This window comes from Enterococcus aquimarinus (genome assembly GCF_001885765.1).
Taxonomy (GTDB): Bacteria; Bacillota; Bacilli; order Lactobacillales; family Enterococcaceae; genus Enterococcus_I; species Enterococcus_I aquimarinus.
On record NZ_JXKD01000007.1, the window covers coordinates 1 to 57671 of the forward strand.

Below are 57671 nucleotides of genomic sequence, written 5' to 3' on the forward strand. Positions count from 1 at the left end.
TAGTGGGTTTTCTCGCCCGCAAATTCTATAATAATGGCGATGAAAATTGCGAGTAAAGTAGCCGATAAAAGAATTTCTTTTTTGTTTTTCATTTGTTTCCTCCTTTGAGTTCATGAAAGTGTTATTCATTTGAAAAATCTAAATAATATTTGTATTTGGTTCCAACATAGTAACACTCGGTATACTCAGAAAGCTGACTGGCCGGGTCATTTGTAAACCGGACGCGTTTTAGGATTGGTTCGTTATTTGACACTTTTAAAATACTTTGCAGTTCTTTTGTTGCGAGCATCGCTTCGACATACTCGACTTCTTTTCGAGGATAAATACTAAATTGTTGGAGATATTCATAAAAAGAACCGTAATAGTCTTTTGCCACGAGTGAAAAATACGGTCGGTAAGGAATCGCTGTTACAAAATAAGCTAGGACATCTTCTTTTGAAGAACCTCGAATCCGTTTTAACAGTAAGACGTCATCACCCGGATGGATTTTTAAGTATTTCGCCGTTTGATAATCAGCGGGAATTTTTGAGACTTCCGCATGTAATGTGTCAGCGACTTTTCCTTGTTCCAACATCTCACGGGTAAAACTTTTAACCATCGTCATGTGATTTGTTGTTTCGGGTGAGAACTGATTGACGAAGGTTCCTTTCGCTTTTTTTCGAATCAATAAATTTTCCCGTACAAGTTCATCAATCGCTTTACGAATGGTAATCCGACTAACGTGATAAATATCGCACAGATCCATTTCGGTTGGGATTCGTTGTCCTTCGGTCCATTTTTCGGTTCGAATGTGATTGCGCAAATCATTGGCGATTTGAGCGTAGAGTGGTTGTGTTTTTTGTGGATGAAGCACTTTAAAAACCTCCTTGTGTGCTATTTGATATAACAATAGGGTCGAAAGCCTAATTTGAAAGCCTTTAAAAAAGACAAAATAAAGAACAAAAACGTGCTATGATTTAAGCAAATAAAGGAAAAAGAGGAGACAGTCAATGAAATACAACTTCCGTCCGACGACGAAAATTCATCGTGCCGTAAGCGCTTATACGAATTATGATGCTATTATCGCACAACTAAAACAGGAGATACAAGCGCAAAGTATGAATGTTATAACAATAGAAAATTATCCTATTGTTAATGAACAAGAAATCAAAACTTCTTTGATTGATCGTTTATCACCACAACTGATTGTCCACACGGATGACATTTTGATTGACCGCGCACAATTAGAGACCATGATTGCTGGGAATTTAACACAAGATCGCGTTTTTGGTGTCATGAGTCATCACCAATTTAAAGACTTTATTGATCCAGCTAAATTAAAACAAGTACAAGCAGCTATTGCTTTAGCCGTTGCGTCCAATGAATTAGTAGTGGTTTATGGTGTGGGGGCCAGTGTTGTGACGCCACCTGATTTATTGATCTATGCAGATCTTTCTAGATGGGAAATTCAAACAAGATACAAGTCCGGCATGTTTAGTAATTGGCAAGCAAATAATGCAGGGGAAGATCCGAATCGTATGTTAAAACGGGGCTATTTTTTTGAATGGCGCCTAGCCGATAAGCAAAAGAAACGGGCACTACCTGCTTCAACTTATGTCTTAGATACGCATCAAGCCGGCAACCCAATCATGGTGGCGACGCAAGATTATTTAGCGGGACTAGCAGAAATTGCCCAACAGCCTTTCTCATTGGTACCATTCTTTGATCCAGGCATTTGGGGTGGTCACTGGATGCAAGAAACATTTGATTTTCGTAAAGATGAAGTCAATCTTGCGTGGAGTTTTAACGGGGTACCTGAAGAAAATAGTGTGCTGCTTGACTTTGGCGAAGCGCAATTTGAAACGCCAGGGAATAATTTGATGTTCTTTACGGGGGAAGCGGTTCTTGGTGAACGTGTTTTTGGTTTGTTTGGGGAAGAATTCCCGATTCGCTTTAACTTCCTTGATACTGTAGGTGGGCAGAATCTGAGTCTCCAAGTCCATCCGAAATTGAGTTATCTGCAAGATACGTTTGGCGCGCACTACACGCAAGATGAAAGTTATTACATTTTGCATGTTGCAAATCCAGACGCTAAAGTCTATTTAGGCGTCAAAAATGGCGTTGAAAAAGCGGACTTGATGCAAGCATTGAAAGAAGCACAAACGGGCGAAACGGTTTTTGATGACCAAAAATATATTTACCAACAAACCATTAAAAAGCATGATCATTATTTAATCCCTGCCGGTACGATTCACTCGAGTGGGGCCGATAGTGTGGTCTTAGAAATTAGTGCGACACCGAATCGCTTTACCTTTAAATTATGGGATTGGGAACGAGTAGATCTAGATGGTAAGCCACGTTCGGTTCATTTAGAACACGGGGAACCAAACTTAGATATGCGCCGAGATGAAGATTTTGTCAAAAGAGAACTCGTCAATCAATTTGAAGTCATTGACGAAGGGGAAGGATGGATCGAAGAAAAAACCGGATTGCATAAAATGGAATTTATCGAAACGAGACGTCACACGTTTACGAAAACAGTGCTTCATCAGACGCACGATAGTGTCAATGTTTTAAATCTAGTTGAAGGGCAAGAAGTAACGGTTGAAAGTCTTGATGGTAGCTTTGCGCCATTTGTCGTTCATTACGCGCAAACATTTATTATTCCAGAAGCAGTGAAACAGTATAAAATCACGCCGACAGGACCATCTGCTGGGCAAGAATGTAAGACGATGAAGGCCTATGTCCGTTAACGTTAACCAAACAGAAATAGGAGAAAAGCGATGAAAACATATGACTTATTGTTAGATGTTGGTGGGACTGAAATTAAGATGAATGGATTAACGACCGAGGGCGAATTATTATTACCAAACCATCACCATGTCCCGGCTTATGCCCAAGCATCCAAGGAAACGATTTTAACTCATTTTCGTTCCATTTTGCTTGAGTGGATTGAGACGCATCAAGCTACAGCCGCTTTGCGAGCCATTGGACTAGCTTTTCCGGGACCATTTGATTATGACGAGGGGATTAGTTACATGCAAGGATTGCGTAAGTATGAAGCAATTTATGGGGTGAACTTACGCGACAACATCCAAGCTTGGCTGGCAGAAAGCGGTTATGAAAAACGGCCGATCATCTTTGAGAACGATGCGACGTGTTTTGCCTTAGGGAGCTTCTATCAGCAGACAACGGCAACGAGAGGAATCTATCTGACAATCGGAACAGGCTGTGGTTCAGGTTTCATTGAAGCAGGACAAGTGGTCAAAACCGGTTATGGCTTAAACGCAATGGGTATGATTTATGATGCACCCTTTAAAGGCGGAATCATTGATGATTATCTTTGTGTGGATGGATTAAGAAAACTCGCTGAAGTACACGACTATCCTTTTAAGAATGGCAAAGAATTAGCACAAGCAGCTTATTTAGGAGATGTGATTGCCAGCGAAATCTATCATACTTTTGGTCAAATGATTGGCGAAGCACTCAAGCCTTTTGTCCGTGAGTTTGAGCCGCAAGAAATGGTTTTTGGTGGTCAGATTAGTCAAAGTTTGTCTTTATTTGAAGACGGAATCAAGCAAGTACTTGCGCCTTACACACCGTCTCTTCGGCGGAGTGAAGATTCCACCAGCGCCACCTTATATGGTCTAAAAAAAATAATTGAAAAACAACTAGAGGAGTCAAAACAATGAATAAAAAAACACTTTATTTAATCCACCATTCTCACACGGATATTGGGTATACCGATCGTCAAGAAAAAATTAGTCGTTATCATGTCGATTTCATCCGCCGTGCCATCGCTTTTTTAGATAAAATTGAAGCGGGTGAGGCACCTGAATGGGTTGGCTATAATTATGTTTGCGAAAATTTCTGGCAAGTCGAACAGTTTTTAGCTCACGCAACAGATGCCGAAAAAGCGTCTTTTGAGCAATACGTGGAAAAAGGCTTGATTGATATTTCCTTAACGTATTTAAACTTAACGGAATTAATTGATAGTGAGATGCTTCATAAAAAGTTTGCGGACGCTAAGCAATATGTCGATCAATTTGATCGTTCATTTGATTCTGCGATGACGGCAGATATTAATGGTTTTTCTTGGGGTTATGCAGATGCCATGTTTAAAAATGGCATTCGCAATTTTTACTCTTGCTTGCATACGCATCATGGCATGTTCCCTTTATTTAAAAAACAAATACCATTTTGGTGGGGAACCCAATCGGGTGATAAATTACTCGTTTGGAATGGCGACCATTACCAAATTGGGAATGATTTTCTCTTTGCGCCAAATACCGACCAAAGTAAATATTACGGTCCAGAAGGCTTCACAGAAAAGGAATGGGAAGCACAATTTGAAGTCACGAAAGAAAAAGTATTTGGGTTCTTTGAATTGTTAGAAGAAGAAAATTATGAATTTGATTTTTGTCCGGCGATGATTAGTGGGATTGTCACGGATAATTCACCTACAAGTCCACGAATGATGGAAGGGATTCATCGTTGGAACCAAGTTTATGGTGATCAAATTGAAGTTGAACTCGTGACACTCAATCAATTCTTTGAAATTTTAAGAAGCAAAGATCTTGATATCCCAACGTATAAAGGTGACTGGGCTGACTGGTGGGCAGATGGTGTTGGTTCGACGCCAGCCGGAGTCAAACTCTACCGTGAAGCGCAAAGAAAGTATCGTCTAGCGAATAAACTAGACCCGAAAGGTGAAAAAGGAAATCCAGCTAAATTAAAAGAAGCGCAAGATCAACTTGTGATGTACGCAGAACACACTTGGGGCTTCCATTCCTCTGTTTCGGAGCCATGGGATGCATTTGTGAATTTATTAGATACAAGAAAATTAGGTTATGCGATTAATGGGAATCGTGCCATTTCTGACCATTTAGATGATATTTTAGCGACTTATGGCGAAGAAGCGAATCAATTAGATCGAGAAAGTTACTTTAAAGTAGTGAATCCACATGATCAAGCGATGGATACTTTAGCAACCGTTTATCTACAGCATTGGCAAACGGTGGATGATTCCTATTTTGCTTACACGTTGCCATTAGAAGGATTCTTAGAAGTCGTTGATTGCCAAACAGGAGAAATCCTCGTGTCTCAAGTATCAAACAGTTCTCGCGGGAAAAAAGTTTCCTTTAAAATTGCGCTCGCAGCCAAAGAAGAACGGATCATTCGTCTGAAACGCACCAAACCCTCTGCAAAAAGGCACTGGAAATATGCGAATCATGCCCATATTGGTACTGAAGGAATTGCCGATATCGCTCCTTATGAAGGATTTAAGCATGACGTTTCAATTTATGGCATTAAAACAGATCACTTAGAACTGATCATTGATCAAAACGTAGGGATTACCTCGATTATTGACCGTCAGACAGGAGCAGAGTTACTCCATCCAGCACGTGATCATGCCCCATTTGTCGGTGTGCATGAAGTCACATCCTTTAAAGAGAGCAATCCGTATTCTGTTCGTAGTATCATGGGACGAAATCGTAAAGCGCCTTCGACCGACCGGACTATCGCAAAATTAGTCAATGTGAAACAATTAGAAGATGGCCCATTATATGCGGTCTTGCTGTTGAAATACGAGTTAGCCGGTACGGGAATGTACGATGTTGTCTTAACTGTCCAAAAAACAGCGCCACAAATTGATGTGACGATTCGCTTACAAAAAATCGGCGCATGGGAACCTGAAAATCTGTATGTTACATTACCATTTACTTACGATTCGCCACTAGAAACGAACTGCTTCTTTGAAAAATCGGGCACCATTATCCGTCCGGGAATCGACCAATTACCTGGAACGAACACCAATTTTTACTTGCTCGATAACGGCGCCGTGATGCAAAACGGGGACAAACATGTTTTTGTTTCTATGAAAGACACGCCACTGGTGACACTTGGCTCTTTAGAAAGTCGTTTAGTGGAATTATGTGATGCGAATGCCGCGAAGAAAAATAAAGAAGTTCTCTATTCATGGGCGATGAATAATTTTTGGGAAACGAATTTTAAAGTTGATTTATCAGGCTTTTATGAACTTGAATATGGTTTGTATGTATTACAAGACGCTTCAGGAGAGGTTCAAAATTCAGTACAAACAGCCCGTAACTTAATTGAAGGCTTAGTCGCCATTCCTTATAATCCAACGAACGAAGAAAAAGCGACCTTTTAGAAAGGAAGTCACATGATGAAAAAGAAACTCCATGTCGTCTATAAGACGCATTTAGATATTGGCTTTACCGATTTAGCAGAGAAAGTCATCGATCAGTATTTGTACGAATTCATCCCCAATGCCTTAGCGTTGGGGGAACAAATCCCAGAAAAATTTACTTGGACGACCGGTTCTTGGTTGATTGATTTTTATTTGAATCATCCTGATGTAACGGAAACAAATAAAACACGGATGCGTCAAGCCATCAAACAAGGCACCATTTGTTGGCATGGCTTGCCGGCAACGATCCATACCGAACTGATGGATGGGGAATTAATGGATTACGCGACGTCCATTTCTCACGGACTTGATGCGGAATTCGGTAAGAAAACAATTGCTTCAAAAATGACGGATATTCCAGGACATACGATCAGCATGGTTCCTTATCTAGCAAAAGCAGGTATTGACTATCTGCATATTGGTGTGAATGCGAGTTCAGCGATTCCAAAAGTGCCAATCATGTTTGTTTGGAAAGCTGTTGATGGTTCGGACGTGATTATTCATTACGCGCCTGACTATGGGGAAGTATTTGAACGAGAAGATTGGCCAGATGCCCTTTACTTTGCACACAGTCATGACAATATGGGGCCGCCAAAGAGCGTAGAAGAAGTGGAAACACTTTTTGCAACGTTAGAAAAAGAGTATCCAGATTATGAAATCATTCCTTCTTCATTAGATGCCTTTGCGCAAGCTATTTTACCATACAAAGAAACACTACCAGTCATTGAAGAAGAAATCGGCGATTCTTGGATTCATGGAATTGCTTCTGATCCTAAGAAAATCGCGGAGTATAAAGCGTTATTACGTCTTCGGACAAAATGGCTAGAAACAGGTCAGTTAACGCGCGATTCGCAAGCCTATAAAGACCTTTCTTCGCAATTATTATTAGTTGCCGAACATACTTGGGGAGCGAATGGGAACGTTTATTTACCCGAATATCGCAATTATTATCCTTTGGAAGATTTTGAAGCTGCGCGTAAAAAAGATTTAGTTGAATTTAACCATAACCGCTTAACGATGGATTTTTCGGATCTCATGTCTTACGTGAGTACTGATATTGATTGGGAGTCAATGGCTGATCGTCGTCGTTACAGTCTTTATGAGCAATCTTGGCAAGAACAACGAGACTATATTGAAAAAGGGATTGCTTTGTTACCAGAGGCGTTGCAAAAAGAAGCAAGAGCGTATCTCGCTTCTGAAAAAGAAATCCCTGTCATCAAAACAACCACTACAATCATGCCAGGAAAACAATACGATTTTGGAAATGTGTCTTTTGTGATTGGCACAACAGGTGGCATGAGTCGTTTAATCATCGATGGTTATTCGTTAATTGAAGAAGGTAAGACGTTTGGTGGGTTATCTTACGAGCGATTTGACTTTCATGACTATTCGAATTTCTTCGTCGATTACAGTCGTCTCACTCGTTGGACAACAAGTTGGGCAATGGGGGACTTTGGCCGTCGTGGCATTGAGATTTACTCTGACGTTCGTCATGAGATCCATCAACCTTCGATTATCAAAGCCGGCATGATACTTGATGATCAGACTGCTCAAATCTCGCTAGATCTTGCTTATAGCGATGAAGAAGTGAAAAAATGGGGCGTTCCGAAAAAGAACACACTTGTCTATCTCATTAACTTGGAAGAAAAAACAATTGATTTATCTTATAAATGGGAAGAAAAACAAGCCAACCGTTTACCTGAAGGTTATTGGTTAGAAACGAGTATCCTCGTCAGCAATCCAACGCGTTGGGTTATGCAGAAAATGAACTATCCCGTTAATCCGTCAAACGTACTCGAAAATGGAAACCGTAATATGCATGTGCTTTCTGATGAAGGGATGCGCTATACAGGATACGAAGGTCGCTTTGATCTGATTACGAAAGATGCCCCTCTTGTCTCACTCGGTCGTAGAACGTTATTGAAGTTTGATAATCAACTGCCAAATCTAAACGATGGTATTTTTGTCAATCTCTTTAATAATGTGTGGGGAACTAATTTTGCAGCTTGGTATGAAGGGGATATGACATATCATGTTCGCTTTAAATGGGAAACAAACGAAATCATGTCATAACTGTCTTTCCTCCCTACTATTTGTCAGGAAAGATCGTATTTTTTCAAGTGAACTAGCAGCGTTCATCAAAACATGCTATAGTATTTAGTGAAGAAAAAAACAAAGCGTGTGTCGGAAGAAGACGTGCTTGGTCATTTGAAAGGGGAAGAAAAGCATGGGATTACCCAATTGTCCATTGTGCCAATCGGAATATACTTATGAGGATCGTGGACTTTATATTTGTCCAGAATGTGCACATGAGTGGTCTGGTGAATCAGCAGGAGAAGTAGAAGAAGGTTTGGTTGTCAAAGATATTAACGGCAATCTCCTCGTTGATGGTGATAGTGTGACGGTCATGAAAGACTTAAAAGTTAAAGGTGCTCAAAGCGTCTTGAAAAAGGGAACCAAAGTTAAAAGTATTCGCTTAGTCGACTCAGACCATAACATTGATTGTAAAATTGATGGTTTTGGACCGATGAAATTGAAGTCAGAATTTGTGAAAAAATTGTAAGACTCGTTCTTTCAGCTATCTGCATCAAATGAGTGTGTGACTGTTCATTTGTCAGATAGCTTTTTTAATGGCATGATTGAAAAGGCTTTCTGTCTTTTAGGTTAAGGAAAGAGATTGAAAATAGTCGGGAATCTGCTCTCGACTAAATGACGAAATACAACCATTTATACCATATAGAAAAATAAACGAACGTTATAAAGGAGAAAAAAACAATGACAAACAGTTTAGAAAAAATTTTAAAAAGAACCGAATGGTTTCGTGAAGATCGATTTGGGATGTTTATTCACTGGGGATTGTATGCGATTCCAGGTCGGGGAGAATGGGTGAAAACCTATGAAAAAATGACGAATGAACAATATCATCAATACTTTGAGGCTTTTAATCCCGTTGACTATGATCCAAAAGCGTGGGCGAAAGCCGCGAAAGAGGCAGGAATGAAGTACGTGGTATTAACTGCGAAACACCATGATGGTTTTTGTTTGTTTGATAGCAAGTATACAGATTTTAAATCAACCAATACGACGATCAAGCGTGATTTGATTGCTGAATACGTCGAAGCGCTACGCGAAGAAGGGTTGAAAGTGGGCTTATACTTTAGCCTAATCGATTGGCATCATCCTGATTATCCAAAATACAATGACTGGCACCATCCCATGAGTGGTGTGGAAGCTTATAAAGATGAAGTGATTGATTTTGATAATTATTTAAATTACATGCATAACCAAGTGGAAGAACTGGTCACGAATTATGGTAAGTTAGATATTTTATGGTTTGATTTTTCTTACGGTGAAATGACTGGGGAAAAATGGCGCGCAGAAGAATTAATGGCGATGGTTCGTAAGCATCAACCAGATGTCGTCATTGATAATCGCTTAGAAACATCTGGTGAAGCTTTTGGCAGTATTGTTTCAGAAAATCCAAGTAATTATTCAGGAGACTTTTTCAGTCCCGAACAATTACTACCACCAGAAGGAATTAAAAATAATGCAGGGCAACCGATTCCTTGGGAACTCTGTATCACGATGAATAACAATTGGGGGTATAACCCAATGGACAAAGTGTATAAATCAAGTAAAACATTGATTCGTAAATTAGTCGAGTGTGTCAGTAAAAACGGCAACATGTTACTCAATGTTGGTCCCGATGCGAAGGGGAAAATGAATCAAGAAAGTTTACGTATTTTGTCAGACTTTCATCTTTGGATGACTGATAATCAAGAATCAATTTATGGTTGCGGCATGGCGACAGATTTAGCGAAACCCGAGTGGGGGTATTACACCCAAAATGGCAATGTCCTTTATGCCCATATTTTTGATCAACCGATTGGACCGTTAGCGCTACCAGGTTTAGACAAGACAAACATTAAACGCGCCTCACTGTTACGTGATGGTAGTGAAATCAAGGTTTCCAATAGTTGGACAACCAAGGCTTTTTCAGATGTGACTTATTTAGAGTTTGGAGGGGTGTCACACTTTACCTATCCATTACCGGATGATATCGATACCGTGATTAAGATTGAATTACGTCAGTAAAAAAACGGAGAAGTCATTTTAAAATACCATTCACCGAACGCTCATATTCTTCGTTCGGTGAATGGTATTTCCTTAAATATATTTACTCGCTTCTCGAATACTTAAAGGTGCCATTTGATCTTGGTGGCGGGCAATAAAAGCTTTAACCCATTCAGGATTTGTCTTACTGTAGTCTCTGAGACTCCAGCCAATCGCTTTATTAATAAAAAATTCTTTTTGTCCAAAATTATGACAAATTATTTTTTCAAGTAATACTGGATTTGTTTGTTCTTTTCGCAAAATTTGGTGATCAATCGCGACACGACGAAGCCAGATATTGTCATCGGTACTCCAGTCGAGGAGGGTTGCTTCAACTGTTGGATGGTGAAGGGCCACGTATCCAACTAATTTATCCAACGAATCAATGGTATCCCACCAGGATTTTGTCACAATCAGTTGTCGTAGTCGCGGAATGTCTTCGACCGTTAAGCGCTGTTTCACCTTGGTTAAATAGGCAATTGCTAAATATTGAAATTCACGTTCGTCTTTTTCCCAACATTGTTGAACGAATTCCCAATCAATCGTTGCTCTATCGATTGTTTTAAAAAAATCACGTGTGAGAATTTTTCGCTCAGGAGCCGTGATTCCTAAGAATTTGAACTGATTTCTCATATAGGCTTCCATCGCAATCGCTTTTTGAGGATTCGCCGCTTGATAAAAAGTATCGAAAATTGTCATCCTTTAACCTCTCCTTTTATTCTTCTTTAAACTGAAAAGTTAACGTGATCGGGTTATGGTCAGAGTTTGCAAAACCTAAATCCGTCACTTGTGTTGTTTCGACGATAATATCATTGGAAACAATAAATCCATCAATCAATGAGACAAAGGATTCGCCGGGAGTATACCCTGTGCCATTGGCTCGAACAGTAGGAATTTTTGCTTCGACCAGGTCTTTTTTGACGACGGTGAAGTTTTCGGATAAGAATTCTTCTGGGAAAGGATGGGTCCATGTTTCAATGATCTTTTCTGTCTCGAAGACTTCAGGACTATTTCCCAGTAAATCATGATTAAAATCGCCCCCAACGATAACACTTCGACCACTTTGATATTCAGCTTCCATGATTGCCGCCAACTTTTTGATTTGATTATCAAGAATCGTCGTATCTTCTGTAAAAGCGGATAAATGAACGTTAATTAAGGTAAGGGGGTGTTCGCCCAAAGTAGTGTGACTGACACTGAAAGCACGGTCCAAATCAAAAAATTTGTTGAAATTTGTCTCAATCGGTAGTGAATAGCGGGTAGTGGTCACAATTGGAAATTGACTCAGTGTTAAGAGTCCTGAAGTCGACTGCCCAATGGGTTTGGTAAAGGGATAAAATAAATAGCTTGAATCGTAATTTTGCGCAAAAGCGGCATCATAGTTTGAAAATTGGTCAGTGAGGTAGTCGACTTGATTCACTTTAAAGGAGCGATGGGCAATGGTATCTACTTCTTGTAGAAAGATAATATCGGATTGAAGCGTCGTCAGTGCCGTTGAAATCCCGTCTAGATTTGTCAATACGGTTTCTTTGTCGTAGGCTCGCGAATATTTCCCACCATCCATAAAGAAACTGTAATCGGCAGGGTAGGCAGCATAGCCAATATTGAAACTGGTCGCACGATATTGAGCCTTTTCTGTTTGTTCGGATACATTCGTTCCTTTAATTGTGGTAATTTCTTGTTGGTCAGGTAAGCGGTCATAATCTAAAAATAGATACGTAATGTAAATTCCGAGAATAATGAGAAGAACTGCGACGAAACCACCAACTATTTTTAATCCTCTTTTCAAAAAAACACCTCCATTATTTTAAGACCAGTATAACATAAGGCATGAATAATTATTTTTAGGAAATAGGAAATGAGAAAAAAATGGGAAGATAAAAGTCAGGAAATTCAGATTAAAGGGTGTTATACTAAGGAATAGAACGTATCTAGAAAGAAGGAGAAATCGCTTGGCACAAAAAAACTATGGTAAAAAATTACTGCTTGTCGTACTTGGTTCTACCGTGATGGGCATCGGAATTTATTTAACCATTATTGCAAACTTCGGAAGTGACCCGTTAACAATGTTTTGGATTGGTTTATCGAATCGATTAGGCATCACGATTGGACAAGCGAATCTTTTGGTCAGCGCACTGATGTTAATCGTTGTTTTTTTCATGGATCGAAAAGAAATTTTTATCGGTAGTATATTGAATCCCTTGGTCATTTCTGTCACGACTGACTTCTTATTACGACAAACCATCACGATTGATTCTGTAGGTCTACGAATGATGTTCTTTATTTTAGGCTTATTGATTTTAGCTTTCGGGATTGCGGTATATTCACTCGCTGATTTTGGCAGAGGTGCTTATGAAGCACTTGTTTTTTCCTTAAATCAACTATTTAAGCGCTCTATTCGCATCTTCCGTATTTTGTGTGATATCAGCTTTGCGATTGCCGGTATTTTACTAGGTGCTCAGCTCTCAATTGGTCCAGTTATGGCCATTCTTTTAATGGGTGTGAGTATTCAATTTTTTATTAATCACTTATCGCGTCCCATTTATCACTATTTAAATAAGTAGGATAAGCATGGAAAACGGATCGCACTCAAAATTTGAGGGCGCTCTTTTCTTTTGTGAGTGATTCATTGATTAGAAGAGGAATTACGGAGAAGGTAATCGATGTAGTGGTGGAGAGATGCGACAGAGAGAGAACAGAAACAAAGGAGTGTTGAAAGATGGGGCAAGTTCAGGAACATTTACAGAAATATAAAAGATGGTATCCCCAAACTTATCAATTAAAGGAATATCCCTTAGAGGGACGCAAAACATTAACAGTGAAAAATCGTCAAGAAATTTACCAACGGTTAACGAAGCCACAGCGAGCATTAATTGAAACCCATAAAAAATATCAAATGGGTTCTTTTTTCTTAAAACATCATTATTTAATTGATGAGGCTTGGCAATTTGAAACGGTCAATATCGATGAAAATTATAATCGGAAATTAAAACGGTATCACTTGTTTTGCCAATGTGGAAAAGCCGTGAAATATCAGTTTGTTTTAACATCCAAAAAAACACAAGAAAAAATAGCTTTGGGAATTACCCATTTTTCCGATCACCTAGGAGTAAGCGCAGAGGTAGCGAGTGATATAAAAAAGGGGATTAATCACGTCGATATGGCCCTGGATGAGTTATTATGGTTAAAAGATAAAAAGTGCTTGTTTCCAGAAGATTTATGGCAACAATATCTTTTTGCCCGCTATCGAAATGAGCAATTAATTCAACCGGTGGCGTACAATCAGGTTTTGGCTCAGCGAGTCCTAACTTTCCGAGAAGTAGAGATGCCGATTTTTGTGGCTGACTATTTAGCCTTATTAAGTGAGATTCGCTTAATTGAAAAGGCGAGCGCTAAAAGGGAACAACCCAAATTTGTGGGAGAAAAAAAGAGCTTCGAAGCGTATGCGCTACACTTAATGTCAAGTATTCCTGAAAAAGAAAGCCACTATCATCCAAGCAGTTTGGCATTATATGAAGAATGGAAAAAACTTACTCAAACAGAGCAAGCGCGAGTCTTGGAAGAGTTTCAACAATTGATTCAACAACCGTCATGTTAGAGGAGGTAGGAATTTGCCAAGAAGATACCAAGATCCCTATTTACAATTAAATACCCATTATTTAATGGTTCCGTATACCAAACGTGAACGCCGCATTCGTGTGTTATTACCAAAAAACTATACCGAAAACACGCAAACAACCTATCCCGTACTTTATATGTTTGATGGTCAGAATGTTTTTCATAGTCGTGAAGCCTATTCAGGACATTCTTGGAAGGTCATTCCTCACTTAAAGTGGAACAGTCAAATTCCAGATATGATGATCGTCGCAATTGATCATGATGGTGAACAGCGTCTAAATGAATACACGCCGTGGGAAATGAATCCAGCCGAAATAAAAAAAACGCAACAAGTCGGTGGCTTAGGAAAAGCCCATGCCAGTTGGATTGTAGAATGTGTCAAGCCTTTTATTGATCAACACTATCGTACTTCCCCACAGAAGGAAACAAGTTTTCTAGCAGGTAGTTCGTTAGGTGGACTCATGACGGCCTACACAGGAGCGACTTATCCGGATGTTTTTGGTGTCCTGGGCATTTTTTCACTAGCCTCGTGGGTTAACGATGAAGCTTTTTTACACTATATTGCGCAACATCCATTAGCCACACAGACGAAAGTCTACTTACAAGTTGGCACGATGGAAGGAAATGAAACAGACCAAGGCTTCACTTCTAAAAATGTGAACCAGATGTACCTTGATAGCTCCCTTTGGTATTATCAAACCTTGCTGAGAACGGGGCAGCCGATTGATACTATTTGGTTTCGGATTTTAGCCGATGAGATTCACCATGAAAAATGTTGGGCCGATCATTTTGGTGAATTTTTAGTGTCTAGTTTTCAATAAAAAAAGAGTTTTCCGCTAGACTTCATGAGGAAGTTAGCGGAAAACTTTTTTAGTGAGGAAAAATGAATCACCACGCTCGTTTTTAGAGTCTTCCTTGGGCAACGAGTTGATCTAAATAATAGGGCATTTGAATTCGCCACCAGTCCCAGTCGTGAGGGACATCAAATCCCCAATAATCAAACCAACCGGGCAACTGTTTTCGCTGAAAAAGAGCCTCGAGACGTTGCGTTTCGTCAATATGAGGGGCTTCCCAATTCCCTTGACCGACACAAACAATAAAGAGATTTTTTCGATAACGATCGATAAACCACGGATCATGCATTTTTTCTAAGTAATCAATCGGGGAATTGTAATAGACACTTGGACTATCTTGATAATCGCCTGTGAAAAAGCGCGCATCATATGCACCACTTAACGCAATGCTTTGATCAAAAACATCGGGATGACGTAAAGCAAAATTGATTGTGTGATACGCTCCCATGCTACAACCTGTCGCCATCAATCCGTCCTGCCAATTTCTTTCGTGTTTGATTAAAGGCACCAGTTCTTGAATCATGTATTGATCGTAGCGGTCATGGGCACGCCCCATTTCCTCTGGTGATTTCCAAGTTGTAAACCACGACTCGCGATCATAGGAATCCGGTGTATAAAAAGTGACGAGACCTTGATCAATGAAGGATTGACAAGCCGCAATCATCCCAAAATCGCCGTATTCATTTTGACTTCCACCAGAAGAAGGAAAGACGATGATGGGTTTTCCTGCGTGACCATAAACATTAAATGCCCGTTCTTCTTGTAAAAAATGACTGAAATGGGATCTACGTTCAAAATGCATCGTGGGTTACCTCCTCTGTCCGTTGATGAATTAACTGAATCCATTCAAATAATTCTTTTTTGGTAGCACTGCGAATCAAATACCCTTCATCGCCCATGATTTGGGCGAAAATACCAGGAATTGATTGGCATTGAATCAATCCAGCCCCAATTTGTTCTCGTACTTGCTCATTAGAGTAACGATAAGGTTGATTCGTATATTTACGCGAAACATACGCACAGTGATAGGGACGCGTGACATTTGCTCGAAACTGATTATCTTTCACAATCGTGGCATATTCCTGGAAGACGTCAATATCATTGGCGTAATTAAACATGTCAATCGATAAGCCACCAGGGGGACGCATATTGACTTCTAAAGGAATCAATTTCCCATCAGTGGTTCGGAAAAATTCTAAATGGAAAAAGCGTTCTTTTACTTGAAAAGCTTCGACGATTTTTTTGCCCATTTCAATAATATCTTGAGGGATTTCTCGTGGGATAAAATAAAACATCTCACTATTTTTTTCAACCGTATCTAAAACAGCCTCACTGTAGTGAAAAGTTGAATAAAAAACAACTCGACCGTCTTGATCTGCAATACCGTCAAAGGTTTCTATTTCTCCTAAAATAAATTCTTCCATAATATAAGGGACGTCGGCTTGCCAAGTAGTAAAAAATGTTTCTAAATCATGCGGATGATCAATTTTATACGTATCTGTCGCACCGACCCCACTATCTGGTTTAATAATGACGGGATAGTGGAGTTCTTGGACTAATTGTAAGGCATCGGAAAAATCTGAAAAGACGCGTCCTTTAGCAACCGGTAACCCAATCGAGCGAAAAATCTCTTTCATGTTTGATTTTCGGCGGATTTTTGGAATTTCTGTTAAATGATAGCCAGGTACATTAAAATCAGTGCGCAAATGGGCATCTAGTTCAAGCCAATGTTCATTATGTGACTCAATGCGATCAATGCGACCATATTTATAGGCAAAGTAGGCAACTGCTTGATAAACTTGCTGATAATTCTCCATATCACTCACTTGGTAATAATCAGTCAATGCTTCTTTTAAACGATCCGTTAGTTGTTCATAAGGGACATCCGCAATGCCTAAAGTTTGAAAATTTTCCTCCTTTAATCGTTGTGCAAAAGGCGTGAAATTTTCGGGGAAGTGGGGAGAGATTAAGATGAAATTCCGTTTGTTGATCATCAAAGACACCTCTTTTCAATTATTTAGATAGTATGTATCATATCATCATTATGAGTTTTTTTCTAATGTATACTTATTTATTTTTAATTTAGCTAGATCAAGTAGATTCTGCTAACTTCATTGATAGATTTTAAAAAGACACCACTCGATTGTTCTTTGTTAAAGAAGAACCGAATATGTAGCGTTACCAAAGGCTTTATATTAATGTTTTTCTCTTTTTACATAGATTTGGGATTATACATATTGCACCTGTTACAGAATACGCTTACATTTAGATTACGCATTACGAAGAAATTAAAATTCTGAAAATAAGTATTTAAGCGTATTTTTTTAGGAAATAAATGAGAAAATTGACTTAATCATACTTATTTAAATAAGATTCATCTGAGAAGGATGCCGTTTTTTTACCGGATTAATTAAAAGAATAAAACGATTCGGTTGCAACCGACTAAGTAAACGATACGTGACTGACACTGACGTAATGAAAGAAATCATTATTGCGGTGTGAAGTCCTTTGTCCGACAGGCTAACGATTTCAAAGTACTGGAATCTCTGAGCGTGAAAGAATAGATAGCTATTTACCTAGCAGCCAATATTCATTGGGCATGCCACTAACGAACGGTTTCATTTCTAAAGACCTCCGTTTGAAATCCACGCGATTTTTATGGAGGTCTCTTCCCTAAAAAAATAAAGTTCAGAGGACGATTGATTGTCAAAAAAGAACTCTTTCCACTATCTGGTTATGATACGATTTTAGAAACACGAATAAGGAATGTTGATTAAAAAAATCCGAGATAACGTTAGAACCCTTTATAATCCAACGTTTATCTGTTTAACATATTAAAAGAATTATACACATTGCGCAAATATTCGAATGCGCTTACAGTTGGGATATCAAATTTAGGAGGCGGTTTCATTGAGTATCATCCGAGGTGACATCGAAGAAGCAAAAGGGATTGAAGAAGAGGAAATAGTCGTCTATCCCGAAACAAATATGGTAAAAGAACGCTTAGAGTGGTTTCAAGATTTAAAATTAGGGGTCATTTTCCATTATGGCATTTATGCTCAAGCAGGAATCGTCGAATCTTGGCAATTATCTGAAGAAGATGTTTGGGCAAGAGAAGGCAGAGAGTTTCGAAAAGATTTCAAACAACTCCAATTAGATTATTGGAATTTAATCTCTGAATTTAATCCCACACAACTCGACGCGAAAAAATGGGCACAAACGTGTAAACAAGCAGGCTTTAAGTATTGTATTTTCACGACGAAACACCATGATGGTTTTAACCTTTACAATACGATGGAAACGGAATATAAAGTCGGCGGAAAATTAAGTCCGTTTAAACGGGATATTTTAAAAGAAGTGTTTGATGCTTTTCGTGAAGAAGACTTTGGAATTGGCGCGTATTATTCAAAAGCCGATTGGTATTCTCAATATTATTGGTTAGATGATGAGACTAAAAAAGGACGTCGAGCAAGTTACGATACGCAAAAGCACCCAGAAATTTGGGAGAAATACGTGCAATTTGTTCATAATCAAATTCATGAAATCACGCATAATTATGGGGATATCGACTTATTGTGGTTAGATGGTGGTTGGTGTGGCCAAGGTAAGGAAGATTTACAAATGGATCGCTTAGCTGAAATTGCCCGTGAACAAAACCCAGAGTTGATTATGGTCGATCGTATGATGGGGGGACGCCATGAGAACTACGTCACACCTGAACGAAAGATACCAGCATTACATGAAATTCCAACAAAAGTTTGGGAGAGTAATATTCCAATTGGGAACGACTGGGGCTATGTACCAGTAGAGACGTTTAAATCGAGTCAAGTATTATTGGATACGTTTGTTGATGTGGTCAGTAAAGGTGGTAACTTAATCTTGGGTGTTGGCCCAACTCCTCAAGGAACATTTACGGAGGAAGAAACAACGATTCTACAAGAGATTGGGGAATGGTTAGCCATTTACGGAGAAGGAATTTATCATACCCGAGCGCAAGCGAAAGATCGCGCGAATGAATGGAAACTAACGTTCAATAAAAATGAAAAAACCCATTATGCTTTTCGAAGCATTGAAGCCTCACAATTAGAGACGTTTTCACTTGCTGAAATCGAAGCTGAAGTTGGCGATGAAATTATCGATTTAGGAACGGGGGGAGTCGTAACAATCTTAGATGGGGAGCAGATTGATGGTAGTCTGATTCATCGACCAACATTTGGTTCAATGGGGTTAAAAGTAACAAAAAAGGATACAATAAAGTAGAAAAGGGGAATGAAAATGCGTAAAAAAAACAAAGTGATTTTAGGATTAGGAATTGCCTTATTCAGTACGATTTTAGTGGCTTGTGGCTCAGGTAATGCAACAGGCAATGGGGTTAAAGAAGGAGAAGAAGTAAAACTAAATACAGAAAGCCAATTTCCAATTATTGCCGAAGGGGAAGAATTAAGTCTAAGTATTATGGCTCCTGGAATGGGTGAAGCTGAGTGGGAAGACATGGCGACACTGCAAGACTATATGGAAAAAACAGGCATCACGACGACGTATGTAACGCCACCAAATGCTGATTTTCCGACAAAATTAAACTTAGCATTTGCTTCAGGTGACTTAACCGATATTATTTATGGCGCAGGTTCTAATACATTGACTTCAGCGATGGAAATTGATTATGGTTCTCAAGGGATTTTAGTCGCGTTAGAAGATTATATTACGCCTGAAATCATGCCAAACTTGTCAAAAATGATTGAAGAAGATCCAAATATTTTGAAATCAATTACCACACCGGATGGCCATGTCTACTCCTTGCCAATGATTCCACGTAATGGGACGTCTATTTGGTATCAAGGTCCACTTTGGTATAATGGAGAATGGCTAGATACTTTAGGTGTAGAAGAATTACCAAAAACTACTGAAGAGTTCTATGATTTACTCGTTCGTTTCCGCGATGAAGATCCAAATGGGAATGGGCAAAAAGATGAAATCCCATTATCGGATGTTCAAATGAATGGTAGCCGTTTATGGTTAATGGGCGCATTCGGAATGAAAGTAAAAGGGATTCAAGAAGATGATGGGGTCGTTTCTTATACACCAATCTCAGAAAACTACAAAGCGTTCTTAGAATACATGAACAAACTCTATTCTGAAGGATTGCTTGATAAAGAAGTGTACAGTCAATCAGACGATCAAAAGAAAGCAAAAGGACAAAAAAATCAATTGGGTATTTTCCCAGATTACTATAGCTTCTTCACAACAGGTCGTAGTGAGCAAGAAGCAACGAATGATCCAATGTTACAACCACTTTCTTCTGAATATTCACCAGAAACAGTGATTCCAGGTAGTCCACGTCTTTCTCGAGGAGCGTTCTCAATCACAAGCCAAAATCCATCGGTTGAAGCGTCATTACGTTGGGTTGATTACTTCTACTCTGCTGAAGGTTCAAAATACTTAGAACAAGGACCAGAAGGCGTTTACTGGGAAACAGCTAAAAATAAAGATGGCGAAGAAGTTCGTGTGTACACCCCTGAAGTTGATGTAAATGACACGGAGTCTTTCCGAGCTAAAATTACGCCAGCTTATGGGTTAGTAACGCCAAACTTAGTCATTGATCAAGAACCAATTCGTGTTAGTGCGGATGAAGAACCAAATACTTCATTCACTGATTGGGTTATTGGTGAAACACAAGAAAAAATGGAGCCAGTGGCTGAAGTACCGTTCCCATTATTATACTTAACTAAAGAAGAAAATGATAAAGTATCTACAAGTGCAACAGACTTACAAACCTATACAACTGAAATGGAAGCAAAATTCATTACAGGTGTCACTTCATTTGATGAGTGGGACAAATATGTCGAAACGATTGAATCAATGGGCGTTGAAGAATACGTGGCAGCGTATCAAGCCGCTTATGATCGCTGGGCAGCAAACTAGTTTTAAGTGTTACCTTTTAAATTCCAAACAATTCTCGAAAGATTATTGTTTGGAATTTTCTTATTGTGCTCGCTCGCTTCGCTTATCATTAAAGAGTGGGATATGTGCGGAAAAACGTGATAAAACAACATTTTGAAAGCCTTTTCTTTTTTACATAGACGATTATTTAAACATATTGCGCATATTTTGGTTAGCGCTTACAATTCAATTGCAATAAGAAACGCCGGCTGTTTCAAAAAAGCATAATACATTCTGGGAGGAATAAAAGATGAGAAGTGGAAACAAATTGATTTACGGGTTAGGGATTGCCTTGTTTAGTACATTACTCGTTGCATGTAGTGCAAGTAATAGTAGTCAAGGAAACGGTTCGAATGGTGTTCAAGAATCTTCGGTTAAATTAAATACGGAAAGTCAATTTCCAATTGTAGCTGAAGGAGAAGAATTAACATTAAGTATTATGGCTCCAGGAATGGGTCTTGCTGAATGGGACGATATGCAGACTTTGCAAGATTATATGAAGCAAACAGGTATTACAACTACCTATGTCACGCCTCCTAATGCTGACTTTCCTACTAAGTTAAATCTGGCTTTTGCGGCAGATGATTTAACAGATATTATCTATGGAGCTGGATCCAATACCTTGACATCGGCCATGGAAATTGACTACGGTGCACAAGGGATTTTAGTTGCTTTAGAAGATTATATTACCCCTGAAATTATGCCGAATTTCACAAAATTGGCAGAAGAAGATCCGAATTTACTAAAATCGATTACAACACCTGATGGACATATTTATTCTTTACCGTTCGTTCCTCGTAATGGAACAGCGATTTGGTATCAACAACCAATGTGGTATAACGGGGAATGGTTGGATAATTTAGAGGTCACAGAATTACCAAAGACTACCGATGAATTATATGATTTACTCGTTCGTTTCCGCGATGAAGATCCAAATGGGAATGGTCAAAAAGATGAAATCCCTCTAACAGATGTCGAAATGAATGGAACACGTCTGTGGCTAATGGGTGCCTTTGGAATCAAAGTGAAAGGGATTCAAGAAGATGATGGGGTTGTTTCTTACACACCGATTTCAGAAAATTATAAGGCATTCTTACAGTATATGAATAAATTATATTCAGAAGGATTACTTGATAAAGAAGTCTATAGCCAATCCAATGATCAAAAACAAGCAAAAGGACAAAAAAATCAATTAGGATTATTTAATGACTACTATAGCTTCTTTACCACAGGTCGAACAGAAAAAGAAGCGCTTAATGATCCGTTATTCCAGCCTTTAACTTCAGAAGTTTCAACGGAAGCAGTCATTGCAGGTAGTCCACGATTATCGAGAGGAGCCTTTGCATTAACACACAAGAATCCATCAATCGAAGCCTCATTACGTTGGGTTGATTATTTTTACTCTGAAGAAGGTGCGAAATACTTAGAACAAGGTCCAGAGGGTGTTTATTGGGAAACTGCTACCAATAAAGATGGCGAAGAAGTGCGCGTTTATACTCCAGAAGTTGATCTGGATGACACAGAGTCTTTCCGTGGAAAGATTACGCCAGCGTATGGTTTAGTTACGCCAAATATTGTGATTGACCATGAACCAATCCGTAAAAATGCGGATGAAGAACCTGATACGACATTTATTGATTGGGTGGTAAATGAAACGGAAGAGAAAATGACTCCCGCAGCAGAAGTACCGTTTCCACTATTATACTTAACAAAAGAAGAAAATGATAAAGTTGCAACGAACGCAACCGATTTAGCAACGTACACGGAGGAAATGGAAGCAAAATTCATTACCGGTGTGACGTCATTTGATGAGTGGGATAAATATGTCCAAACGATTGAATCGATGGGCGTTGAAGAATATGTCGCAACGTATCAAACGGCTTATGATCGTTGGGCAGCAAACTAAAACAACTATTATTTTTTAACGTTCCAACTAAAAATCAGAATTGATTTTTAGTTGGAACATTTTCTTTTATCACGAAAGAATTCTAAAAAATGGAGAATATGCTTGAAGTATCAACGTTTTGTGGAAATTAACATACATCAGAAATTATACATATTGCGAAACTATCGGGTAACGCTTACATTTTAAGTAGACGAAACACTTAAGAAAAGGGGCAAGATAAATGACTCATCCACAATTTGAATTTGAACGTATTCGAAAAATATTTTTTAAAGTTAACCGTTATAAAGTGAAAGAACGTCGCGTAATTTCCGCGCTATCTTTAGATCAAGGCAACGGTTTTGAACCATATGAACAAGGGGATTATTTTGGGAAGAAGAACACGGATTACACGATTAAAGGAACGTTTACGATTCCAGAAGAATGGCGTGATTATCCGGTTGCTTTTGAAGGATATGCCGATCCCTCACAGTCAGACAATAGTACCAATCCTCAAATGAAAGTCTATTTAAATGATCACTATTTACAAGCGTTAGATACGAATCATCGAGAAGTCGTATTGGCTGATGAATGGAAAGATGCGGGAGAAATCGACTTTACGGTGCCGATTTTTTCTGGCCGTGAAGAGAAAAAATTTCCGCTGCATTTTCATTTAATTGCTTATGATCAAGCGACGTATGATTTTTACTACGATTTAATGGCAATTTATGATTCTTGGCGTGGTGTGATGGCATTTGGTGGAGACGCCGAACGCTACCAACAAACGCTCGTTCAAGCGGTAAACTTGCTTGATTTCCGTCAACCGTATTCAAAGAGTTATTATCAAGGCATTGAAGCCGCGAAAGAAGTGCTGGCATCCATGTATCTCATCGATCATGTACCGATACAAAAAGTGACGGCAGTCGGACATACGCATATTGATTTGGCATGGTTATGGACCGTTCAACAAGCCATTGAAAAAGGAGAACGTAGCTTTCAAACCGTTTTTCAATTAATGGATGAATATCCAGACTATACGTTCATCAATAGTCAGCCGCAACAATATCAATTTATGAAAGACCATTATCCTGAATTGTACGCAAAAATCAAAGAAAAAATCAAAGAAGGTCGATGGGAAGCAGAAGGCGCGATGTGGGTCGAAGCGGATTGTAACTTAACATCAGGTGAATCACTCGTTCGACAAGTATTGTATGGTAAACGATTCTTGAAAGAAGAGTTTGATGTGGATAGTAAAATTTTATGGTTACCCGATGTCTTTGGTTATTCAGCAGCATTACCCCAAATATTACAAAAAACCAATACGCCTTATTTTATGACGACAAAATTAAACTGGAATCAATTTAATCAAATTCCTTATGACTCTTTTTATTGGCAAGGAATTGATGGTTCAAAAGTACTGACTCATTTTATTACGACCATTAGTGAACATTATAATCCCACACCGTATTATTCAACGTACAATGGGTTGTTAGATCCTTATACCGTCAAAGGGAGTTTTGAGCGCTATCAACAAAAAGCGGTCAATGATGAGATCTTACTGGCGTACGGATACGGCGATGGAGGTGGCGGTCCAACAAGAGAAATGCTTGAAATTCAAAAACGGTTGCAACAGCCACTGCCCGATATGCCAACGATTACCGGCGATCGTGCAGGCGCATTTTTTGATCGCTTAAGTCAAAAAGAGAAGTTACCGACATGGTATGGCGAATTGTATTTTGAATACCATCGCGGAACGTTAACATCGATTGGGAAAAATAAAAAATACAATCGCGAAATTGAATTTTTATTACAAAATGTTGAAAAATGTTATGCCCAATACGCCTTTGATCGTTATCCGCAAGAAGCGCTAGAAAGAATGTGGAAGGTTGTCTTATTGAATCAATTTCACGATATTTTACCGGGGAGTTCGATTGAAGAAGTCTATGAACAAACTGATCGTGAATATGAAGCCATTATCAAGGAATGCCATGACTTATTAAGCGCCTTACCTTTGGTGCAACAAGAGTCAGTCTTTACCTTATATAACGCGCTAGGCTTTCAGCGTGCAAGCACAATTACGCTACCTGTAGTTGGACAAGTTGTTGATGGTGCGGGACATACGTTAGTCAGTCAGTTAACGCATCAAAATCAATTACTTGTCAAAACGTCCACGATTCCTTCGTTAGCTAGCGAAAAAGTGAACGTCATTGCGCAACCTTTTACAGCCGTCGTATTACCAAGTGTTGAGAAACAGTTTGAAACGGCTGATTTTAAAGTGAAGCTAAATGATGCATTCGAAATCATTTCACTTTTTGATAAACAAGCCAAACGAGAAATGATTCCGACGGGTGAAAAATTGAATCAACTCGTGGCCTACGAAGATATTCCAATGGATTACGATGCATGGGATATTGATGTGTACTATCAAGAAAAATCATGGAATGTTGATCAAATTGACAGTATTGAATGGGTCGAAAAAGGACCGATTCGTGATACATTGAAGGTCGTTCGCCCATTTGAGAATTCAACGATTACGCAGTACATCCATTTCTATCATGGCACAAAACGGATTGATTTTGAAACAAAAGTCGATTGGCAACTCAATCAGGTGCTATTAAAAGCGCAAATGCCCATTGCGGTGAATACATTAGAGGCAACTTATGATATCCAGTTCGGGAACGTCACACGAAATGTCCATAAAAATACAACTTGGGATTGGGCTCGCTTTGAAAGTTGCGGCCAAAAATGGGTTGATTTATCGGAAGGAAATTATGGCGTCAGTCTCTTATCGGATGCAAAATATGGCTTTAGTACCGAATTCCAAAAAATCGGCATTACGTTAATTAAATCCGCAATCGATCCTTATCCAAATGCGGATAATGGTCAACACGCATTTACCTATTCCTTATTTGCTCATGAAGGGAATTGGCAACAAGGTCACACCATGGAAGAAGCGCTAGACGTGAATGTCCCACTAATGGTCTTTGACGGCGATCTGAACGAAAATACTTCTTTCTTTGAAGTGGATATGCCGAATGTGTTATTAGATACGGTGAAAAAAGCAGAAGACGATGAGGCGATTGTCTTGCGCTTATATGAATACATGAATCGTCAAACGCAAGTGAGACTGACGAGTCACAAAGAGATTGAACGGGCAGTCTTGTGCAACATGTTAGAAGAAGCAGAAGAAGAATTAGCTATCGGAAAAAATCACATTGATGTAGCGTTTAAACCATTTGAAGTGCAAACAATCAAAGTATATTTCAAATAAGAAAGTAGGGAACACGGTGTTAAAAGAACTACTTAGTCAAATGACGTTAAAAGAAAAAGTCGGCCAATTGAATCAACGCTTATACGGTTGGCAAGCCTATGAAAAAACAGCGGAAGGAATGATCCTCACCGATTATTTTAAAGACGAAGTGAAACGCTGGGATTCACTTGGCGTAATCTACGGTCTTTTTCGTTCAGATCCTTGGTCTCAGAAGAATTTGGAGACGGGATTATCAAAAGAAGAAGCAAAAATCGTGAGCCAAATGATTCAAGATTATGTGAAAGAACATACGCGTTTAAAGATTCCCGTATTGCTCACGGAAGAATGTCCACATGGGCATCAAGGACTTGATTCGTTGACCACGCCGACAAATTATTCTGTTGGGGCAAGTTGGAATCCGAATCTTTACCAAGTAGCGCAAGCCATCGTGGCAGAAGAACTTCGCGAAAAAGGTGCGCATGTAGGATTGATCTCCACGCTTGATTTGTGTCGCGATCCTCGTTGGGGGCGTACGGAAGAGTGTTTTAGTGAAGATCCTCATTTAGCGGGTGCTTTCACAACCGCTGCGGTACAAGGGTTACAAGGTGAGCGCTCCGAAAGGGTTTTAGCATCGAATAAAGTTTTGGCGACGTTAAAGCATTTTGCCGCGCAAGGCTCCATTATGGGGGGGCACAATGCTGCACCCGTTGAAATTGGCGAGCGGGAACTAAAAGAAATTCACTTACCGATGGTGCAAGCGGGGATTGATGCCGGGGCTTTACTGTGTATGGCCGCGTATAATGATATTGACGGCGTTCCGTGTCACATTAACGAACGATTGTTAACAACAATCTTACGGGAGGAAATGGGCTTTGAAGGAGCAGTCATGTCAGATGGTTGTGCGTTAGATGGCGTGGCTCGCGTCTTAGGAGGCCCACAAACAGCCGCTTTGGCATTAAAAAGTGGCTTAGATATTAGCTTATGGGACAATGTCTATCCCTATTTAGAAGAAGCTGTTTTAGAGGGTTTATTGGACGAAACGCTGCTGGATCAAGCTGTTTACCGTGTGTTGCGCTTAAAAGAAAAACTAGGCCTCTTCGCTCAAGAAGTAGATAATGATCCAATCATAGCCACAACAGAGGAAGAAAAAATCGCGATTAATACGAAGTTAGCCGAAGAGGCAGCGGTATTGTTAAAAAACGAAGGCATCTTACCTTTAACAGCGAATACTATTTCTAAGGTTGCGTTGATTGGTCCACATATTCATAACGTGTACCATCAATTAGGCGACTACACGCCTTATAAAAACTTAACAACATGCATTACCATCGCGCAAGGTCTAAAAAATGTGGCAATGTCACAGCAAGTCGCACTTACCGACACACAAGGTTCATTGATTTCATCCCCAATTCCTGGTGCGATTGAAGAAGCTTGTGAGTTGGCGAAACAAAGTGATGTTGTCGTTCTCACGCTAGGTGGTTCAAGTGCGCGTGATTTTTCAACCGAATTTGATGCTAACGGTGCGGCATTGTCAGGCTCAAATGAAATGACAAGTGGCGAGAATATCGATTTGGCTGACTTAGCGATTCCGACTCCGCAAATGGACTTGTTAAAAGCGTTACACGCAGTCGGTAAACCGATTGTCGCCGTCGTAGTAGCCGGTCGTCCACATCTCTTAAAAGATTGTTTACCATATGTGGACGCTTTGTTAGTCGCGGGCTATCCGGGACAACACGGTGGTCAAGCGATTGCTAATTTATTATTTGGCTTGAGTAATCCTAGTGGGAAACTAGCCATCTCGATTCCAGATGAAAATGGTCAATTACCCGTTTATTACAATTATCGCGATACCCCTTTTAAACAAGATTATCTGGATATTTCCGGTCGTCCGACGTTCACTTTTGGTGAAGGGCTGAGTTATACGAATTTCGATATCCATGAGACAAAAGTCAAACAGACCTCAGAAGGTTTTGTCGTCACTGGCAAATTGACGAATACGGGTGAGTATGCCGGGGCGCAAGTCATTCAAGTGTATGCCAAAAAATATTCAAATGATGTCTTGCCTCGCGTCAAAAAATTATGTGGCTTTACAAAAGTCTTTGTTGAAAAAGGTCAAACACACCCTTTTACCATTCAGATTGCTGCAAAAGAGTTAAGTGATTTTGATTTAGAACTGAAACCAAGACATTTCAAAGACTTCCAGCTACAAGTTGAAACCACGAATTATAGCGAAATATTTTCTTGTTCACAGTAAGAAACGTCAGTTAAAGAAATCGAAAAAACAAACGAAAGGCCCGGATACTTGAGGGCCTTTCGTTTGTTTTTTTCATTATTGATTGCTCTTAAAGCGCGAAGGAGCGCTTTATATTGAGTAAAAAATTAGCTAGCCTTCGCGGTACATCGTCCGGTATTGGCCTGGTGTCACTCCAACGGTCGTGCGGAATTTACGTGTGAAATTCGAAACGTCATAATAACCGTTACTTTGAATAATCTCTTTAATCGACTGATCAGTCTCCACTAACGCCTGCTTAATTTTTTCAAGACGAAGATTGGCGATGTATTTTGCAAAAGTGGTATTGGTTTCTTCTTTCATGATTTTATTAATCATCGTAGGTGTTAGATTAAAATGGTCTGAAATCGATTCTAACGATAAAAAGTCGGTATTGTAGTGGGCATCGATATAACTGAAAAGCGCCTCTTTTACATGCGATTCTTCCTCTCGCGCTTTGGTGGCGACTTCTTGGCAAATCATTTGTGTGATTTCTTGGAGTTTCCGGTGCAACTGTTGATAATCTTTGACGTCAATTAATACTTCTAATTCTGTTAAAAGGGCGTCACCGATAACGGCAATGCCAACGTGAACATACGTATTCATAATATAGTAACTATACATCCGGAATGTTTGTAAAGTGACACAATATTGGACACCATAATGAATCAGTTCTTCTAAGGTTTCTAATGCAACGCCTTCATTTCCTAAATGTAAACTTTGAACTAATTTCAATTGCTTATCTTCAGGAAAATGGAAACTGCGATGGTCTTGTGGTGTCGAAGCACTAATCGATTCAAAGAAAAAAATCTGTCCTTGTGGATTTTCAAAGCGATAATCTAAAGCAGTTAGTGCTTCAATAAAGGAATGTTTGATTCCTTTGAGACTTGCTGTTTCTTTTCCAATGCCAATCGGTAATGTCACGTCGGAGAAATTACGCATATCTTCGACAATTCTTTCGACGATTTCCTCTTGGGTAAGCTCGCCAGAGGAAGCGATAAGGAACGTAACGGCTTCTTCTTCTAAACATTTCGTCCCGCACCACTCAAAATGAGCGTACTGAATATGATTGAGTTCTTTAAGCAATTGATTACTAAAAGAATCGCGATAAAGAGCCGGAGAATGACTCGTTGCCTCAAAAGAAATCACAATCGTAAAATATCGTGCGGTTGCTTGTTGAATAATAAGTGGCGAAAATAATTCTTGTAAACTTAATTCGTCGGTTCGTTGTCCGGTTAATAGTTGATGCAAGAGACTTTCTTTAATAAAAGGTGTTTGTTGTTTGATTTCTTCTTTCAAATGCGAGTTTTCGGTTAAAAAAGTTGACAATTTACCATGGACTTCTTCAAAAGAAAGGGCGCGTTTTTGCGGTTGTTCATGCTCGTGTTTTAATAACAAGCGTTCAATTTTTTCATAAGGACGATACGACTGTCGACCGAGGAAAATACTCGAAAATAATCCGATAATCAAAATACCGATAATCGTGTAGATCGACGCTTGATAAATCTGAGTCAGACGTGCACTTGCTAGGTCAGTATTTAGCACATAGACATATTCCAAATCGAGAAGATCATTCGTAAATTGATGCAATAGATAGTTTTTATTCTCCCAACGAAAAGATTCAGAAAGACTGCCTTTTGTGGCTAGTTTTTTATTTAATGCAGTAGCGAGTTCGGGATTATTATTGGAAAAACCGAGTAATTTATCTTGCGAATTAACTAAATAAAAATCACCGTGTGCTTCATTTAATAATGGCGAAAAAATAGCATCAATACTCGATTTACGAAGGACATAAATCATCGATGCGCTATTTTTACCGAATGCATCTTGAATAGGGACGACATAAAAGAATGATTTATCACCATAGACTTTTTCTTCGAGAATCGAAAAAGATGGAATTGGCGCATTTAATAATGTTAAGAGTTCTTCTTTATCCACATTTTGTTGGCGCAGTTCAATAAGAGCATCGATTTTAGTACTACCGTTTGCCGAATAGAATGTTTCAGGATCTTCAGGATAAAAAAGATAGGCTTCTTCAATCATCGAATTATTTAAACGATACTTGGCTAATGCGGAACGACTATCGATGTTTTCGTATGGATCCGCTAAGTATTCTAACGAAATCGCAGAATCGTACGGCAATTGTTGAGAAATCAAATCGAGTTGACTTAAATCGCTTTCAAAACTCGCTTTCGCTTGTAAGAGGGCATTCTTTGACGATAGTTCGAGCTGCTGGGTGACGCTGTGACGGGATGTCGTATACCAGACAAGAGACATCGGGATAAAGATTAAGGCAAAAAAGAAAATATAACTAAAAATAGAATACTGTAAAATATTCAATTTTCGAATCCATTTCATAAAAAAACTCCTTATCGTAAAAAGTATGCGTTACCATTATAACAGAAAATGAGAAGATAAGAAGATTTTCTCATGAAAAAAACAAAAGAAAATGAACAAATGGTTGATTGTCACATTCTTTTGTTTATTACTCATTTAATGACGAAAATCTTTTCGATGATAAACGAAAAAAGTGAGAGCGATAAAGAGCAAACTAATCAAGAAAAGGATTCCTTTGTGAGGAAAACCTTGTTCTAAAATGGTTGCCGGAATGCCTTGATGGATCGGTGATAAGGAGGCCAGGAAGTCGAGTGGCGCATATAAATTCGACACAATTCCTAAGAGATAAAAACCAAACACGATGCTCAGGGCAACGCTAGTTCCTTGATTGGCATGGTGAATGAGTGTTGATAGGAACATTCCCAAAGTTAAAAAGAACCATAAGACAAACCATTCATTCCAGTAAATCGCGCTAATCCCTTCGACAATGGCCGCAACGGTATCCGTCTTTTCCTTAAATAGTAGTAAACCACCGAGTGAGGTACAAGCGGATACGAACCAAAAAAGACTTAGAATAATGGTTTGAACGAACCATTTATTTGCGACGATTTGCTCACGTGAAATCGGTTGTGCATATAAAAAGTCGATAGTACCGGCCGATTCTTCTTGAATAAGGGATTGAATGCCGAGTAAAATCGCGTAAACACAAGCTGCCAAAAACAGATATTGAAAATAATAAGCAAAAAAGCCTAATAGTTGTAAAAGATTAGCCGGACCGCTCAAGGAGATATGAAACGTTGCCAGCAAACTTTCAGGGAACTCGCTCATGAGAGTAGCCATGGAGTCTTTGAGTACTGGTGTAAACATTTGTGGATAGATGGCGGAAAAAAGCAGACTTAGCAATGAGAAAACCGCCGTCCAAATGAGCAAACTTTTTCGTTGATTACGCCATTCAATTTTTGAAAGAATCATCGATTGTCCCTCCTTCGTAAAGTGACATAAATTGATCTTCGATAGTCGGTGTATGAATCGTGAAATCAAGAATCGATTCTTGCCTTAAAAATAGAAGGAGTTCATCTTTTTCTCCCTGATACAGGGCTCTCCATACGTCATCATGATGTTCAAGAATCTGGAAAGAAGATGGGAAATCTACTATTTGAAGGGTCTTCGTTTTGATTTCAACGACTTTACCTAAGGAATGATCGGTTGAAATCGGTTGAATCGTTAGCAATTTGCCTTGACGAATAAAAGCCGCTCGATGCGCGTGTTCTTGGATTTCTGCTAGTTGATGGCTTGATAAAAAAATCGTCATTCCTTGTTGATTACGCAATGTTAACTCTGTAAATAAGCGATGTTGCATGAGTGGATCTAATCCGTTCGTTGGTTCATCTAACATAAGCAAACGCGGCTTGGGCAATAAACTACATGCTAACGCAATTTTCTTTCGATTACCAAGCGAAAGTTCGGCGACTTTTTTATGAGCGTCCATTTCAAAGAGCTCGATTAAGAGCTTGATTTCACGAGTCGGTTGGCTTATTTTGTGGAAATCAGCAACCGACTGAAGGAGTTCCATTGTGGTAAATTGAGGATAAAAAGCCACTTCCGAAGAAACGTACGTTGTCACTTTGCGAATGGCTTTTGCCTCTTTTTGGGTATCCATCCCGAAAATGGCTAACGTGCCCGTTGACGGTTTAATAAAATCGAGCAAGGCTTTAATCGTGGTGGATTTTCCAGCACCATTTGGCCCAATAAAACCAAAAATTTCTCCTTCCGCGACTTGTAGCGAAAGGTCGCTTACAACGGTGTTCCCGTGATAGTTCTTTGAAAAATGCTCAATGACAATCGCTGACATCTTTTTCTCGCTCCTTCGAAACATTTTTTCTTTAGTGTAGTTCTTGTCAGAGAATTAGTCAAAGAGTATCTGTATTAGAAAAGTATCGTGATGGATTAGATAGGAAGGATAGGGGGTGATTTGGAGGCAACTCAAAAAATGCGCTAACAATCTAAAAAGAAAAGAGTAGCCACTATTCTTTTTGTCAAAAAAATGCTATTCTTTTACGGCAAATGAAATCAGGGGATGGAGGATTCAAATGAAAATTGCGATATTTGGTTATTCTGGAAGTGGTAAATCAACATTAGCTGCTTTTTTGGGAGAGCAACATCAACTTCCAGTGCTGCATCTCGATACCGTCCAATTTATTGAAAATTGGCAAGAACGCAACCGGCAAGAAGCCTTACAAATGGTTGCGACGTTTATGGAACAAGACTCCTGGGTCATTGACGGTAATTATTCGAAATTTTATCAGGAAAGACGTTTAGAAGAGGCAGATTACGTGATTATGTTACTCTTTTCGCCTTTTGCTTCATTAAAAAGAATTATTGAGCGACGCGTCAAGTATCGCAATACAGCGCGACCAGATATGGCAGAGGGCTGTCCTGAAAAAATTGACGGTGAATTTTTATGGTGGGTCCTTTATAAAGGCAGAAATAAAGCAAAGCGTCAATACTATCAAGCCATTCAAAAAACATATCCAGAAAAAGTGATTGTGATAAAAAATCAACAACAATTAACACGATTTTATCAACAACAACACATGAAGCTACGCTAAACAAAAGTCCTTTCCTGATGTTATTCACCAGAAAAGGACTATTATTTGTGTATTAGAATTCGTCTTCATCGCGAGGAAGTGGGATCGCAATTTGAGTGACAAATTCTTCCACTATTTGATTTTTAGATGGATGGAAACCAATGAGATAAATTTCACGAGAAGGGATTCCAATAGGAAGTTCTCGTTCATTTAAATAGGCTTCAATTGCTTGATAACCGGCGTTTAGTTGCTTATAGCTACCCTTATGAATCGTCGTTGCAAAGTCGTTACCCGCAATGATTTTATTATGGAATGGTTCAACCACGCCAATTTCTTCGCTAACAGGCAAACAAACCTCAATATCGGCTTCTTCACTGTTATAGGATTCGTCGTAGTAAAGGGCAAATGGTGCACCATCGACGCGTTCTTTTGCTAAATCAAAGAGTAAATCAAAATAGTCGCCAATTTCTTTGTATTGTCCCGTATAACGAATAGAAATGACTCGAGTATCTGGAATTGGTTGAATGTTTACTTGATAATTCATTCGTGTTCCTCCTTGTCTCATCTAATTTTTAAATATCTCTCTTTATTTTATTACTATACCACAAAGAGCGAGAAATATCTGATTCGAGGAATTCATTTAAACATTGATTGACTTTCATGAGCCTATCTACTTTTTTCAGCGATTATCTTGCGTAAAATAGTGATTGATTCTATCTAATAAAACTTTCAATCTTTTGAATATTAAGATACAATGAGAGTGTCATAATAGGGTGAAATGGAGGGATTATCATGTCGAGAGAAAGAATGTTGAAAACGTTTACAAATCTAGTGGGAATTGATTCAGTTTCAAAAGATGAAGGGGCACTCCATCAGTTTTTGAAGGAGAAGTTGACGGCATTGGGAATGTTGGTGACAGAAGATCAAAGTAGGGTGAAAACAGGATTAGGAAGCGATAATTTACTAGCCGTTCATGATGGGGGAAAGAATAGACAAGCGCTGTTTTTTTCTTGTCATACAGATACCGTGACACCAGGTCAGGGTATTGAAGTCATTGAAAAAAATGGGAAGCTCTTTTCAAAAGGTGAGACGATTCTTGGGGCAGACGACAAAGCGGGAATTGCGATTTTAATTGAAGCGATGCAGAGAATCAAAGAAGAACACATTGTAACGGGTAAAATCGAGTTTGTTTTTTCACCAGGGGAAGAAATAGGCTTAATCGGAGCTTCAGCACTCGACATGAATTTAATTGAAGCACCCTATGGCTATGTATTAGATAGTGCCTTAGAAGTTGGACGTGTCACGATTGCCAGTCCAACATTATATATGTACGAAGTTAAATTAACTGGTAAAGCAGCTCATGCTGGTTTAGAACCAGAAAAAGGGATTTCTTGTGTAAATATTTTAGCAGAAGCGTTGAAAGAGATTAAAATTGGTCGTTTAGATGCAAAAACAACGACAAATATTGGCGCGATTCAAGGCGGAGAAGCCACGAATATTGTGATGGATCACTTATTAGTAAAAGGCGAAGTTCGCGCGATTGATCCTGAAGTTGCGGAAGGTCTCATTGATGAGATGAAAAGAGCTTTTGAGAACGCTGCTCAAAAATTTGGCGGGCAAGCCGAAATTGACGTGAAAAAAATGGCTACTGGGTTTAATATTGGCGATGACGAACCGGTCATGGCTTTATTTATCCAATCGGTTGAAAATCTTGGTTATCCATTGATTCGTGAAACAAGTGGTGGTGGGAGTGATGCCAACATTTTTAATCTTGGTGGAAAACCATGTGTGAATTTTTCAATTGGTTACGATAAGATTCATACGACAGATGAATTTGTTGTCATTGACGAAATGGAAAAAGCAGTGAATTTAGTCATTGAGTTAGTTAAAAATGCACCCAAAAAGATTCGTGAACGAAATGAATAAGCAAGTCAAAAATAGTGTATTACTCGTGTTAGCCATCTTAATCTTAGCCGTATCGGTTAATATGTTTTTAGGACCTCACCATATTGCTGCTGGGGGTGTCAGCGGGATTGGGATTTTAGCAGAGTCTTTATTTGGAATTAATCGAGCGTGGGTAGTCTTGGGGTTAAATGTTGTGATGTTAATCTTAGCGGCTATTTTCCTAGGGAAGAAAGTGTTTTATAAGACATTAATTGGTAGCATCTTATTTCCTTTGTCGTTAAGAGTGGTTCCCCAAATCATGCTAACAGAAGATCGGTTACTATCAGTCATTATGGGAAGTGTGATTTTTGCGTCAGGAGTGGCTATTTTATATAGTATTCAAGCTTCAAGTGGCGGCACAACCATCCCGCCGCTGATTTTTCAAAAGTATTTTAATATAAATACATCAGTCGGACTCTTTTTTACGGACATGGTCATTGTTTTTATGAGTTTGTATGTTTTTGGAATAGAAGAATTTTTATTTGCTATTTTGTCCATCGGTTTAACGTCTATTGTGATGACGTATATCGAAACCGGACTAAAGCGGCGCAAAGCCATTATGATTTTAAGTATCAATCATTCAGAAGCGATTCGGGTGAAACTGTTAGATGAGGTTAATCGCGGTATGACATTATTTGATGTAAGGGGCGGTAAAGATGGCATTGAACGCGATATGATCATGACTGTGGTAAGTAATCAAGAATATCCTAAGGTACGTGAAGTTATCGAAGCCGTTGATCCAACTTGTTTTATGATTACTTATGAAGTGTCGGAAGTTCATGGATTAGGCTTTACGTATCAGCCGATTCAGTAAAAAAGGAGGCGTTCTAAATGGAAAGCAATTATGTAGAAACGATTCAACCCATGTTACCCATTTTAGCTTTTACGTTAGTGATGTTAGTCTGGACCATTGGAGAGTTTATCTCAGCTAAAACGAAAGCAATGGTTTCAATGATGCTAGTGGCATCGATGATTTTTTTAGTTGGTTTTGCTGCTGACTTAATTCCTCATGACCTAATCCAGCAATCAGGCTTATTGGGCTTAGGACAAGCCGTTATTGGACTGATTATTGTTCATTTAGGAACGATGATGAGCATCGAAGATTTAAAAGCACAGTGGCGAACATTCGTGATTGGTTCAATTACCGTGATTTTTGTTTCTATTGTCCTTTACTTTGTCGGAAGTCTACTCTTTGATCGCAACGTGGCGATTGCCGGATCGACAGCGATTACCGGAGGAACCTTATCGATTTTAATGGTGCAAGGCGAAGTTGCGACGATTGAAGCAGCCGGTGGCGATCTTGGAATGCTTTCACCCGCGTTACTAGCAGTCTTCCCGTTGCTTATTTTAAATTTCAAAAATTTCGTTGGCTTTTTAGTAACAGCGAATATTTTGAAAAAAGAAGCGTTACGTGTTCTTGGAGAGTATCGCAATGGGAATTTAGCGTTGTATGAAGAAGAAGTCAAAGAAAATACGACAACGAAACCTGAAGTCATTTTACCAAGTTATTTACAGACGCCTTACGCTGTCTTATTTATTTTAGGATTAACGGAACTATTCGCTCGTTGGTTAAGCGGCCTAACAAACGGGTATGTCAATATGTTCGTAATTGCGTTATTACTCGGGATTGCGTTACGACACTTTAAAATTGTGCGACCAAGTGCATTATCCACAACGGATTCTTTTGGTCTCTTAATGATTTCAATCATGGTGATCGCGTTTGGACCACTGGCTGATATTAATTTAAGTGACTTAGTTGCTTTAATAGGTCCCATTTTATTTTACTTAGCTGCAGGAGTGATTACCATTATTGCGATTTCTTATGTCGTTGGGAAAAGAGTTGGGTACTCGACTGCATTATCGATTGCGGTAGGTTTAACGAGTCTTTTTGGTTTCCCTGGTACAATGGTCTTAACCAAAGAGGCCGCCGCAGCCGTTGGTGAGTCAGAAGAAGAAATTGCCGTGATTGAACAAAATATTTTACCGATTATGGTGACGGCAGGGTTTTCAACGATTACGATTACCTCTGTAATTGTTGGAGGAATTATGGTTGGTTTCATTATTGGTTAGGGAGGTTTTATTGTGAAAATAATTAGTCGTGTTTTAGAAAGTGAAGCGTGGGTTCGTCAATTATATTTATTTGGTTTTGGAATTTATTTACTCCTGTTCCCAAGTTTAGGATTAAGATTACTATTCACAACAGTAGTTGGCTTACTCGCAATCTTAGGTGTCTATAACATCGTACGCTTTGTTTTAAGTAAGGAAAAAAAACCAGGATACACTAGCTACGCCTTATTAGGTGCTTTCCAATTAGTATTGTCCCTCTTTTTATATTTAAATTTAACGAGTGCCATAAAGTTGAGTATCTATTTATTTGCTTTCTTTTCTCTATTTAATGGTGCTTTAAACTTTAAAGATTACTTGGAACAAAGAGAAGTTAATGCGTTATCAAGTAAAATTTCTTTATTGTTGATGGGATTAAACTTTGCCCTCGCGCTTATTTTAGTCGCTAGTCCGTTTTCTTATGTAGCGAGTAAACCGGTCGTCGTTGGTTTAGCCCTAATTGGAATTAATGGGATTGATTTATACAAAGAAAAGTATATGGATCATAAAAAAATGACAGTAACAGAAACGCCAGAAGAACTTGATGAACAAGAAGAAATGGACATATAGTCAGAAAAGAGATGAAGGTGGATGAAAAATAGTCGGATTTTTGATATGTTACTAGGTCTTGCTTTTGTTGTAATAGGAATAATGGCAGTTAATCGACCCGCAACAACGTTAGGATTTTTAGTTTTCTTCTTTGGCGTATTAGCGATTGTCAGAGGGATAACCGCTATTGTTGGTTTAGGAGCGATGACTGGTCAAAATTCGCGCGGTTTCCGTATCGTCCTAGGTGTCTTTGATATCATTATTGGGTTGCTATTTTTAACAAATATGATTCGTGGTGCGTTGTTCTTAGGAGTGATGTTTGCAGTTTGGTTTTTGATGGAATCAATTGGTCATTTATTCTTAACGACCCGTTTTAATCAATCCAAGGGTTTCATGAAAATAATCATTTTACTATTCGATATTCTTTGTATGATTCTAGCCGTAATCTTATTATTTAACCCGATTATTGCCACTCTAACTTTACCAAAACTTGTTGGGTTTTCAGCGATTACTTTTGGATTTGTATTGATTGTTCATGGTTTTAGTCATCAAGAATGAATATAAGTGAGTAAATAAGCGTCGTTCCTTTAGCTAAAAAAGTTTTGTTTAAAGCTAGAGGAACGGTTTTTTGCTTTAATGACGGGGGAGTGTTTGTGTATGAAAAATAAGTTCCAACAGATGGTATTCATAACCGTTTTATTTCTTTTATTATTGTTCTTTTTTTATTGGATATTCGGGAGTTTTCTATTGTTAAGTTTATTCATTGAAGGTGTGACAGTTTTATTTGCAAGTTATTTAATCTTCTTTGATCAACGAAATGCGACGTCTAAATTTGCTTGGCTCCTAGCAATGCTCATGATTCCCTATTTCGGATTGTTATTATTTCTTTTACTGGGAAGAAATCAACAAAAAAGACGCTTTAGTCCGATTCAAAAAAAGAATCAACAACAACTTACACGCTATTTGACTCATTTTTTTGCACAACAAGAACAATGGCTAGGCAAAGAAAATGTTTTATCTAGCGAGCTGTATCACTTATCAGGCAATGCTGCTTTAAGAGGAAACGCCTTAGAATCGCTGGCAGATGGTGAAGAAGCCTATCAACGGATTTTAAGTGATATCCGTGATGCCACACATCACGTCCATCTCTTTTACTTTATTTATAAAGCAGATGACACTGGGAAAGAACTGGCACAACTGTTGATGGAAAAAGCGGCAGAAGGAGTCGAAGTACGCTTCATGTATGACAGTGTCGGGTCAATCAAGTTACCCTTTGATTGGTTAAAGCAATTAGTAGCTGCCGGGATTGACGTTCGTCCTTATGACTTAGTCAATTCACCGTTACTAAGCACGCGCTTGAATTGGCGTAATCATCGCAAAATGGTCATTGTTGATGGGAAAGTTGCCCATATCGGCGGGATGAATCTTGGTAATGAATATCGGAGTTTAACTGAAAAATTCACTTACTGGCGCGATACGAATTTAAGAATTGAAGGGCCAGCAGCCTTAGAAGTTCAAGGTGTTTTTTTACACGACTGGCTCTATTTTGAACAAGAACCGGAAGTAGCGTCGCCTTTTATCGATCAAGCAGCGCTCTATTTCCCAACAGAAGCCATCGAAAAAGCGGACGATGAAAATTGTCAAATTATCTTTGGTGGACCCTATGACAAAGAAAGAATGATTCACGACGCCTTTATGGATGTTATCGGTAAAGCAACGACGTCGATTAAAATTGCGTCGCCTTACTTTGTTCCCGACGAAGAATCGATGGCGACGTTACGTCGGGCGGCGCGTAGTGGGATTAAAGTCGAATTAATGATCCCAGGAAAAGGAGATCGTGCCCTTTCTTATTTTGGGAATACTTCTTTTATTGATCGGTTACTGGAAGCAGGCATCAACGTTTATTTTTATGATAAAGAGGCTTTCTTACATGGAAAATATATGATTATTGACGATACGATTGCAACGATTGGGTCAACGAATTTTGATGTTCGTAGTTTTTATTTAAACCATGAAATCTCTGCTTTTATTTATGGACCGTCCAAGACAGTAGTCGAAATTGTCAACCAATTTAAAGAGGATCTCTTAAAATCAGAACAAGTCACTCAAAAACAACGAGCAACACGTTCTATCAGCCAAAGAATTAAAGAACGTTTGAGTGCCTTTTTCGCCCCCTTATTATAAGTTAAAAAACTTGTCATGCTTTTTTAGGTGACAAGTTTTTTGATTTGTCCTAAAAGTGATTGTCATTTTTATTTTTTAGTATATACTGCGTAGTATATACTATTTCTTTTTTTGAAGGAGATTACGGTTGTGTTAAAAGATCAAGTAAAGAAGCATTCAAAAATTATCATTGCTTGTTTGTATGCGTTAACAGTTTCAATTGCCTTTAACTTTTTTTGGCTGCCTGGAAGAATTTATGCAAGTGGGATTACCGGTTTTTCGCAACTCATTGTGTCAGTAGTAGAGAGTTTTTTAGGAATTTCTTTTTCGATTCCTTTCCTTGTTTTATTAATGAATCTTCCCTTGCTGATAATTTCTTGGTTTGTCATTAATCGATCGTTTACGAAGTATACGATCTTAGCCGTTTTACTCACTTATTTTTTTATGAGTATAGTTCCAGTGAAGACAATTGTCACCGATCCGATTTTAGCATCGATTGTCGGTGGCGTTTTACATGGAGCGTCTGTGGGGATCACGTTAAATAGTGATTTTTCAACAGGTGGTTTAGATATTATCGGAATCTTGGTGAGAAAAAAGAGTGGTCGCTCCATTGGTAGTATCTTTATTATTTTTAACTGTTGTATTCAATTTATCGCTGGATTTTTATATGGGTGGCAATATGCCTTTTATAGTGCATTAGCGGTTTTTATTAGTGGGAAAACCGTCGATTTTGTGAATACAAAGCAAAAAAAAGTGCAAATTATGTTAGTGACAGAGCACTCTGAAGAATTGATTCCGATGCTTCAACATTTACTAAAGCGAGGCATTACGATTGTCAACAATGTAGAAGGTGGCTTCTTAAAAGAAGAAAAGAAAATTTTATTTATCGTTGCGAGCCAAAAAGAAGTGAATTACTTAAATCAACTGGTGAAGAATGTTGATGAGCATGCGTTTATGAGTATCTCGCCAGGAGTTGTGACGAATACAAACTTTTATGAATGGTAAAAGAACAGAGAAGGAGTGACGGAATGAAACAAGCTCATTTTAAAAAACTAATTCAGCCTAATAAAGAATTATTTTACCAAGATTTAGCGCAATTGATTGCGATTCCTAGCGTCAAAGGACAAGCGCAAGTCGGTGCGCCGTATGGCATCGAAAATAAAAGAGTGCTAGAGAAAATCATGGAGATTGCGGAATCTTATGGCTTTAAAGCGCATCTAGTTGATGATGCGGTTGCTTATATCCAAGTGGGCGAGGGCGATGAGTATGTTGGGATTGTGGGTCATTTAGACGTCGTCGAAGCAGGCGGCAAGTGGACATATCCGCCATTTGAACTAACTAAAGCCAACGGTAAGCTTTATGGTCGGGGTATTTTAGATAATAAAGGACCGATTTTTTCATGTTTATATGGATTAAAATTACTGATCGATCAAGGTTATCGATTCGACAAAACCATCCGTATTCTTTTTGGGAGTGATGAAGAGAGTGGTTCGTCTGATATTCCTCGCTATTTAAATCAAGAGAAAGCACCCGTTTTTGCCTTTACGCCAGATTGTAAATACCCCGTCGTTTACGGCGAACGAGGCATTCTGAATGTGGTATTTGAGACAACCCTTTCAGCGCAAAGCCTGGCGTTGATTTCTGAAATTGACGGGGAACAAGGTCGAAGTTTTGTGCCAGATGTTTTACGTTGTATGGTTGAAGGACAAGCGCTCGCCGTTCAAGGGAAGCGAGCACCATCGAATGCCCCGGATTTAGGGAGCAATGGGATTACGTTACTCGCTGAAAAAATTAAAGAAACAACAACAAACGAAGAATTAAAACATTATTTCACGTGGCTTTATGATTGTCTACACGAAAAACATTTAGGACAAGGTCTCAATATGGCTTGGCAAGATGAAATGAGTGGCTACTTAAATGTCACCCCTTACTTGTTAGAAAAGACCAAGACTGGATTTAAACTTGGTTTGTCTGTACGTTACCCAGTGTCCTTTACGCAAGAGCAAGTGATGGCTGGTTTAGAGCAAGCGGCCAATGAGCAAACAATAGTAACATTAGTCCGAAGTTTACCGAGTTTATTAATCGATAAAAACCGTCCAGAAATCGCGCAATTAACCAAAGCGTATGATGACGTAACGGGTCTCGAGAGTACACCCGTTACGACAACGGGTGCGACGTATGCCCGTTTCTTACCGAATACCGTGGCATTTGGACCATCTTTCCCAGGTCAAAAAGGCATTGCGCATAATGTCGATGAATACATGGATGAAAGTGATTTGTTACTGAATATGGAAATTTATATGCATGCCATGTTAAATCTTTGCGAATAAAACAAACAATTAGGAGGAGTAATAGATGAGTTATGGAATGATTGCAACATGGAGAATGGCTTGTGATGGTATCGCAGCCGCAACGCAAGCATTAGCCGAAGGTGGATCGTCGCAAAAAGCGATTGTGGATGCGATTAAAATGGTAGAAGATTATCCCTTTTATAAATCGGTTGGTTATGGAGGGTTACCCAATGAAGTCGGGATGGTCGAACTCGATGCGGCCTTTATGAATGGTGACAACTTTGATATTGGTGCGGTTGCAGGTAGCCGTAGTGTAAAAAATCCGATTGTTGTAGCTGAAAAATTAAGTCATGAGCGTTTTAACTCGTTCTTAGTTGGTGACGGTGTGGCTAAATATGCCATTAAAGAAGGCTTTGAGCTGCAAAATATGCTAACGGAACGAGCAAAAAAAACGTGGCAAAATCGTCTAGAAGAGATACGCCATTCAAATTTAAGTCCGTATGATGGACATGATACCGTGGGGATGGTGGCTTTAGACCAAACAGGAAGCATGTCTTGTGGCACTTCAAGTAGTGGGTTATTTATGAAAAAAGAAGGACGTGTCGGCGATTCTCCGTTGTCTGGATCAGGATTTTATGTCGATAGTGAGATTGGTGGGGCAACAGCAACTGGACTAGGGGAAGACTTGATGAAAGGTTGTCTAAGTTATGAAACCGTGCGTTTGATGGGAACAGGGATGCATCCTCAAGCAGCGGTCCAACAAGCGACAATGGATTTTGCGAAACGCTTAGAACGTCGTAAAGGAAAATGTGGCGCCTTCTCACTCGTTGCAATGAACAATCAAGGAGAGTGGGGCGTTGCGACGAATGTCGAATTTTCATTTGCGGTGGCAACCGACCAATTAGCACCCACGATTTACTTGGCCTATCCTGCCGAAGATGGCGGCAATCCACAGATTGAAGTCGCAAGCCAAGAATGGTTAGATGCATATCAAGCAAGAATTACGGCACCGATTAAATAAAAAATAAAAAGGTAAAAAAAGAGGAGAATAATACATGCGTTCAAGACAAGTCCATTTAGATTTCCATACAAGTGAGTTCATTCCACATATCGGTGAACAGTTTAATAAAACCGCTTTTGTCGAAACATTAAAAGCGGCTCACGTCGATTCGATTACCTGTTTTGCGCGATGTCACCATGGGATGTTGTATTATCCAAGTAAAACGCATCCGGAGTTGATTCATCCAGGACTCGAAAATCACCAGTTATTAATTGATCAAATTGATGCTTGTCATGAAGCAGGGATTGCTGTACCAATTTATACAACCGTTCAGTGGGATCACTACATTATGAAGAATCATCCAGAATGGTTAGCGGTGGATGATCAAGGGGAATTCATCGATACACAAGGCGTACCGGCACCGCATTTTTATCACACGATTTGCTTGAATAGTCCATACCGTGCGTTTTTCAAAGAACATCTACTGGATATCATTGAGGTCGTTGGCAAAGAAAAAGTCGATGGTATTTTTATGGATATATTATTTGCTGTTGATTGTGACTGTCAATATTGTCAAATTGAGATGGAAAAATTAGCGATTGATCATACGATTAAAAATGAACGTTTGAAGTATTCAAAAATCATGCTCCATGATTTTAAAGAAGAGATTTCTGAAATGATTTGGTCGATTTCATCCGAAATGAACGTTTTTTATAATGGGTCGCATATTGGTCCAAATGATAAAAATAGTTTGCCATTTTATTCGCACTTAGAGCTAGAAAGTTTACCAAGTGGTGGTTGGGGCTATGATCATTTCCCAATTACGGCCCGCTATGCCCGTAACTTAGGGAAAGAATTTCTCGGGATGACGGGAAAATTCCATACGTATTGGGGGGATTTCCATTCATTAAAAAATAAAGCAGCGATGGAGTTTGAAGTCTTTAATATGTTTGCTCAAGGGGCACAAGGTTGTTCAATTGGGGATCAATTACATCCTGATGGGGCATTATCAAAAGCTGCTTATAATATAATTGGACACGTTTTTGAAACGGTAGAGAAGATGGAAGAAGATTGTCAATATGCCTCGATTCCAATGACTGAAATTGCTGTTTTAACACCTGAAGAATTTTGGATTCCAGGTTCAGATGCTCCAAGAACAAGTCCAGCAATTATTGGGATAACAAGAATGCTCCAAGAACTGAATTATCAATTTGACATTATTGATTCTGCGATGAATTTTGAAAAATATCAAGCGATTATTTTACCTGATGTGATTCCGTTTAGCGAAACAATCGCAGACAAATTAACGACCTTTACAAAGCAAGGCGGTAAAGTAATTGGCACTTTTGAATCTCTCATTAATCCAACAACGACGAAACAAGCGTTCTATGGCATTGATTATTTAGGTGAAGGGACGTATGAACGCGACTTTATTTTACCAGATGAGCAATACGGAAAAGACTTACCTAAAGAAGAATTTGTTTCGTATATCCGTGGGACGGAAATTACCCTGAACGGCGCCGAAAAACTGGTGGATCGGATAAAACCTTACTTTAACCGGGAAGGAGAAACGTTTATTTCGCATCAACATGCGCCGTCAAAACGTGAAATTGGCGCACCAGAATTAACGAAATTTGGGAACGTGTATTACTTTGCCCATCCAATCTTTACCTTATACCGTAAAAATGCTCCACAATTTATAAAAGAAATTTTCAGTGATGTCTTAGCAGAATGTGTCACACACAAGCAACTGATTCATAATGGACCATCCTCGTTACAGATTACAGCGAATACATCAAAAGACCAAGACGTGATTGTGCTACATGGATTACATTATTTAACAGAGAAAAAGTCAGAAGAGATTTATACCATTGAAAATCATTATCCATTACTCGATATTTCAATGAAATGTTTTGTAGGAAATAAAAAAGTAACAAAAGTGGTGGATGTCTTGAATCAAAAAGAATTAGTATTTGAAGTGAGTGAAGGGTATGTTACGATTCATCAAGAGGTATTAGTCCCTCATGTAGTTTATAAAATTGTCTTTTAAGGTGGGAAATAGATGGCCATATTAACGATTGATATTGGTGGTTCAAGTGTGAAAAGTGCGATTTATACCGGAGAATTAGCCGATCATAAACAGTTTTATTCACCAGAAAATTTAGTGAAGATGCAAGAAAATCTTGATGAAATGATTATGTATTACTTAAAAAAGTATGACATTACCGCGATTGCCTTTAGTGTGCCAGGGATTGCCAATCAGGAAACAGGCCGAGTGGATGGCGTCAGCTCCTTACGTTATATTCATGATTTTGATTTTATTGCGTATTTTAAAGAAACGTATCAACGACCCATTTATTTTGAAAATGATGCCAACAGTGCTTGTAAGGCGGAAGTCCATTTAGGTATTGCTGGGGATATTAAGAATGCCCTCTTTATGGTGATTGGTACTGGTGTTGGGGGAACGATTATCTCAAATGGTCAAATCCAACCAGGAGAGCATGCTTATGGTGGGGAGTTTGGTATGATGTTAGTCGATGGCCGCCGAGAGTTAAGTGAACTTGGTTCTGCTGTGCACATGGCGCGCAAGTATTCAAAGTTAAAAGGGAAAGAGTATACAGGCGAAGAGGTCTTTGCTTTAGCAGAAGCAGGCGAAGTCGATGCGGTGACGGCAACAGAGGAACTGTATCACTACTTAGCTTTAGGCATTTACAATATGCAGTATACGATTGATCCAGAATACATTGTTTTAGGTGGCGGTATTACCAAAAAAGCTGATTTACTCGATCATCTTTATCGGAAACTAGCAGAAATCATGAATTACGGACAACGCTGTCCCATTATGCCAAAGATTCGTATCGCAAAATTTGGAAATGATGCCAATTTAATTGGCGCGGCATTAACGGCTGAAGGAAAATAATGAAAAAACAGACTGGATCAAAATAATGGTTCCAGTCTGTTTTTTCCATGCTATACTAACAAGTGAGGTGAAGGTATGAGTGAAAGACATTCCACAAAAGTAAAATTTGAGGCTGTGGCCCAAAACATTCAAGAACGGATTAACGAAGGGATTTATGTGAGTTCGCAAAAATTACCTTCGGAATATGATTTAGCCAAAGAGTTTGAAGTGAGTCGCTTGACAATCCGTAAAGCCATCGATGAACTCGTTCAAAAAAATATTTTATTTAAACTAAAAGGCAAAGGCAGTTATGTGATGTCGCCGCAAAAAATTCAAAGTGGCCGATCAGGTCTCCAAGGATTTACGGAAGCCGCCAAGGAATATGGGAAAACGAGTCGGACAGAAGTGATTTCGTTTAAGACATTAAAAACGGTCCCTGAAACTATTTTAGAAGCCTTAAAATTAACGAAAGGACAGCCCGTCAAAGAGTTGATTCGTCGTCGGATGTATGATGAGGAGCCAATGACGGTCGAAAAACTGTATTTACCAGAACTGACTGTCGAAGGGTTGACTGCGAAAGATTTTGAAGGTTCTTTGTTTCAATTACTCGAAGAAAAAATTGAAATTGCCTATTCGCATCAAGAAATTGAAGCGATATTGGTGACAAAAGAGTTAGAAAAATGGTTAGCCGTTCCTTTAGGAAGTCCTTTATTACAAGTGGATTCATTGACCTATACGAAGGATGCCGCACCGATTCTTTATGACCGTTCTTATTATCGAGCAGATAAATATACGTTTAAAAATACTTTGATCCGTAATTAATAAAAGTCTGAACAAACTCCGACTAGGGAGTGTTCAGACTTTTTTAGTTATTCAGGGTATAACAGTTCGACATCTTTTGTTTCGAATAAGTTCAAGTAATTTGAATGAGGCATTTGATTGGTTACAACGGCATCGTAGTCCTCAAAGTTGCCAATTTTAAAGAAATGAGTAGAATCAAATTTTGAATCATCGACGAGTAAAATTTTTTGTTTGGCGCGTTGCATCATTTCTTTTTTGAGATTCGCTTGGCTAAAACTTGTTTCATAAATGCCATCTTGATCAATGCCACGACAAGAGAAAAAAGCTAAATCAAAGCGAAAAGATTCAAAGACGGGATCTTGACCAGAAGGGAAAATCGCATTTGAATTCATTTTAATTTCGCCACCGGTAATAAAGATTTTTAACGATTCATTATTCGATTCACTAAGGATAGTCGCAGTCTTAAGACTATTCGTGATGACGACTAAATTCGGAATGGTCATAATGGCATCAATGATTTGTTGGACAGTACTGCTAGAATCAAGAAATAGACACATCCCGGGTCCAATAAAATCTTTGGCTAAATCAATGATGATTTTTTTCTTTGAGAGGTTTTTATTCTCACGATAGGTATGAGAAAACTCAATATTTGATGCTTGCGTAAGCATCACACCGCCGCGAACGCGCGTCACGACTTTTTGATTTTCTAATGAAATTAAGGCGCGTCGAATCGAAGAAGTACTGCAATGCAGCAGCTCACATAATTCAGCGCTACGAACCATTTTTTTATTAGCTAAAATTTCTAAAATCTCTTTTTCGCGAATATCCATGAGCATCCCTCCAGTGATAATTGTAGCACAAACTGAACGGAAATGAACAATTATGAACGAAAAAGAAGCTAAAAAGAGAGCGTTTTCTATTCTTTTGTTCAAGCAGTCTTTTACGCTAGAAAATAAGTATAATAAACACAGATAGAATCAGAATACTGGAGGAATCAATCAATGAATGAACAGTTAATTAGAGAAAAAATCTGCGATGTTTGTAATAAAATGTGGCAATTAGGATGGGTAGCCGCGAATGATGGGAATGTTTCAGTAAAATTAGATAAAAATACATTCTTATGTACACCAACAGGAGTTAGTAAAAGTTTTATTACTCCTGATAAGTTAATTAAAATTGATCAAAACGCCAATATTATTGAGGCCCAAGGGGATTACCGTCCGTCAAGTGAAATTAAAATGCATCTACGGGTCTATCAAGAAAGACCTGATGTTGGGGCTGTCGTTCATGCACACCCACCGGTAGCAACTGGTTTTGCGTTAGCGCATGTGCCGCTTGATAGCTATTCACTAATTGAAAATGCCATTGTGATTGGTTCCGTCCCGATTACTCCCTTTGGCGTTCCCTCAACGAATGAAGTACCAGAAGCAATTGCGCCTTATCTAGCAGAACATGACGTGTTATTATTAGAATATCATGGTGCTCTCGCGGTTGGTTCAGATATTATTACGGCTTTTTATCGGATGGAATCATTGGAGCTCGTCGCTAAAACGACTTTCTATGCTCGCATGTTACTAGGTGGAAAACAAGAAGAAGAAATTCCGCGTGAAAAATTAGAAACGTTATTTGAAATGCGTAAAAATTATGGGGTTACCGGCAAACATCCAGGGTACAAAAAATATAGCTAAGCAAACAAAGGACGGGAAAAGTGATGCAAAAAAATGTATTAGCCTTTGATTTTGGCGCTTCTTCTGGTCGAGTGATTGTTGGGAAATATTACCACGGGAAACTTGAACTAGAAGAAGTTCATCGTTTCCCTAACTATCCTGTGGAAGAAGAGGGAGGCTTGTATTGGGACATTGATTATTTGTTCCAACAAGTCATCAAAGGCATTGAAGTCGCAACAAATAACTATCCAATCGACAGTCTAGGCATCGATACTTGGGGTGTTGACTTTGGTTTATTAGATAAAGAGGGTCAATTGCTAAAAAAACCAAGGAACTATCGCGATCCACGAACAAAAGACATTTTGGCCAAGGTGAATCCAATCTTGCCTTTAGAAGAAATTTATCAACAAACAGGAAATCAATTGATGGAGATCAATACCTTATTTCAACTCTTAGCGATAAAATGGCAAGATCCGGAACTTTTCAAAAAAGCAGATCAGTTATTAATGATGCCCGATTTATTAAATTATTTATTAACCGGTAAAAAAGTAGCAGAAAGAAGTATTGCTTCAACGGCTCAGTTAGTTAATCCTCATTCAAAGGAGTGGGATGAAACGTTATTACACACGTTTGATTTGCCAAAGAAACTCTTCCCAACACTCGTTGAAGCAGGAAATTCTTTAGGATATATCAAACCAGCACTTGGGTTACCTAAAATCAAAGTCTTCAATATCTGTGAACATGATACAGCCAGTGCCGTCGTTAGTGTGCCAAGTAATCAACGATTTTTGTTTGTTTCTTGTGGGACTTGGTCATTAGTCGGAACAGAATTGCCAGCGCCGATTATCAACAACAAAGCGTTTCATTACAATTTGACGAATGAAAGCGGAATCAACGGATCGACTCGTTTTCTGAAAAATTGTACGGGTCTTTGGATTATTCAAGAAGTGAAACGGAATTTTGAAGCATTAGGACGAACGTATTCTTTTGCAGAAATGACGGATCAGGCCAATAAAGCAAAGCCGTTCCAATGTCTGATTGACACGGATGATGCGATTTTTGTAGCACCTGGGAATATGATTCGTCGCATTCAAGAGTATGCAAAAGAAACACAACAATCAATTCCTGAAACAGACGGGGAGATTGCTCGTTGTGTGTATGAAAGTCTCGCCATGAAATATAAATATACTTTCTTAGAAATTACCGATGCTGTTGGTGCCGAGTTTGACACCGTAAATATTGTCGGTGGCGGTTCGCAAGCGGCAATCCTTTGCCAAATGGTAGCAGATGCCTCCAACATGCGTGTTTGCGCAGGACCAGTTGAAGCGACAGCAATTGGCAACGTCGCCGTTCAATTAATGGCACAAGGTGTCTTTGAGGATTTGACTGCTGTACGTGAATGGGTCAAAGAGGTTGCTGAAGTCAAATACTACTATCCTACGCTAAATAATCGCGAGTGGGATCGTCAGTTTTCGCGTTATCAAAAAATAATGAATATGAAAAAATAAAGGAGTAATGACGAATGAAAAATTATCCAAAAATTGGGATTCGACCAACGATCGATGGCCGTCAAGGTGGCGTCCGTGAGTCTTTAGAAGAAAAAACAATGGCGATGGCGCACGCGGCCAAAGAACTGATTGAACGTTCCTTGCGTTATGCTGATGGCACACCTGTGCAATGTGTGGTTGCCGAGCGAACGATTGGTGGCCGGGGAGATGCCGGAATCGTGGCGGAACAATTTAGTCGTGAAAATATTGTCGCAACGTTATCGGTGACGCCAAGTTGGTGTTATGGAACCGAAACAATGGATTTAGCCTCAGATACCATTAAAGCGATATGGGGATTTAATGGCACGCAGCGTCCAGGTGCTGTTTATTTAGCAGCAGCGATGGCCGGTTATGCACAAAAAGGACTTCCAGCTTTTAAAATCTATGCACACGATGTACAGGATTTAGAGGATCACTCCATTCCAACAGATGTGGCGGAAAAGATTTTATCATTTGCACGTGGGGCATTTGCAGTCGGACAAATGAAAGGAAAATCGTATGTAAATATTGGTTCTTCTTGTATGGGGATTGCAGGATCACAAGTCGACGATTCTTTCTTTGGTAAGTATTTAGGGATGCCCGTGGAATATGTTGACATGACAGAAATCTTGCGTCGGATGACGTTAGGAATTTATGATGAAGCTGAGTACAAGAAAGCTTATACGTGGATTCAAGAAAAATGTCAAGAAGGGATTGATATTAACGTTGGCAAAGAATACCCTGAAGTGATTACGAAATCCAAAGTCGTCCCAGCTGATCAAGATTGGGATTTTATCGCCAAACAAGCAGTGATTATCCGTGATATTTTATTTGGTAATGAACAATTAGCTGAAATTGGTTGGAAAGAAGAAGCTCGGGGACGCCATGCCATTGCGGGTGGATTCCAAGGTCAACGTCAATGGACAGACTGGTTGCCAAATGGGGATTTTACAGAAGCAATCATGGCTTCAACCTTTGACTGGAATGGACCGCGACCCGTTACGGCTTTTGCAACGGAAAATGATACTCTAAATGCGGTTGCCATGTTATTTGGGACCCTTGTAACCAATAAAGCACCGATTTTCTCTGATGTTCGGACGTATTGGAGTCCAGAAGCGGTTGAAAATGTGACGGGTAAAACATTAACTGGTAAAGCAGAAAATGGGATTTTACACCTGATCAACTCAGGTGCTTCCGCTTTAGATGGGAGTGCCGCAGCCAAAGATGAACATGGTAATGGCACAATGAAAGAGTTTTGGAATATGACGGATGAAGATGTGGAGGCATGTTTAGCAGCAACGGACTGGTGTCGTGCTAACTACGAGTACTTCCGTGGTGGCGGGTATTCTTCGCACTTTAAGACGGCCGCTGAAATGCCGGTGACGGTTATTCGCTTAAATATGGTAGAAGGCGTCGGCCCGACCTTACAAATTGCGGAAGGACATACCGTTGTTCTAGAAGATGACGTGCATACTATTTTAGATGAAAGAACCGATAAAACGTGGCCAACAACTTGGTTTGCACCAAACTTAGGTGAAGCCGGTTTTGAAACGGTTTATGACGTGATGAATGCTTGGGGATCCAATCACTGTGCAACCGTTCATGGTCATGTCGGGAATGATCTCATTACGCTCGCAAGTATGTTACGAATTCCAGTGGCGTTACATAACGTGCCTCGTGAACGAATTTTCCGTCCGCATGCTTTTAGTGGCTTTGGGACGAAAGATTTAGAAGGTGCGGATTTTAAAGCATGTGAACATTTCGGTCCGCTCTATCAATAAATAGTCAATTTTAAGTTAAAAGGAGTACTCCTAGCGAATACTCCTTTTTTGTTGTATTTTGATCATTAAGTGATCCTCAAATACGGTATAATGAATAACATATTCAAAAGGAGGGATGATACGATGTTAAAGGCACAGCCGTTAAGAAAAGGCGATAAAGTAGCAATTGTGAGTTTATCGAGTGGTACTTTAGGCGAATCGTTTTGTGCACACAATCTCGAAATTGGGACGAAGCGCTTAGAAGAAATGGGGCTGATTCCGATTTTTATGCCACATGCACTAAAAGGGATGGACTATGTAGCCAGTCATCCAGAAAAAAGAGCAGCCGATTTGAAAGAGGCGTTTTCTAATCCAGAAATGAAAGGCATCATTTGTGCGATTGGGGGCGATGATACGTATCGAACAATTCCTTACTTATTAGACGATCCGGATTTTATATTAAGTGTTAAACAACAGCCAAAACTTTTTACCGGTTACTCCGATACAACGGTGAATCATTTGATGTTTTATCGACTCGGACTGACGACTTTTTACGGGCCATCGTTTTTAACCGATCTCGCTGATATCGGGCCTCAGATGTTACCGTATACGAAAGAACAATTTTTACGTTATTTAGGCCAAGGAACCACCGAAGACACACGTGGTAGTTCTATTTGGTATGAAGAACGACACGATTTTTCAGCCGCAGCTATCGGAGAAAAACGAATCGCTCATCAAGAAACGAATGGACCAATCTGGTTACAAGGCCAACCATCCATCACGGGAGTCCTACTTGGTGGCTGTTTGGAAAGTCTGTATGATTTAGTAGCGGGGAAGCGCTATTCGGATGAACAAACCATCAATGAGCGTTACCAGTTATTCCCAACAAAAGATGAATGGGCTGGGAAAATCGTCTTTTTAGAAACGTCAGAAGAAAGACCCACACCAGCACTATTTAAGGAGATGCTCTTCGCGTTAAAAACACACCACGTTTTTGAAAAAGCTGCTGGATTAATTGTCGGAAAACCGCAAAATGAAGTGTATTGGACAGAGTATCAAGACATTTTAATCGACGTCATTGACGATGCGACGTTCCCCATTTTATACAATCTAAATTTTGGTCATGCGTACCCACGGATGATTTTGCCTTATGGCGTCGAAGTGACGATTCAAGAGGATGGTCGAATGGTCTTTCACGAAAATTGGTTTGCTTAGAACAAATAAAAAGAGATGCTATTTAGCATCTCTTTTTATTTGGAATGATTATTCAGCAACAGTGATTTCGCCAGTTACGGTTGCACCTTTGCCATCTTTATCTAAATCAGCAGACTCTTTGTATTCTTCTTTAGTGAAAGTGATGTTTCCATCAACTTTTGTACCGATTAAAGAAAAACCGTTTGCGTTCACTTCGATATCGCCTTTGATTGTTCCGTAGAAGACAGTGAAGTTTTCAGAGTTTACGATTACTTTTGGAGCAGTTAATGTGAAGTTTTCTAAAATGTTAAATTTGTCATCTTGAGTGTGTAATGCTAATTTACGATAAATGGCTGCTGAAGCATCATCTTTATCGTGGAATTCGCCATCAACGACTAAATCTTGATCAAACGTTAAATCAGCAGTTGCTGCCGCAATCCAAGTACCGTCTGCTGATAAAGCATTCGCGATTACTTCAGGACTGTCGCTAATTGATGCGGAAGTCACAACATCTTCAGTCGTGCTTGCAACAGATGACTCAGGTGTTGAAGTGCTTGATTCAGTAGCGTTATCTGAACTACATGCTGCTAATAGTCCACCACTTAATAATACAGTTGTTGCAAGTGTTGCAAATTTCAATGATTTCATAATAAATCCCCCACAGTTCTTTTGTTTTTTTACCTCACTCATTCACAAACATTCGTTAAAATGAGTCGTGCAAAGAGAATTGAACACTCTTTACAGTATTTATTCTACACACAAAAGGTGAAAATGTCTAATGAATTAAGAGAATTTAAGTAAAAACTATCATTTCATGAATCGACAAGATGTGGAAGTTACCGTCATTTTTCGTGAAGTTTCCTTAGTCGCTTTTTTATTATATAATAAGAAAAACAGAAGGACATAACTGTTGTATTAATGAAGTAGAAAAGAGGAAGTTTAGATGAAATTCGCCTTGGTTAGCGCATGGCATGTTCACACGCATAAATTTATGCAAAAAGCTATAGCAAAAGATGCTGAATGTTTGTATGTTTGGGATATTGAAAAAGAACGCGGAGAACAGTTCGCCCAACAGTATGGGGGACGTTATGAAGCTGATTACCAAAAAATTTTGCAAGATCCTTGCGTCGAAGCAGTGGTCATTGAAGCGCCCACCTCGATGCACAAAGAACTGATTCTTCTTGCCGCGCAATCCCGTAAACATATCTTTAGTGAAAAACCGCTAGCGTTGACAACGGCTGATTGTATAGAGATTCAAGAGGCGGTGGAAAAAAATGGTGTAAAGTTTGTGCTTTCGCTAGAAGCGTTGGCACATCCCGTTTATCAAAACATTGGGAGCCTTTTGAAAGAAGGAGTTATCGGGGATGTGACTTCGATTTATTTTCGGCGGTCACATGGAGCAGTTGTCCATCAGCATTTACCAAAATATTGGTTTGATACGGAACAAACAGGCGGGGGCGTTACACTTGATTTGGGGTGCCATGGCTTGACACTGTTGCCATATTTTGCTGGGGAACCTAAAAATATAACGTGTGTAATGAATGAATTGTATCATAGTGGAATCGATGAACACTCGAGTACGGTCATTGAATTTGAATCAGGTGTGATTGCAACGATGCACGTGTCAATGATCGGTACGTCATTAGACAATTATTTGGAACTAGTGGGGACGCAAGGCATCATCCAAGTCATTGGTAACGAATATGAAGAGCAATTTGTCTTTTTACAAAGTAATCAAAGAACAGGATATGAGAAAAAATGCTTGCTTCCACTAGAAGAAGTACGTGAAGAGAATCCTTATCCGATTGAACGTTTTATTGACCTGGTCGATCATTCGCTCGAACGGACGATCGCCGATTACGATTTCACGGTAGCTAAACGAGTCACCCGTCTGATTGAGTGTGCGTACGCCTCTGCCAAAACGGGCCAGACGATTCGTTACAACACACCCCTAGCGAAATGAAGGAACTAAAAAGGGTACGAGGATTTTGATCCGCGTACCCTTTTTGATCATCATCCAAATGAACGGATGATGACTATTTCGAATGAAGCGCTAGTCTGACGCTTTTGTGATCAAACAAGTGTTTCGCTTAATAACTCATTCATTGAATAAAAGCCTGCAGGTTGGACAACTAAAAATAAACCTGCTTTTAATGCACCGTTAGCAAAAATCGTTCGCGATAATGCGGTATGTTTGAGTTCAATCAATTCGTCTTCCCCTGCGAAAATCACCGTATGTTCACCAGGGATCGAACCGCCACGAACGGCGTGAATCCCAATTTCACTCATCGCATTTTCATTTTCATTGCCTGTGCGACCGTGAATATAGTCTTTTTCGTGGGCTAAAACGTCATTGATTGAATCGGCTAATAATAAGGCCGTTCCACTTGGAGCATCTTTTTTATTGCGATGATGCTTTTCGATTATTTCGATTTGAAAGTCTTCTTCTAAAATCGGTGCGATACTTTGTAACGCTTTGATCAGGGCATTTACCCCTAAAGACATATTGGCAGAGTAGAAAATAGGAATCTCTTTCCCGGCTTCTTTGATTCTAGCAATTATTTCTACTGACAATCCGGTTGTCGCAATGACTACCGGTAATTGTTGCGATACACAATAATCGACCACTTGATTGGTCATGGAATGGTGTGAAAAATCAATCACTAAATCGATGTTTTCTTGAACGTCAGTCAGCTCTTGATAGATTGGAAAAGTGGTAGTTTCTCCGGGGTGTCGGTCAATTCCTGCAACTAATTCTAATTGTGGGTGTTGCTGGATCGCTGCTTTGACAACACGTCCCATTTGGCCGTTACAACCAATCAGCAAAACTTTTTTCATGTCGTTTCCTCCTATAATAAGCCGTATGCGGTCATTTCTTTTTGAAGATTCGCCACGGTCTCATCTTCCGGTTGTCCTAGTGGCAAGCGGTAGTTTGTTTCAATTCCTTTTAATAAACCGACTGCTTTTTTGACTGGTACTGGATTTACTTCGGAGAAAATCACCTGAATTAAGGGGATTTGGGCCAACTGAATTTCTTTGGCTGCCTCAAGCTCGCCGGCAAAATAATGATGAATCATTTGAGAAGTTTGTTTTGGCGCGATGTTACCGATCGTCGAAATCACACCACTCCCACCTACTGAAAGCATTGGTAAGACTTGGTCGTCGTTTCCAGAATACAAAGCAAAGTCTTCGTCTACAAGACGAGCCATCGCCACAATTTGGGAGATGTCGCCACTCGCTTCTTTAATCCCTTTAACATTGGGAATTTTTTTAAGTTCGGTTACCATCTCTACGGTTAAATTGAGTGCCGTCCGCGATGGCACAGAATAAAGAATAACGGGTAAGTTCACTTGCGAGCAAATCGCTTCATAGTGGGCTACTAAGCTTTTCTTCGTTGCTTTATTATAATAAGGCGTCACAATTAATAAGCCGTCGACCCCTAATTTTTCAGCTTCAACCGATAAAAAAATACCATGTTTCGTGTCGTTTGATCCCGTACCCGCGATTACTGGGATGCGTCCGTTGACTTGTTTGACCACGGTATCAATCACCGCTAAATGTTCTTCATCCACTAAAGTTGAGGCTTCACCAGTTGTTCCGCAAGCAATAATCGCGTCACTTCCTTCTTGTACATGCCACTCAGCGAGTTCTTTTAATTGTTCGTAATCCACCGAACCGTCTTCTTTCATTGGAGTAATTAACGCTACTCCAGAACCTTTAAATATCGTCAAAATTTACACGTCCCTTCAAATAAATAAAAAGTATCTTCTTCAAAAAAATATCGCAAAATACTTGATAAATGGAGCGATATAGCATAGATTATTAAAATGATAACGATAATATTAGAATAATTCAAGAGTATTCTAATAAAAAGATGAAAAAACCATGAACATCTTTCGGGAATCTGATCATCAGGGTCCTATTATTCGAAAAAAGAGACGAGATATCAAAATTTATAATAAGTAGGGAGAAATAAAAATGATCAAAACAATCAAAAATAATCATCTGTATTGGGATGGCTGCGATACTGTTGAATTAGCGAAAGAATACGGAACGCCGTTGTATGTTGTTTCAGAATCCGCAATTGTAAAGGAATGCCAAGCATTACAGCAAGATTTTATTCAAAAATATGAGAATGTTCGTGTCGCCTATGCTTCAAAGGCGTTTAATACCCTCGCTATGATTAAAATCATTGAACGAGAAGGACTGTGTTTAGATGTTGTCAGTGGTGGTGAACTCTATACGGCGATTCAAGCTAATTATCCGGCTGAAAAAATTGAATTTAATGGCAATAACAAATCGCTCGAAGAATTAGAAATGGCCCTAGACTATGGCGTTGGACGCATCATCGTCGATAGCTTGCAAGAATTACACTGGTTGATTGCTTTATGTAAACAAAAACAAACGGTGGCTAAAGTGATGTTCCGCATTACCCCCGAGGTCGAAGTGGCGACCCATGATTTTATTTCGACCGGACAAAAAGATTCAAAATTTGGGATTCCCTTGGAAGAACATATTTTGTTTGCCCTGATTCAACAAGCGATTGAAGCTCCTGAGATTGATTTTTATGGTCTTCATTTTCATATTGGGAGTCAACTTGATACGAATGAAACGCATTTACTTGCGGCCGAAACAGCGTTGAAACTCGTCTTAACGATCAAAGAAAAATTTGCGTATGACATTCGAGAACTCAATTACGGTGGCGGCTTTGGGGTTCGCTATGTGGAAGA

Annotated in this window: 46 protein-coding genes (1 of these 46 running past the window's edge); 33 read left to right on the top strand and 13 right to left on the bottom strand. The window is 39.2% G+C overall.

The window, feature by feature from the left end:
• Positions 1–121 precede the first annotated feature (121 nt).
• Positions 122–853, bottom strand: coding sequence for a GntR family transcriptional regulator (locus RU93_RS06225; RefSeq protein WP_071874751.1), 732 nt, complete (start codon positions 851–853; stop codon positions 122–124).
• A 136-nt stretch (positions 854–989) separates the two neighbouring features.
• Between RU93_RS06225 and RU93_RS06230 the strand changes: the two genes are divergently transcribed.
• From RU93_RS06230 to RU93_RS06255, 6 genes are all read left to right on the top strand, one after another.
• The gene (locus RU93_RS06230; protein WP_071874752.1) at positions 990–2732 is read left to right on the top strand and encodes a class I mannose-6-phosphate isomerase; all 1743 of its coding nucleotides are present in this window, start codon (positions 990–992) and stop codon (positions 2730–2732) included.
• Positions 2733–2762: 30 nt separating this feature from the next.
• Entirely contained in the window at positions 2763–3671 is a 909-nt protein-coding gene (locus tag RU93_RS06235) for an ROK family protein (protein ID WP_071874753.1), read from the top strand.
• A complete protein-coding gene (locus RU93_RS06240) occupies positions 3668–6154 on the top strand; it encodes a glycoside hydrolase family 38 N-terminal domain-containing protein (protein ID WP_071874754.1) in 2487 nt (828 codons plus the stop codon). The genes RU93_RS06235 and RU93_RS06240 overlap by 4 nt, the downstream gene beginning before the upstream one ends.
• A 15-nt stretch (positions 6155–6169) precedes the next feature.
• Positions 6170–8266, top strand: coding sequence for a DUF5054 domain-containing protein (locus RU93_RS06245; protein WP_169818095.1), 2097 nt, complete (start codon positions 6170–6172; stop codon positions 8264–8266).
• Positions 8267–8420: 154 nt separating this feature from the next.
• Positions 8421–8756, top strand: coding sequence for a zinc ribbon domain-containing protein YjdM (locus RU93_RS06250; RefSeq protein ID WP_071874756.1), 336 nt, complete (start codon positions 8421–8423; stop codon positions 8754–8756).
• A 212-nt stretch (positions 8757–8968) separates the two neighbouring features.
• Positions 8969–10288, top strand: coding sequence for an alpha-L-fucosidase (locus tag RU93_RS06255; protein ID WP_071874757.1), 1320 nt, complete (start codon positions 8969–8971; stop codon positions 10286–10288).
• Positions 10289–10360: 72 nt separating this feature from the next.
• Here the strand turns inward: RU93_RS06255 and RU93_RS06260 are convergent, their stop codons facing one another.
• Both RU93_RS06260 and RU93_RS06265 read right to left on the bottom strand, forming a co-directional pair.
• Complete coding sequence (locus tag RU93_RS06260; protein ID WP_071874758.1) at positions 10361–11005, bottom strand: DNA alkylation repair protein; 645 nt, start codon at positions 11003–11005, stop codon at positions 10361–10363.
• Between the two features lie 16 nt (positions 11006–11021).
• A complete protein-coding gene (locus tag RU93_RS06265; RefSeq protein ID WP_071874759.1) occupies positions 11022–12095 on the bottom strand; it encodes an endonuclease/exonuclease/phosphatase family protein in 1074 nt (357 codons plus the stop codon).
• A gap of 163 nt (positions 12096–12258) precedes the next feature.
• Here RU93_RS06265 and RU93_RS06270 point away from each other — a divergent pair, with 163 nt between their 5' ends.
• The 3 genes from RU93_RS06270 (at position 12259) to RU93_RS06280 (ending at position 14745) form a co-directional block, all read left to right on the top strand.
• Positions 12259–12870: a YczE/YyaS/YitT family protein gene (locus tag RU93_RS06270; protein WP_071874760.1), complete on the top strand. Its 612-nt coding sequence runs from the start codon at positions 12259–12261 to the stop codon at positions 12868–12870.
• A 155-nt stretch (positions 12871–13025) separates the two neighbouring features.
• On the top strand, positions 13026–13904 hold the full coding sequence (locus RU93_RS06275) for a hypothetical protein (protein ID WP_071874761.1): 879 nt from the start codon (positions 13026–13028) through the stop codon (positions 13902–13904).
• Between the two features lie 64 nt (positions 13905–13968).
• Complete coding sequence (locus RU93_RS06280) at positions 13969–14745, top strand: alpha/beta hydrolase (RefSeq protein WP_071874848.1); 777 nt, start codon at positions 13969–13971, stop codon at positions 14743–14745.
• Between the two features lie 82 nt (positions 14746–14827).
• On the opposite strand, the gene RU93_RS06285 is transcribed toward RU93_RS06280, so the two are convergent.
• Together RU93_RS06285 and RU93_RS06290 are read right to left on the bottom strand one after the other, a co-directional pair.
• A complete protein-coding gene (locus tag RU93_RS06285) occupies positions 14828–15580 on the bottom strand; it encodes an esterase family protein (protein WP_071874762.1) in 753 nt (250 codons plus the stop codon).
• Positions 15570–16772: an ATP-grasp domain-containing protein gene (locus RU93_RS06290; RefSeq protein WP_071874763.1), complete on the bottom strand. Its 1203-nt coding sequence runs from the start codon at positions 16770–16772 to the stop codon at positions 15570–15572. Before RU93_RS06290 ends, RU93_RS06285 begins: the two co-directional genes overlap by 11 nt.
• A 916-nt stretch (positions 16773–17688) precedes the next feature.
• On the opposite strand from RU93_RS06290, the gene RU93_RS06295 reads away from it, so the two are divergent.
• The 5 genes from RU93_RS06295 (at position 17689) to RU93_RS06315 (ending at position 28104) form a co-directional block, all read left to right on the top strand.
• A complete protein-coding gene (locus RU93_RS06295; RefSeq protein ID WP_071874764.1) occupies positions 17689–19038 on the top strand; it encodes an alpha-L-fucosidase in 1350 nt (449 codons plus the stop codon).
• A 15-nt stretch (positions 19039–19053) separates the two neighbouring features.
• Entirely contained in the window at positions 19054–20700 is a 1647-nt protein-coding gene (locus RU93_RS06300; RefSeq protein WP_071874765.1) for an extracellular solute-binding protein, read from the top strand.
• A 268-nt stretch (positions 20701–20968) separates the two neighbouring features.
• A complete protein-coding gene (locus tag RU93_RS06305) occupies positions 20969–22624 on the top strand; it encodes a type 2 periplasmic-binding domain-containing protein (RefSeq protein ID WP_071874766.1) in 1656 nt (551 codons plus the stop codon).
• 220 nt (positions 22625–22844) lie between these two features.
• A complete protein-coding gene (locus RU93_RS06310; RefSeq protein ID WP_071874767.1) occupies positions 22845–25871 on the top strand; it encodes an alpha-mannosidase in 3027 nt (1008 codons plus the stop codon).
• Between the two features lie 16 nt (positions 25872–25887).
• Entirely contained in the window at positions 25888–28104 is a 2217-nt protein-coding gene (locus RU93_RS06315; RefSeq protein ID WP_143139419.1) for a glycoside hydrolase family 3 N-terminal domain-containing protein, read from the top strand.
• A 129-nt stretch (positions 28105–28233) separates the two neighbouring features.
• Here RU93_RS06315 and RU93_RS06320 read toward each other — a convergent pair whose 3' ends face one another.
• The 3 genes from RU93_RS06320 to RU93_RS06330 form a co-directional block, all read right to left on the bottom strand.
• Entirely contained in the window at positions 28234–30477 is a 2244-nt protein-coding gene (locus RU93_RS06320) for a helix-turn-helix domain-containing protein (RefSeq protein ID WP_071874768.1), read from the bottom strand.
• Positions 30478–30612: 135 nt separating this feature from the next.
• A complete protein-coding gene (locus RU93_RS06325; RefSeq protein ID WP_071874769.1) occupies positions 30613–31428 on the bottom strand; it encodes an ABC transporter permease subunit in 816 nt (271 codons plus the stop codon).
• Entirely contained in the window at positions 31409–32308 is a 900-nt protein-coding gene (locus RU93_RS06330; protein ID WP_071874770.1) for an ABC transporter ATP-binding protein, read from the bottom strand. Before RU93_RS06330 ends, RU93_RS06325 begins: the two co-directional genes overlap by 20 nt.
• A gap of 238 nt (positions 32309–32546) precedes the next feature.
• On the opposite strand from RU93_RS06330, the gene RU93_RS06335 reads away from it, so the two are divergent.
• Positions 32547–33065 carry a P-loop NTPase family protein gene (locus RU93_RS06335; RefSeq protein ID WP_071874771.1) on the top strand — a complete coding sequence of 173 codons (519 nt, stop codon included), beginning with the start codon at positions 32547–32549 and terminating at the stop codon, positions 33063–33065.
• A gap of 52 nt (positions 33066–33117) precedes the next feature.
• On the opposite strand, the gene RU93_RS06340 is transcribed toward RU93_RS06335, so the two are convergent.
• A complete protein-coding gene (locus RU93_RS06340) occupies positions 33118–33588 on the bottom strand; it encodes a GyrI-like domain-containing protein (protein ID WP_071874772.1) in 471 nt (156 codons plus the stop codon).
• A 248-nt stretch (positions 33589–33836) separates the two neighbouring features.
• Between RU93_RS06340 and RU93_RS06345 the strand changes: the two genes are divergently transcribed.
• The 12 genes from RU93_RS06345 to RU93_RS06400 all read left to right on the top strand — a co-directional run bounded on the left by RU93_RS06345 (position 33837) and on the right by RU93_RS06400 (position 46815).
• A complete protein-coding gene (locus RU93_RS06345) occupies positions 33837–34970 on the top strand; it encodes a M20/M25/M40 family metallo-hydrolase (protein ID WP_071874773.1) in 1134 nt (377 codons plus the stop codon).
• The gene (locus RU93_RS06350; protein ID WP_379952884.1) at positions 34954–35802 is read left to right on the top strand and encodes a YitT family protein; all 849 of its coding nucleotides are present in this window, start codon (positions 34954–34956) and stop codon (positions 35800–35802) included. The genes RU93_RS06345 and RU93_RS06350 overlap by 17 nt, the downstream gene beginning before the upstream one ends.
• Before the next feature lie 17 nt (positions 35803–35819).
• Positions 35820–37058: a hypothetical protein gene (locus RU93_RS06355; RefSeq protein WP_245785379.1), complete on the top strand. Its 1239-nt coding sequence runs from the start codon at positions 35820–35822 to the stop codon at positions 37056–37058.
• Between the two features lie 12 nt (positions 37059–37070).
• Entirely contained in the window at positions 37071–37661 is a 591-nt protein-coding gene (locus RU93_RS06360) for a DUF308 domain-containing protein (protein ID WP_071874775.1), read from the top strand.
• A gap of 21 nt (positions 37662–37682) precedes the next feature.
• Complete coding sequence (locus tag RU93_RS06365) at positions 37683–38198, top strand: HdeD family acid-resistance protein (protein ID WP_071874776.1); 516 nt, start codon at positions 37683–37685, stop codon at positions 38196–38198.
• 189 nt (positions 38199–38387) lie between these two features.
• Positions 38388–39824, top strand: coding sequence for a cardiolipin synthase (gene cls, locus RU93_RS06370; protein ID WP_245785380.1), 1437 nt, complete (start codon positions 38388–38390; stop codon positions 39822–39824).
• Between the two features lie 129 nt (positions 39825–39953).
• Entirely contained in the window at positions 39954–40808 is an 855-nt protein-coding gene (locus RU93_RS06375; protein ID WP_071874778.1) for a YitT family protein, read from the top strand.
• Between the two features lie 23 nt (positions 40809–40831).
• On the top strand, positions 40832–42133 hold the full coding sequence (locus RU93_RS06380; protein ID WP_071874779.1) for a Sapep family Mn(2+)-dependent dipeptidase: 1302 nt from the start codon (positions 40832–40834) through the stop codon (positions 42131–42133).
• A gap of 25 nt (positions 42134–42158) precedes the next feature.
• Positions 42159–43115 carry a glycosylasparaginase gene (locus RU93_RS06385; RefSeq protein WP_071874780.1) on the top strand — a complete coding sequence of 319 codons (957 nt, stop codon included), beginning with the start codon at positions 42159–42161 and terminating at the stop codon, positions 43113–43115.
• A 34-nt stretch (positions 43116–43149) separates the two neighbouring features.
• A complete protein-coding gene (locus RU93_RS06390) occupies positions 43150–45144 on the top strand; it encodes an alpha-amylase family protein (RefSeq protein WP_071874781.1) in 1995 nt (664 codons plus the stop codon).
• 12 nt (positions 45145–45156) lie between these two features.
• Positions 45157–46014: an ROK family protein gene (locus tag RU93_RS06395; protein WP_071874782.1), complete on the top strand. Its 858-nt coding sequence runs from the start codon at positions 45157–45159 to the stop codon at positions 46012–46014.
• Between the two features lie 75 nt (positions 46015–46089).
• The gene (locus tag RU93_RS06400; protein ID WP_071874783.1) at positions 46090–46815 is read left to right on the top strand and encodes a GntR family transcriptional regulator, LSA1692 subfamily; all 726 of its coding nucleotides are present in this window, start codon (positions 46090–46092) and stop codon (positions 46813–46815) included.
• A gap of 47 nt (positions 46816–46862) precedes the next feature.
• Here the strand turns inward: RU93_RS06400 and RU93_RS06405 are convergent, their stop codons facing one another.
• Positions 46863–47624, bottom strand: coding sequence for a DeoR/GlpR family DNA-binding transcription regulator (locus RU93_RS06405; protein ID WP_084131239.1), 762 nt, complete (start codon positions 47622–47624; stop codon positions 46863–46865).
• A 171-nt stretch (positions 47625–47795) separates the two neighbouring features.
• On the opposite strand from RU93_RS06405, the gene RU93_RS06410 reads away from it, so the two are divergent.
• The 4 genes from RU93_RS06410 (at position 47796) to RU93_RS06425 (ending at position 52962) form a co-directional block, all read left to right on the top strand.
• Positions 47796–48482, top strand: a complete 687-nt coding sequence (locus RU93_RS06410) for a class II aldolase/adducin family protein (RefSeq protein WP_071874785.1) — start codon at positions 47796–47798, stop codon at positions 48480–48482.
• 23 nt (positions 48483–48505) lie between these two features.
• On the top strand, positions 48506–49969 hold the full coding sequence (locus tag RU93_RS06415; protein ID WP_071874786.1) for a rhamnulokinase: 1464 nt from the start codon (positions 48506–48508) through the stop codon (positions 49967–49969).
• Between the two features lie 14 nt (positions 49970–49983).
• Positions 49984–51768, top strand: coding sequence for an L-fucose isomerase (locus RU93_RS06420; RefSeq protein WP_071874787.1), 1785 nt, complete (start codon positions 49984–49986; stop codon positions 51766–51768).
• A 123-nt stretch (positions 51769–51891) separates the two neighbouring features.
• Positions 51892–52962 (top strand): S66 family peptidase, encoded by a 1071-nt coding sequence (locus RU93_RS06425; protein WP_071874788.1) that lies wholly within the window; start codon positions 51892–51894, stop codon positions 52960–52962.
• A gap of 48 nt (positions 52963–53010) precedes the next feature.
• Here the strand turns inward: RU93_RS06425 and RU93_RS06430 are convergent, their stop codons facing one another.
• Positions 53011–53589 carry a hypothetical protein gene (locus RU93_RS06430; RefSeq protein ID WP_071874789.1) on the bottom strand — a complete coding sequence of 193 codons (579 nt, stop codon included), beginning with the start codon at positions 53587–53589 and terminating at the stop codon, positions 53011–53013.
• A gap of 295 nt (positions 53590–53884) precedes the next feature.
• Between RU93_RS06430 and RU93_RS06435 the strand changes: the two genes are divergently transcribed.
• Positions 53885–54904 (top strand): Gfo/Idh/MocA family protein, encoded by a 1020-nt coding sequence (locus RU93_RS06435; protein ID WP_071874790.1) that lies wholly within the window; start codon positions 53885–53887, stop codon positions 54902–54904.
• A gap of 110 nt (positions 54905–55014) precedes the next feature.
• On the opposite strand, the gene dapB is transcribed toward RU93_RS06435, so the two are convergent.
• Together dapB and dapA are read right to left on the bottom strand one after the other, a co-directional pair.
• Entirely contained in the window at positions 55015–55779 is a 765-nt protein-coding gene (dapB, locus tag RU93_RS06440) for a 4-hydroxy-tetrahydrodipicolinate reductase (protein WP_071874791.1), read from the bottom strand.
• A gap of 11 nt (positions 55780–55790) precedes the next feature.
• A complete protein-coding gene (gene dapA / locus RU93_RS06445) occupies positions 55791–56672 on the bottom strand; it encodes a 4-hydroxy-tetrahydrodipicolinate synthase (protein ID WP_071874792.1) in 882 nt (293 codons plus the stop codon).
• 247 nt (positions 56673–56919) lie between these two features.
• Between dapA and lysA the strand changes: the two genes are divergently transcribed.
• Positions 56920–57671, top strand: the 5' portion of a protein-coding gene (lysA, locus tag RU93_RS06450) for a diaminopimelate decarboxylase (RefSeq protein WP_071874793.1). Its footprint extends 547 nt past the window's final position; only the first 752 of its 1299 coding nucleotides appear in the window; it begins with the start codon at positions 56920–56922; its stop codon lies beyond the right edge, outside the window.

What these genes read in the sequence shown, in the direction of transcription:
- RU93_RS06305 (WP_071874766.1), top strand. Translation starts at nt 20,969, where the DNA reads ATGAGAAGTGGAAACAAATTGATTTACGGGTTAGGGATTGCCTTGTTT.
- RU93_RS06430 (WP_071874789.1), bottom strand. Translation starts at nt 53,589, where the DNA reads ATGAAATCATTGAAATTTGCAACACTTGCAACAACTGTATTATTAAGT.
- RU93_RS06405 (WP_084131239.1), bottom strand. Translation starts at nt 47,624, where the DNA reads ATGGATATTCGCGAAAAAGAGATTTTAGAAATTTTAGCTAATAAAAAA.
- RU93_RS06435 (WP_071874790.1), top strand. Translation starts at nt 53,885, where the DNA reads ATGAAATTCGCCTTGGTTAGCGCATGGCATGTTCACACGCATAAATTT.
- RU93_RS06345 (WP_071874773.1), top strand. Translation starts at nt 33,837, where the DNA reads ATGTCGAGAGAAAGAATGTTGAAAACGTTTACAAATCTAGTGGGAATT.
- RU93_RS06325 (WP_071874769.1), bottom strand. Translation starts at nt 31,428, where the DNA reads ATGATTCTTTCAAAAATTGAATGGCGTAATCAACGAAAAAGTTTGCTC.
- RU93_RS06275 (WP_071874761.1), top strand. Translation starts at nt 13,026, where the DNA reads ATGGGGCAAGTTCAGGAACATTTACAGAAATATAAAAGATGGTATCCC.
- RU93_RS06355 (WP_245785379.1), top strand. Translation starts at nt 35,820, where the DNA reads ATGGAAAGCAATTATGTAGAAACGATTCAACCCATGTTACCCATTTTA.
- RU93_RS06255 (WP_071874757.1), top strand. Translation starts at nt 8,969, where the DNA reads ATGACAAACAGTTTAGAAAAAATTTTAAAAAGAACCGAATGGTTTCGT.
- RU93_RS06385 (WP_071874780.1), top strand. Translation starts at nt 42,159, where the DNA reads ATGAGTTATGGAATGATTGCAACATGGAGAATGGCTTGTGATGGTATC.
- RU93_RS06415 (WP_071874786.1), top strand. Translation starts at nt 48,506, where the DNA reads ATGCAAAAAAATGTATTAGCCTTTGATTTTGGCGCTTCTTCTGGTCGA.
- RU93_RS06390 (WP_071874781.1), top strand. Translation starts at nt 43,150, where the DNA reads ATGCGTTCAAGACAAGTCCATTTAGATTTCCATACAAGTGAGTTCATT.
- RU93_RS06250 (WP_071874756.1), top strand. Translation starts at nt 8,421, where the DNA reads ATGGGATTACCCAATTGTCCATTGTGCCAATCGGAATATACTTATGAG.
- RU93_RS06260 (WP_071874758.1), bottom strand. Translation starts at nt 11,005, where the DNA reads ATGACAATTTTCGATACTTTTTATCAAGCGGCGAATCCTCAAAAAGCG.
- RU93_RS06285 (WP_071874762.1), bottom strand. Translation starts at nt 15,580, where the DNA reads ATGCATTTTGAACGTAGATCCCATTTCAGTCATTTTTTACAAGAAGAA.
- RU93_RS06380 (WP_071874779.1), top strand. Translation starts at nt 40,832, where the DNA reads ATGAAACAAGCTCATTTTAAAAAACTAATTCAGCCTAATAAAGAATTA.
- RU93_RS06290 (WP_071874763.1), bottom strand. Translation starts at nt 16,772, where the DNA reads ATGATCAACAAACGGAATTTCATCTTAATCTCTCCCCACTTCCCCGAA.
- RU93_RS06235 (WP_071874753.1), top strand. Translation starts at nt 2,763, where the DNA reads ATGAAAACATATGACTTATTGTTAGATGTTGGTGGGACTGAAATTAAG.
- RU93_RS06245 (WP_169818095.1), top strand. Translation starts at nt 6,170, where the DNA reads ATGAAAAAGAAACTCCATGTCGTCTATAAGACGCATTTAGATATTGGC.
- RU93_RS06410 (WP_071874785.1), top strand. Translation starts at nt 47,796, where the DNA reads ATGAATGAACAGTTAATTAGAGAAAAAATCTGCGATGTTTGTAATAAA.
- RU93_RS06310 (WP_071874767.1), top strand. Translation starts at nt 22,845, where the DNA reads ATGACTCATCCACAATTTGAATTTGAACGTATTCGAAAAATATTTTTT.
- dapB (WP_071874791.1), bottom strand. Translation starts at nt 55,779, where the DNA reads ATGAAAAAAGTTTTGCTGATTGGTTGTAACGGCCAAATGGGACGTGTT.
- RU93_RS06335 (WP_071874771.1), top strand. Translation starts at nt 32,547, where the DNA reads ATGAAAATTGCGATATTTGGTTATTCTGGAAGTGGTAAATCAACATTA.
- RU93_RS06365 (WP_071874776.1), top strand. Translation starts at nt 37,683, where the DNA reads ATGAAAAATAGTCGGATTTTTGATATGTTACTAGGTCTTGCTTTTGTT.
- RU93_RS06330 (WP_071874770.1), bottom strand. Translation starts at nt 32,308, where the DNA reads ATGTCAGCGATTGTCATTGAGCATTTTTCAAAGAACTATCACGGGAAC.
- RU93_RS06420 (WP_071874787.1), top strand. Translation starts at nt 49,984, where the DNA reads ATGAAAAATTATCCAAAAATTGGGATTCGACCAACGATCGATGGCCGT.
- RU93_RS06240 (WP_071874754.1), top strand. Translation starts at nt 3,668, where the DNA reads ATGAATAAAAAAACACTTTATTTAATCCACCATTCTCACACGGATATT.
- RU93_RS06340 (WP_071874772.1), bottom strand. Translation starts at nt 33,588, where the DNA reads ATGAATTATCAAGTAAACATTCAACCAATTCCAGATACTCGAGTCATT.
- RU93_RS06230 (WP_071874752.1), top strand. Translation starts at nt 990, where the DNA reads ATGAAATACAACTTCCGTCCGACGACGAAAATTCATCGTGCCGTAAGC.
- RU93_RS06280 (WP_071874848.1), top strand. Translation starts at nt 13,969, where the DNA reads ATGGTTCCGTATACCAAACGTGAACGCCGCATTCGTGTGTTATTACCA.
- RU93_RS06395 (WP_071874782.1), top strand. Translation starts at nt 45,157, where the DNA reads ATGGCCATATTAACGATTGATATTGGTGGTTCAAGTGTGAAAAGTGCG.
- RU93_RS06425 (WP_071874788.1), top strand. Translation starts at nt 51,892, where the DNA reads ATGTTAAAGGCACAGCCGTTAAGAAAAGGCGATAAAGTAGCAATTGTG.
- RU93_RS06320 (WP_071874768.1), bottom strand. Translation starts at nt 30,477, where the DNA reads ATGAAATGGATTCGAAAATTGAATATTTTACAGTATTCTATTTTTAGT.
- RU93_RS06400 (WP_071874783.1), top strand. Translation starts at nt 46,090, where the DNA reads ATGAGTGAAAGACATTCCACAAAAGTAAAATTTGAGGCTGTGGCCCAA.
- RU93_RS06300 (WP_071874765.1), top strand. Translation starts at nt 19,054, where the DNA reads ATGCGTAAAAAAAACAAAGTGATTTTAGGATTAGGAATTGCCTTATTC.